The organism is Ardenticatenales bacterium (genome assembly GCA_020634515.1).
Taxonomy (GTDB): Bacteria; Chloroflexota; Anaerolineae; order Promineifilales; family Promineifilaceae; genus JAGVTM01.
Genome location: JACKBL010000010.1, coordinates 115,343 through 173,013 on the forward strand (window position 1 = coordinate 115,343; position 57,671 = coordinate 173,013).

Sequence of the window (57,671 nt, forward strand, 5' to 3'; positions counted from 1 at the left end):
GAAGAAGATGCCGGCATTTCGCGTCAACTCAAAAGTCGGTCCGGCAAACACACCCAGATACAAAACACCAAAAATCGTCAAAGCCAGCGCCACCTGATAGGCGCGCGGCACGGGGATCGGCACATCCTCCTCATCGGAACGATAGAGGTACATGTACTTGGCTACGGACAGGTAGTAGTAAAGCGCCACGAACGCATTCAGGATAGCCGCCAATGCCAGGCCCCACAAACCCCCTTCAATGGCCGCTTTGAACAAGAAAAACTTGGCAAAGAAACCCGCCGTCGGAGGTATTCCCCCCAGCGATAGCAAAGCCAGCAGCATCGCCAGCGCCAGGAACGGCGAACGGCGGCTGAGTCCATTGAAATCCTCCAACTGCTCCGAACCCGTCGCATTTGCCGCCAGAATAATCACGGCGAAAGCGGCAGTATTCGTCAAAATGTACATCAATAAGTAGAACATGGCCGCGCCCGCCCCATCAGGCGTCATCGTGACGAAACCGATCATCACATAGCCTGCCTGGGCAATGCTGGAATACGCCAGCATCCGCTTAATGTTCTTCTGATAAATCGCCAGAAAGTTACCCAGCGTCATGGTGACAATGCACATTGCCACGAGCATTGACCACCACGGGGTAGTCAAACGTGGTATGCCCAACGTCCCCAGCAAGAAAACGCGCATAATCACGGCAAAGCCGGCAGCTTTGGAGGCGGTCGAAAGGTAAGCCGTCACCGCCGTTGGCGCGCCCTCATACACATCGGGCGCCCAAAAGTGGAAGGGAACAATGGAGATTTTGAATCCCAAACCCACCAGCACCAAAACCGCCGCCAACAGTGTCACCCCATTATAGCCGCTATTGGCAATGCCCGCGGCGATTGCCTGCATATTCGTCTGCCCCGTGAGGCCGTACAGCAGGCTCATGCCGTACAACATCACGGCGGAAGCAAATGCGCCGTAGACGAAGTATTTCATACCCGCTTCCGCGGATAATTTGTCCTTCGTCGCGTAGCCGCCCAAAACATAAAGGGAAATGCTGGCCGTTTCCAGCGCCACGTACAGGGCAATCAGGTCGCCGGCGGCGGCCATCAGATTGAAGCCAATCGTGGAAGTCACCAGAAGCGCGTAGAACTCGCCGCTTTGCAACGCCTTGATGTCCATCGCTATCAGGCTAACCACGCCTCCGGCGATCAGGAACATGATGCGAAAAATGAAGGTGATGGCATCATGACGGAACATGCCACCCCAGAGGGCAATCTGGCTGCTCCCCGGTTCGCGGAAAAGGTAGAAGACGGTCAGGTCTACCGCCAGGGTAATGAAGAAGCCCCAGGCAGCCAGCAGCCCGACGCGACGGCGCTCGGACGGTTTGAGCAAGCGGTCGTAGGCCAGAATTGCCACCAGGAGAATCAAGAGGCAAATCTCAGGCACAAGGGCGAATGCGCTGGAAATGGTGATTTGGCTCATCAAGCACCTCCGAGCCACTGAATGAGATGATAGGCGGCGGATTGGACGGCGTGCAGGGCATTTGACGCCTGCTGCGCCTCCTGCAAGCGGGAGACGACGGGTTCCATGCCAGACTGGATAATGGGAGCAATGACGGACGGGAACACGCCGATAGCGATCAGGCAAACGACAAACATCACCAGGGTGAACTTGTCAATGGCCAGCAGATTGCGCATGTCGTGCCATTTATGCGCATCGTACTCGCCAAAGAAGACGCTGCCGATGGCCCGGATAATGTAGGCCGCGGTGATGACGATGCCGGTCGAAGAGACAATGGCAATGATCGGGTAGTAGGTGGACGGATTGAGACCAAAGATGGAGCCGGGAAGATCGAGGCTGCCGCCGCGCCAGACGCCGAGGAAGATGGGGAATTCGGCGACGAAGCCGGAGAGGCCAGGCATACCCATGGATACAAGACCACCGACAACGAAGGCCACCATGGCCCAGGGCAGGGCTTTCATCATGCCCCGCAGGGTATCCATATCGCGGGTGTGGGCGCGGTCGTAGATCATGCCGACGACGGAGAAGAAGAGGGCCGTCATGATGCCGTGGCTGACCATTTGAATGCCGGCACCCACGTATCCCTCCGTGTTCATGGTGGCAAACCCCATCACCACCAACCCCATGTGACTGACGCTAGAGTAGCCAATCAGATACTTCATGTCTCGTTGTCGCATGGCAATGAGTGATCCATAGACGACGTTGATGAGCGTGAGCAAGATGATCAAGGGCAGCCAGTAAACGGCCCCATCCGGCATCATCTGAATAGCGACGCGCATGGCGGCGTACGCACCCAGTTTCATGAGGACGCCCGCGTGAATCATGGAAACGGCGGTGGGCGCGGCTACGTGACCATCCGGGGACCAGTTGTGGAACGGCCACATGCCGGCAAGAACACCAAATCCGACGAACACCGGCAGGAACCAGCGTATCTGATCAGAAACCAGGAAATTCGCCTCAGACCACATGCGCAGGTCAAACGTCAGCGGCAAACCGGCGTCCGGCAACTTGAAATACATGATCAGGTAGCCGATCAAGGCAAAGAAACTGCCGATGAGGAGATAGAGCGTCAGCTTCATGGCCGCGTACTCGCGCGTCTGCTTCCAGCCCCAGATGAGGATAAGGATGTACATGGGGAGTACGGCCAGTTCGTAGAAGAAGAAGAGAAGGAAGGCATCGACGGCCACAAAAACGCCCTGTACACCGGCCACCAGGAGCATGAAAAAGGCAAAGAATTCACGCGGGCGGTCCGGGATGCTCCAGGAGATGAGGACACCGCCGAGGCCAACGATGGACGTGAGCAGGACCAGGGTCGCGCTCAACCCATCCACGCCGACGATATAGTTCAGGCCAATGGTGGGAACCCAGGCATATTCTTCCACGAAGGCAAGGGTGTCTTTCCAGGGCGTGCCCGCTGCCGGCAAATTCGTCAAATACGAAATGTACACATACGCCGACAATACCAGGCCCAGGATCATGGCCGCCAGACCTAACATGCGCGCATTCTCGCCGCGCTCCTTCGGCAGCATCAAAATGATGACCGCGAAGGCGATAGGCGATAACGTGATGAGGGAGAGAAACGGGAATTCCATATTTGCTATTCCAGACTGAGTAACCGCCCAAAACAACTTCCCAGTTTCTGGGATCGGTTACTGACAAGCTGTCCGACCAATTCCGCTAAATTTTCCGCGGACAGCCACTTACTAGCTAAACAGCTTCGTTACCGTATCGTTGATGATCGCCAGCAACCATTGCGGCCACAAACCCAGGCTCAACATGAGCGCCATCAAGGGCCAGATCACCAGATGCTCACGCAGCGTCATCTCCGTCAGCCCCTTCCATGTCTGATTCAGCGGTCCGTGCAACGTTTGCCCGATTCCTTTCAGGATGTAGGCCCCCGTCATGAGCAGACCGAACATGGAAAGCGCCAACTGTACCTGAAAGGGACCCCAGGCCGCGCGCGTGATCATGAATTCACCGACAAAGCCATTCAACCCAGGCAGGCCCAATGAAGCCATGCTGGTAAAGATGAGAATGGCGCCGAAGAAGGGGAACACGGCCCACAGACCGCCATAATCGCGCAGATTTCGGGTGTGCGTGCGCTCATAAATGACGCCGACCAGGAAGAACATACCCGCCGCCGATAGGCCGTGGTTAAACATTTGCAGCACGGCTCCATTGGTCGCCATGATGGCGTCCCCAATCATGTCGGCATTCGTGGCCGCCTGCCCATAGACCCAGGCGTACACGGCAATGCCCAAGACCACGAAGCCCATGTGGTTGATGGAGGAATAGGCCACCAGGCGCTTAAAGTCCCACTGCCCAAAGGCCGCCAACGCGCCCAGGACGATGCTGGCCATGCCCAACCAGGCCAGAATGGAGGCGGTGGCTGCGGCCTGCGCCGGAAACAGGGGAATGACCAGGCGCAGGAAGCCATAAGCGCCCAGCTTCAACAGGACGCCCGCCAGGATCATGGACCCGGCGGTGGGGGCCTGGGTGTGCGCGTCCGGCAGCCAGGTGTGGAAAGGCCAGATGGGAACTTTGATGGCGAAGGCGATGACAAAGAGCCAGTAGGCAATGCCTTTTACCAGGGCCACGGAGAGGCCCGTGTTCGCCAGCAGGCCGCTTTGTAGCGCCACCCACTTATCCATCAGTTCAATGATGTCAAATGTGCCCGTGGAAAGGCCCATGATCTGAATGGAGAGCAGCAAGCCGAGGCTGCCGGCCATGGTGTAAATCATGAACTTGAAGGAGGCGTATTCCCGGTCTGCCCCGCCCCAGATACGGATAAGGAAGTACATGGGGACCAGGCCGATTTCCCAGAAGATGAAGAAGATGATCAGGTCAAGGGAGGCGAAGAGGCCCAACATGGCCGTTTCCATGACGAGGAAGAGGACCATGTACATCTTGACTTTTTCTTCGATATTGAAGGAAGCCAGGAGAGCCAGTGGGGTGAGGATGGTGGTGAGCAAGATCATCGGCAGGCTGATGCCATCAAGCCCGAGGTGGAAGCTGGAGCCGATAGCGGGGAACCAGGGAGCCTGGACGGTGAATTGAATGCCGGCATTCACCCGATCAAACGAGAACCAGGTAAACAGAGCCAGCGCCAACGGCACCAGACTGAAAGCCAGCGCCAGACGGCGGATCAGCACCTTTTCGTCATCTGGCAGCAGGAAGAGAACCAGCGCGGCGGCCAGGGGCGAGAAGATCAGCAGCGAGAGGAGGTTACTTTGAAGAAAATCCATTGTATCCTGCGCAAATGTGACAGGTCAGGGGAAACCTAACCGATATTGAGGAAGAAGATGAGGGCGGTTAATGTGCCGGCAATCAACATCGACACCAACACATACTCCTGAATCTTTCCTGTTTGCAGCGAGCGGAAACTGTCGGCGCTGGCCAGCACCAGGTCTTTCGCCTTGTCCACGCCACCGCTGATAACCGTCTCCTCAAACCGCTTCATGTACGCGCCCAGCGCATACGTCGTGCGGGCAATCAAATGTAATGTCCCATCAATCAAGCCCTTATCCACCCATTCATACACGACAGTCTCGGAAACGTAAACCGTGGGGCGAATCAGGAACTTCATATACAGCTCGTCCCAGTACCATTTATTCATGAGGAACGTATGTACCGGGCCTAATGGCGCGATCAACGGATCGGGTTGCTTGCTCCGCAGTGGCTTGCGCCCATAAACCCACCAGCCCAGGAACAGGCCACCCAGAGCCACGACCAGCGAGGCCAACAGGGGGAAAAGTTGGAAGGGCAGCGTCTCCAGGCCATGTGCGACCACGTGCGCTTCCTCCAGTACATGCAGGGTTTCTTCGACCGTCGCGCCCACAAAGTGATGGAAGAAATTGTTGTTCACCAGCGGTCCCAATACCGGGAAGGTCTCGGGAATGCCCGCCCAGCCGACGGTTGCGGCGAAAAAGGCCAGCCCAATGAGAGGAATGGTCATGAAGCGGTTGCTCTCGTGGGCATGCTCCGCCAGCGGGGTGCGCGGCTTGCCCAGGAAGGTGAGCGAAATCTGGCGCATGGTGTAGAAAGCGGTGAGGATGGCGGCCACGACGAGCATCCAGAAGATCACGGTCGCCAGCCCGTTACCATGCGCGCCTTGATACCAGGCGTCCGCCAGGATTTCGTCTTTGGACCAGAAGCCGGCGGTCAAAATGGGGAAGCCGGAAAGGGCAAACCCGCCAATGACAAACGTGATGAACGTGATGGGCATCTTCTTCGCCAAGCCACCCATGTTCATCATATCTTGCGGGTCGGTGTGATGGTCGTGGACGTGTTCCGCGCCGTGTTCCATGCCATGGATGACGGAGCCGGAACCGAGGAAGAGCAGCGCCTTGAAAAAGGCGTGCGTGATCAGGTGAAAAGCGGCGGCCACGTAGGCGCCAATGCCAATGGCGGCCACCATGTAACCTAGCTGCGAGATGGTGGAGTAGGCGAGCACGCCCTTGACGTCATCCTGGGCGACGGCAATGGTGGCGGCCATGAGGGCGGTAAATGCGCCGATGAAGCCAATGACCAGGGAGACTGCGCTCATGGCTTCCGCGCCGACGGCGATGAGGGGGAAGATACGCACAATCAGGTAGACGCCGGCGGAAACCATGGCCGCGGCGTGAATGGTGGCGCTGACGGGCGTGGGACCTTCCATGGCGTTGGGCAGCCAGACGTGGAGGGGCCATTGCGCGGATTTGCCGATTGTGCCGGCAAAAAGCAGCAGCGCCACCAATCCCAACCAGGGACCACCGCCTCGTTCCAGCACCACCATGCGCAGCGACTCCGCGGACAGCGCCTCGCTAAAACTAAGCGTGTGGAAGACGCGATAAAAAGCCACAATACCCAACAGCATAATCACATCGCCCACGCGCGTGGTCATGAACGCCTTGATCGCCGCCAGACGCGGGGGTAATTTCTGCGGATTCTTGGGATCGGGATCGTAGGTACGGGCGTGCCAGAAACCAATCAACAGATAAGAGCACAACCCCATGATTTCCCAGGCCATGAACAGCAGCAGCAAATTATCCGCCACCACCAACAGGAGCATCGCACCCGCGAACAGGGACATGAAAGCAAAAAAGCGGGAGAAGAGCGGCTCTTCCTTGCCGTGGTTGGGGACGCCCAGAATGGTTCCGCGAGGCTTGCCATAATTATGGTAGCCAACGCTGTAGACGAAGATGGCCGCGCAGGCAAAAGGAACCATGAACAGCATCACGGCGGTGAGCGGGTCCACGGCAACGCCCATTTGCAGCCAGTTAGCCGCTTTGCCAAATGGCAGCCAGGCAATGGTGCTATGGATGACGGTGGGATGCGCCGCCAGGTGATGAGCGTCCAGGGCGAACATGCGAAAGGCGATGGTCCAACCCAGCACCAGGGAAAAGCCAACGCCGGCCCAAGCCAATAGCCAGCTCAAAGTCCGATTGCGGTTGGTGAACAACACAATCAGGAAAAAGACGAGCAGGGGGCCTACAGGGACCAGCCAGGTCAGTGTGGCGAGTGTAGCTTCACTCATAGAGGAACCTCTTCAATGTTGCCAAGATACATGTACCAACAAACCTTCCCGGAAGCTCAATGTCAGGCTAAAAGTGTCTCAAAATGCAACGCATTTCGCATTAAAACAGCTTCCGGGAAGATGAGGGTGCGAAGTTACAAAAGCGGTATCAATTCTTCAACAGATCCAGTTCTTCCGCCACAACCGAATCGCGGTTGCGATAGACGGAGATGATCAGAGCCAGGCCGACGGCGGCTTCCGCGGCGGCCACGGTAAGGACGAACACGGACCAGACGGGGCCAATGGGTGATTCGGGGTAACGATAACGCCAGAAAGCCAGCAGGTTGATGTTCACGGCGTTGAGCATCAGTTCCACGCCCATCAAAATGGCAACCGCGTTGCGGCGCGCCAGTACGCCGTACAGCCCCAGGCAAAAGAGGGCGGCGGCAACCAGCAAGTACCAGGAAAGGGGAATAGCCGTCATGATTTCTTCTCCGGTATGGCGATCACGATTGCGCCAATGAGGGCCGCCAGCAGCAGGACGGACGCCAGTTCGAAGGGAAGCACATAGAGGTCGCGGGAGACGAATGCTTTGCCCATTTCGATGACGGTGTTGTCCAGGGCGGCGTCGGAAATCTGCGCGATGGTCTGGTCCGTGAGGGGCCATATTTGCAGGATGACGTAGCTGAACAGAGCGAAGATGAAGACGGCTGTGGCCGCGCCCCACTGCCACTGGGCGTTGTAGGGGGTTTCGCGTGTCTGCATCATGCGGCGGGTCATCATGATGGCGAACAAGACAAGGATGGAGATGGCGCCGATGTAGACGAGGAGCTGCGCGGCGGCCATGAAACCGATGGCCAGGATGACGTAAATGCCGGCAACACCCAAAAACGAAGCCATCATCGCCAACGCGGCGTGAAAAAGGTTGCGGTTTGTGACCACGATGAAGCCGGAAACGAGGGTCACAATACTTATGAGGACGAAAATGACAGCCATGTGATTTTGTCTCTCTCCATAAAAAATTAAGACGTGTCTGGAGGCCAGGGAGCGAAATACTCCCTTCAAGTTGACGACGCTACGCCTCGTCAACCCTAGTGAGCGGGAACGGCGTGCGGATCGGCGTGCGGTTCCACCTCGGGTTCGGCGGGCGCGCCCATGCGCCCGGCTTCCTGCGCCGCGCGCTGTCGCCGCGCATTGCTGCTCAAGATTTGCAGCGTGCCCGCGACCAGCACCAGGTTCATCAGCAGGTGAATGCCGGCACGTCCCCAGTCGCCCATCGTTTCCGGGATGAATTTATCCAGCAAGGCCGTCGCCAGCAGCAGGATCAGCACGAAGGGAACCAGGAATTTCCAATTAAACTTCAACAGTTGGTCAATACGCACGCGCGGCAGCGTGCCCCGAATCCAGATGTAGACGAAGTACACCAGGAACGTTTTGGCGAAGAAAACCACCAGACCGATGAGCCGCCCCCAATCCGCCTGCCGTTCCAATCCGAACAGCCGCCAGCCGCCGAGATAGATGGTGGCAAACAGCGCGGACATGAAAAGCGTACTCACGAATTCCGCCAGGAAGAACATACCAAACTTCATGCCGCCATATTCCACGTGGAAACCGGCCACAATCTCCGACTCTGCTTCCAACAAGTCGAACGGCGTGCGCCCTGTCTCCGCCAAAGAGGAGATGAAGAAGATGATAGCGGAGAGCGGCGCGACGATGAGGAAAGGCACGGTCTGGGAAGCAATGATGTCCTGGGTGGACATAGAACGCGCCAGCAAAATGGGCACGATCAGGGAAAGCACCATGGGCACTTCATAGCTAACCAACTGCGCGACGGAGCGGAAAGCGCCCAAAAGCGCATACTTATTGTTGGATCCCCATCCCGCCAGCAGCAGGGAGACGACGGAGGCGGAACTAATCGCCAGGACATAAAAAATCCCGATGTTCAGGTCTACGCCTATCACACCGGGAGCGAAGGGGACCACCGCCCACAAGAGGAGTGCCGTGATCACGACAAGGAGCGGAGCCAGGTTGTAGGCAACCGCGTCCGCGCCGGAAGGTCTGACATCTTCCTTTGTCAGCAGTTTCATCACGTCGGCAACGGTTTGCAGCAAACCAAACTTCCCGCCGACGCGGTTGGGGCCGATGCGGTCCTGCATACGGGCGATAATCTTACGTTCCAACCAGATGAGGAAGATGACAATGAGGAGGCAGAAGGTGGAAACGATCAGCACGCCGATCAGGTCCAGAACGGGTTCAACCCACGGTTTATCGCCCCACACGGCGCGCAGGTAGTCAAAGGTTTTTAGTTGTAGCAAGCTGACAAGAAAGTCAAGGATGTTAAAAGGCATGCCGGCATTCTCCGTTGTCGTTTTGCCAGATTATTGGGCATGTAGCAGGAAAAGAACAGGTAGAGACGAATTACAGCACGAGAAACGCGAGACCATCAGCGCAGGCGCGACACCTGCCCTAAAACCACTCCAACGCCCCTTTCGCCCAAGCATACGCCAGACCGTCGCCGAGCAAGAAGATGAAGAGCGCGGCAGACAAGACCGCAAACAGCCCCAACTGCCCATAGGCCGCCGCAACCGGGAACAAAAACACTGCCTCGACATCAAAAACCACGAAGATCAGGGCAAACAGATAGTACTGAACCTTGAACTGTACCCAGGTATCCCCTACGGTTTCGATCCCACATTCATACGTCTGCTGTTTGATGGGATTGGGTTTTTTCGGTCCGAGAAGATGTTGCAGCACAACTGGTAGTGCCGGGAAAATGGGTGACAGGGCGACGAAAATACCGATGAATTGCCAATCACTTAGCACGCTAAAAACCCTCCATTGGGGGATTGTGAAATTGTTCTCAGATGGTCGCGGGTAGTTATAACACACGACCAGACCTACGGCAACGAGCGAGGGACATTTTAACAGAATCAGAGAACCTGACAACCAAAAAAAACAGCCCGGCGCGGGGTGGCGGAAGCCGCCGGGCAGGGATGCCGAACGGAAGAGGCTGGCGTGCCGTCATGCCTCCGGCGCTCATGACCAGGTTCACGAATCTCACCCATTAACGCGGGCTACCGATCCTGCTATAATGGGGATTGCCCATTACCTGGATCGTAGATTGACCGGGATAATGCCGGCATTTCACCATAACACAAGCGTGGAATGGACCACAAACGTGGCGTCCTCTTTCATCCGCGCCCCGTTTTCCTGGCCCCTACCCCAAAGGAGGGTACCATGTCCACAACCTCCGTCGCCGCGGCGGCCACCACGACCGCACCCGCGCGGCGCAAGCAAACCATTCGCAATTTTCAATTGAAGAAGCAACGGGGCGAGCCTATCACCCTGCTCACGGCTTATGACTATGCGACAGCGCTGGCGGTGGACAATGCCGGCATCGACAGCATCCTCGTCGGTGATTCCCTGGGCATGGTCGTCCTCGGCTACGAAACCACGCTGCCCGTCACCATGAGCGATATGCTGCACCATTGCCGCGCCGTGGCCCGCGGGGCGCGGTACGCCCTCCTGATTGGCGACATGCCGTTCATGTCCTATCAGGTCTCCGTGCCCGAAGCCATCCATAACGCGGGCCGCTTTTTGCAGGAAGCGGGCATGGACGCAGTGAAGCTGGAAGGGGGACGGGAACGGGTAGAGGCGATCAAGGGGATTGTGAATGCCGGCATTCCCGTCATGGGACACCTCGGCCTCACCCCACAAAGCGTCCACCAACTCGGCGGCTTCCGCACCCAGGCCAAAACCGCCCCCGCCGCCCGCCGCCTCATCGAAGATGCCCGCCGCCTGCAAGACGCCGGCTGCTTCAGCCTCGTCCTGGAAGCTATCCCCACCCAACTCGCCCGCTACGTCTCGCAACAACTAGACATCCCCACCATCGGCATCGGCGCGGGCATCGGCTGCGATGGGCAGGTCCTCGTCACCCACGATCTGCTCGGCCTCTTCGACCGCTTCACGCCCAAATTCGTGCGCCAATACGCCAACCTGCACCAGGTTATGGCGGACGCCTTCGCCGCCTACAAAGCGGAGGTAGAAACGGGCAGCTTCCCCACCGCCGCCCACGGCACGGAAATGGACGAGGCGGAGTGGGAATCACTCCTGGCAAGCCTGTCATGAAAGAGCCTGTCCTCATCGTGGGCACGGGGGCCATGGCCTGCCTCTTTGCCGCCCGCCTGGCCGCCGGCGGCATGGGCGTGACCATGCTCGGATCGTGGGAAGCGGGATTGGCCGCCTTGCAAGCGGACGGCGTGCGCCTGCGCGAGGCGGATGGCCGCGAACAGCGGTTCCCCGTGCGCGCCACGTCGCAGCCCGCCGAATGCGGCGGCATCCCGCGCGCCATCGTCCTGGTCAAATCCTGGCAAACGCCCCACGCCGCCGCCCGGCTGGCACGCGCCTTGCCGCCGGATGGCGTGGCCCTCAGCCTGCAAAATGGCCTGGGCAACCGGGAGACGCTGGCTCAGGCGTTAGGCGCGGAGCGGGTGGCGTTGGGCGTGACCACGGTGGGGGCCGCTTTGGTCGCGCCCGGCGTTGTGCAGGCGGGCGGCACGGGCGTGACCTCGCTCGGCCCGCACGGGCGCGCCAACTCCCTACGCGAAATGCTGCGCCAGGCGGATTTTAGCGTGGACGTGGTGACGAATCTGGATAGTCTGCTGTGGGGAAAGTTGGCGATTAATGCCGGCATCAATCCCCTCACCGCCCTCCTCCGCATCCCCAACGGCCAACTGCTCCACCGCCCCACCGCCACCGCCCTTATGCACGCCGCCGCCCTCGAAACCGCCACCGTCGCCGCCGCCCTCGGCATCTCCCTCCCCTTCCCCGATCCCGCCGATGCCGTCACCGCCGTCGCCACGCGCACTGCCGGCAACATCTCCTCCATGCTGCAGGACATCCAACGTGGCGCGCCCACGGAAATCGAAGCCATCTGCGGCGAAATCATACGCGCCGGCGAGTCCGTGGGCATCCCCACTCCCATCAACCGCACCCTCTACCAACTCGTCGCCGCCCTCGCCGCGCCACCCGACGAACCGCTCCCCCAGAACCCATGAAAACAGTCACATCACTTTCCGATCTGCGCGCTGCCCGCGCCGACCTGCCCCAACCCGTCGGCCTCGTGCCCACCATGGGCTATCTCCACGAAGGCCACCTCTCGCTGGTCCGCCGCGCCCGCGCCGAGTGCGCCAGCGTCGTCGTCAGCATCTTTGTCAACCCCGCCCAGTTTGGACCACAAGAAGACCTGGACGCCTACCCCCGCGACCTGGCGCGCGACCTGGCGCTGCTGCGCGGGGCGCAAGCCGACCTGGTGTGGACGCCCACGCCGGACATCATCTATCCACCCGATTTCCAAACTTGGGTAGAAGTAACCGACGTCACCCGCCCCCTGGAGGGAGCCATGCGTCCCGGCCATTTTCGCGGCGTGGCCACCGTCGTCAGCAAGCTATTCAACAGCGCGCAGCCGCAAAAAGCATACTTTGGGCAAAAAGACGCGCAGCAAGTGGTGGTGGTGCGGCAAATGACGCGCGACTTGAATTTTCCCGTGGAGATTGTGGTCTGCCCCACGGACCGCGAGGCGGATGGCCTGGCGCGTTCCAGCCGCAATGTCTATCTGGACGCGGCGCAGCGGCAGGCGGCCACCGTGCTGTTCCGCGCGCTCGCGGCGGCGCGCCGGGCGCACGAAGATGGCGCGCGTCACGCGGACGACTTGCGCCGCATCATGGCGGAAACGATCAACGCCGAACCGCTGGCGCGCCTGGCGTACGCCTCCTGCGCCCACCCAGACACATTGGACGAATTGCACGGGGATGTGCGGCGCGCCTTGCTCTCCCTGGCCGTGTTCATCGGCAAGACGCGCCTGATTGATAACGTGGTGATTGGCGAGTAGCGAGGGGCAGGTGGCGAGGGGCAGGTGGCGAGTAAGATTCTGCCTTCTGCCCTCTGCCCCCTGCCTTCCACATTTACGGCAATGTGATGGTGTTCATTAACTGATTGCTGTTCAGCGGATCGAAGTGGGTATTGGGGCCGCGGGTGATGTTGAGGACGTTGAGGCTGTAGTTGCCGGGTCCAGCGTAGGGGATGAACAGGAAGACGTAGCCGTTATTGTTGGTTGTGCCGTTTACCACCTGTATGGAGCCGTCGGGACGCTGCCATGCGCCCTGGACGGCGGCGTTGGGCACGGATGCCCCCTGCTCGTTGCGCACCGTCACGCGGGCAATCACCAACTGGTTGCCGCCGACGGTGTAGGGGAAGAGATTGATGGCTTGTGCGCGCAGGCAGTTTTGCGCGCACTGGCCGACGGGCGTGAGTAGCACGGCGTCATACTGCATGGTGGCGCTGTTGTAGGCGCGCCCCACCATCTGGCGGGCGTCGTTGATGTCGGAGGTGAGGGTGATGGAATAATCGCTGAACTGGTTGATCAGCAAGTCATCAACGTGTACCAGATAGGAGGAGACCGTCATGGTGCAGGTGAGGCAGTACCATCCTTGAATGCCGCCGGGGTCTGACGATTCCAACGTTTCCCCGACGCCGACGAAATACTGGTTGTTGTTCAGGCCTTGAATCTGGGCGATGGCTGCTTCCGGTCCAATCAGGGACCACTCGGTTTGGTTGAACAGGTGCGCCAGACGCTCATTGACGCCATCGCTGGCGTTGCCGGCAATTCCATGGGCATCATTGATCGCTCGCAGTTCCGTGAACGGATAGCCGGGCGCGTTCCCCAGGTTTTCCACCTGGCTGCCCATCAGCAGTTGCGTCCCACCCACAATCCAGTTTTCCTCATTGATGGCGTAGGGCAGCGCGTTGAAACCCAGTTCCGTCAAATCCTGGCAGCCCACCCCCGGCACATAGCGAATGCCAATCTGTTGGCTGCCTCCGATGGTGCGATGCCCGATGATCACATTGTTATCGTTCAGCGCGATGCCTTCGATCACTTCGTTGTTACACAAAGCATTGAAGACGTACCCTTCCGCGCCGGGGGTCCAGAGCGCCAGGCGTTTGCCGGAAGTGGCATTCCACACGCTGCCCAGGATGAAGGCGTTGTTATTGACGTCGGCCACCTCCGCATCGGTGGCGAACGGCGGCAGGGGCAGATAGACGCGCTGCCCGGCCTGCGCGTCCCAAACCCAGCCACGATGCTTTTGGTTGGGTGTAATATAATTGCCCACGGCTGTGCCATCCTGGTTCAGGCTGGGGGCGCTGACAGACGCGCCGACGGACGTTTCCGCGCCCAGAAAGGTGATACGATAGCTAGGCGGCGTGGCCGCCGGGGTGTGCGCGGCCAGCGCAATCGTCGTTGTGAAGAGCAGCAGGAATGCCGCTAATGTAATGAAAATGCGTTTCATGAGAGACCTCCGTGTTTACACATATTCAAAGATTGGCTCTTTCTGGGGGAATGAACCACTCTTCGATAGAAACAGGTTATCAGGCAGGCGACCGTCGCATCAGGCAGCGGATCGCGCAGGCACGGGGAAGATAACAGAATGCCGATCAGAAATCGATCATTGCGCGCGAACCAAGCTGACGATGCAATTCCGTACTTTACTTCATCGACGGTCCCAAGTAGCCCTCCGAAAACAAGTTCACGTTTTCATCGGACGGCTACTGACAAGCTGTCCGCACAATTCCGCTAACTTAATTGCGGACAGACACTAATCACCGACTGACCACTTTTCCCGGAGAAGATACTATGTTGCTGACCATCGACATTGGCAATACTAATGTTACGTTGGGGTTGTACGAGGGGGAGGTGTTGGGTCCGCGCTGGCGGCTGGCTACGGATCATCAGCGGATGCCGGATGAGTTTGGGTTGCAGCTTTTGGGGTTGTTGGGGCATGGGGGGGTGTCCGTGCCGGCATTAACGGGCGTGAGTCTGGCGTCGGTCGTGCCGCCGTTGACGAGCCGGGTGGCGCAGGCGTGCCGGCATTATTTGCGGCAGGATCCGTTGGTGATAGATGCCGGCATCAAAACAGGCATTCGTCTCCGTGTGGAAAACCCCCGCGCCGTCGGTGCGGACCGCGTCGTGGACGCCGTCGCCGTCAAACACCTCTACGGTGGCCCCGCCTGCGTCATCGATTTTGGAACCGCCACCACCTTCGACGCCATCTCCCCCGCCGGTGACTACCTCGGCGGAGCCATTGCCCCCGGCATCACCATCGGCGCGGAGGGCCTGTACCAACGCACCGCCAAGCTCCCCCGCGTTGACGTGCAGCGTCCCCCATCCGTCATTGGTCGCAACACCATCCACGCCATGCAATCTGGCCTCCTCTTCGGCTATGTGGCCATGGTTGAAGGCATGGTCGAACGATTTCGCGCGGAATTGGGAACACAAATGAAAGTTTTGGCCACCGGCGGCCTCGCCGAGATAATCGCCAGCGAAACGCGCATCATCGACCAGATTGTGCCCTGGCTCACACTGGATGGCCTGCGCATCCTCTGGCAGTTGAACCGATAACAAGGAGCGAAGACTCTACTGAAAAAAGGCCAAAAACCGGGTTTTTACACATGAACCACTCTGGCAATTTCGGCCGGACACTCGAAAAACCCGGTTTTTTCAGTGAACTCAACGGTTATCCGTGAAATTTCTGCAAATTCATATCCGATTTGGAATCAGCCAGGTCTATCTGGTTTGGGACACGCGCCCCCCCTATGCTATAATTCAGGAAATTACCTCTCTTCAACGTGCCACTTACCTGATAAAGGGAGGAATTTCGGTCAACGAGTCCTCCACGGGTGTGTTATATGCCAGTTTTCCAGATCGGACACCACTCCCGTGGTCCGATTTTCCAAATCGGACACCACCAACCCGCATTCCGATTTAGCTTCGGTGTGTTTCAAATAGGTTGCTCAGGCTGCCTGCGCCGTAGGACAATTTGCCTAAATTGTCCCTTCACGGCGGAGGACAATTCGGCGAATTGTCCTACAGCAAACAATAGTCAACTGAAATGAAACACACCCTTTAGCTTCTCAATTATTTTCAACCGAAATGGAGCACACCCTGGCTGATCGTGATGTAAATGCCGGCATTTCCCTCACGCTTCGCAACGATTCACCACCATGCTTCCCGGAAGCTGTCTTGATACTACATGACTTGAATAATGAAACGGTTTGGGTCTGAAATTGAGCTTCCAGGAAGGCCCCTGGGACCATGCACCCCTGAAGCCACGTGATTACGATTGTTCTTGCTCAGAGGATCCCCTTATGTCAGGAGTAGAAATTCAACTTCAACGCATCCTTGTGGCGGAAGATGATTTTCACATACAGGACATTGTCCGGCGGGCGCTGAACGCGGAAGGATTCGCGGTTGTGTCCGCCGCCAACGGCGCGGAAGCCCTCAGGTTGATCCGTCGTCATGGCCTGCCCCACCTGGCTGTCGTCGATATTCACATGCCCGTCATGGGAGGACTCGAGTTTTGCCGTCGTGTCCTCAACTTCTGTGACCTGCCCATCATCATGCTCACCGGCGTGGACGACGAAGAGGTTATCGTCCGCAGCATTGAGCAGTACGCCGAAGACTACGTGATTAAGCCATTCCGCCCGCGCGAACTCGTGGCCCGCGTGCGCCGTGTTCTGCGCCGCATCGGAGACTTCGGGTATACGCTGGCGCCCCTTATCCACGTTGATCCCCATTTGCAGATTGATTTCGCCAACCGCAAGGCGATTGTCGCCAACGAAGAAATCATCCTCACCCCCATTGAGACCAAACTGCTCTACATTCTCATGCGCAACTCCGGGCGCATTGTCACCACGGAGTTCCTCCTCAACCGCCTCTGGCCTTTAGAGGAAGCGCAAGAAAATCGGCTGCGCGTCCACGTCCACAACGTGCGCCAGAAAGTCGAATGCGATCCCGGCCAACCTTATTACATTGTCTCCGAAAGGGGCGTTGGCTACCGCTTCCCCGAACAATTCTCCGCCGCCCAGTGATCCGCCCCGGTTATTCGCAAGACAACGTCAGCGTGCGATAAGGAAACACGTTGATCACCGTTGTGTCCATGAAAGACGTCTGATGCGCCACGCCCGCCCCATACTTGTGTACATGCCCGTGCAGCAAGTAACGCGGCTTCAAGTAGCGCATAAACGTGCGGAACACCTTGAAACCCGTGTGCGGCAAGTCTTTGTCGTCGTGAATCTCGTAAGGGGGCGAGTGCGTCACCAACACGTCCAACCGCCGCCCCAGTCGGCTTTGCGCCCACATCAGGCGCGGCAAAAAGCGAGCCACCTCCAGCGTCATTTCCCGCTCCGTATACATCAATGGATCATGTGGGCGATACCGCATTGAGCCTTCTAACCCGGCCAGGAAGCAGCCCTCCACCACCATTGCGCGGCGGTGGAGGTCAACACCTCCCTGCACGCGGGATATAATGCGGCCATCGCTGCGATGTTGCGGACCGCCATCGTGATTGCCCTTGACGTACACCAGGGGGCAGTCAAAGGCGGATACCAGGAACTCCAGGTAATAAAAAGGAAGGTCTCCGCAGCCGATTAGCATTTCCACGCCGGGAAAACGCCCGCGCACGTCACTCGCGTACAAGTGTTGCATCACGGTATCGCTGACGGCCAAAACTTTCATCACTATCAGTTCAAGAGGAAACGAAAACGGCAATAAACCTTCCCGGAAGCTCGGCTTCAGGCGAGAAGTGTCTCAAACAGCTTCCAGGAAGGGGATCGTCAGGTATCCCACTCGCGATCCTGGTTGTATGCCAGTTTGTCCAGGATAGCCTGCTCCAGATCAATGCCGGAGATGCTGGCAAGCTGCAAAAGGTACAGGGCCACGTCGGCGAGTTCGGCGGCCAATTCGTCCAGGTTAGCGGGTTCGTCGCGCCACTGGAAATGTTCCAGCACTTCAGCCGCTTCAATAGCCAGGGAGGCAGCCAGGTTACGGGGAGATTGTTGGCGGGGAGAATCAGGCGCGTACCAGCCCTTGCCGGCAACAAAGTCATGCATACGCGCTTCTAACTCTTTCAATTCCATATTAACTCAGGCGCGACGCACCCGATGGATACGTCGCGCCTCTACTTGTTTTCCGTGCAGCGCGCCGACCGGCGCATCACACCACGAGACTACATCCGCGAAGCGACAAAAGCGGCAATGTCCGCCAGACGCACGGAATAGCTCCACTCATTGTCATACCAGGTGACGATCTTCACCAGATTGCCGCCAATGACCTGCGTGGAAAGGCCATCAATGGTCGAAGATTTGGGCGTGCCCAGGAAATCGCTAGAAACGAGCGGTTCGTCCGTGTAACCCAACACCTTGCCCATCCAATCATCCCCCGCGGAAGCCGCCTTAAAGGCCGCGTTCAGTTCGGCGATAGTCGTATCCTTGTCGATTTCCGCCACCAGGTCCACCACGGAAACGGTGGGCACGGGGACGCGGAACGCCATGCCGTCAAACTTGCCTTCCAGTTCAGGAATGACCAGGGCGACCGCTTTCGCCGCGCCCGTGGTGGTGGGAATAATGTTCTGTCCGGCGGCGCGGGCACGGCGCAAGTCTTTATGCGCCAGGTCCAAAATGCGCTGATCGTTGGTGTAGGCGTGGATCGTAGACATAAGGGCGCGGCGAATGCCAAAATTGTCGTTCAGCACTTTGGCGGCGGGGGCGAGGCAGTTGGTCGTGCAACTGGCATTGGAAATGACATGGTGCTTTTCCGCATCATAGTCGCCTTCATTCACGCCCATGCAGAACGTGGCATCAACGCCTTTAGCCGGAGCGGAGATAATCACCTTTTTCGCGCCGGCGGTGAGGTGGGCCGCGGCCTTGTCGCCCGTGCGGAAGACGCCGGTGCATTCCAGCACAATGTCCACGCCCAGTTTGCCCCAGGGCAAATTGGCGGGGTCGCGTTCGGCATAGCTCTTCAACTTCTCGCCATCCACGAAGATGTCCCCATCCCGTACCTCAACCTGGCCGGGGAAACGGCCATAGGTGGAGTCGTATTTGAGCAGGTGGGCATTGGTCTCCACATCCATCAGGTCATTGATGGCTTCCACATCCAAGACACCGCGATAGTCCTCGTAAATAGCTTTATACACCTGCCGCCCAATGCGGCCAAAACCGTTGATACCAACCTTGATTGTCATTGCGTTCTCCTTGCAGATTGCGATCACCTTGCGGGCGCTCAGCGCGCCAGAAGGTCGAGGACGACGCGAGCCAGCTTGACGCTGTCGTGTCGCCACGGTTTTTGTTCATCAACCAGGTCCGCCAATAGGAGGCGGCCCTCATGGGGGTCGGATGGCTGGACATAGTGGGTTTGTCCGCCGCCCTGAGTGGGTGGAATGCTCAAATTGCTGTTGGCCAGCACCACATCGAGTGTACCTTGCGGCAAATAGCGCGTCAACGCCGCTACGTGCTGGGCCACATCATAATTATCCGTCTCTCCAGGCTGGGTGGCAAGGTTGCAGATATACGCTTTGGGTGCGCGGGCGTGGTGGATGGCTTCCGCCAGGCCGGGAACCAGCAGGTTGGGCAGGATGCTGGTGTAAAGGCTGCCTGGACCGAGGATGATCAGGTCCGCCTGGAAGATGGCCTGGAGGGCGCGGGGGTAGGGTTGGGCCGTGGCGGGTTCAATGGTCAGGCGTTTGATCCGACCGGCGGCGTGGGGGATGGCGGACTCGCCTTCTACGCGCTGCACTCGTCCCGTTTCGACATCCGCAACTTCGGCGACGAGTTTGATCTGTTCCAGGGTGGAGGGGAGGACGCGGCCTCGCAAGGCGAGGACGCGCTCGGCGGCCAGTAATCCTTCGTCGAAACTGCCCGTTATGCCGGCAAGTGCCGCCAGCAGCAGATTCCCAAACGCATGACCATGCAATTCGCCCGTCCCATTTTCGCCCGCCTGGCTGGTAAAGCGATATTGCAACAGCTTGCTCATCAACGCTTCATCCCGCGCCAGCGCCGCCATATTGTTGCGGAAATCGCCGGGCGGCAGCAAGCCCAGCTCTCGCCGCAAACGCCCGCTGCTGCCGCCATCGTCCGCTACCGTGATGATGGCCGTGATATTGTTCGTGTACTGCGTCAGGCCACGCAGGAGCGAGGCCAGACCATGCCCGCCACCAATCGCCACAATCAGCGGACCGCGCTGCCGCTGGCTGTAATGATAAAGCGAGTCGATGATTCCCTCGCCAGGCTTGCGAAACGGCGCCACGAATCGAACGCCGAGGCGACTGATGGAGAGGAGGATGATGAAGATACCGAGGACGGCAGGCAGCAGAATACGCGCCCAGATGGGCAGTGATTGCAGGGTAAACAGGTTGTACAGCCAGGAGGGGAGCCAGCCGAGGCGACGCAGGACAAGGATAAGATAAACGACGCCCATGCCGAGAATGCCGGCACCCACTCCCAACAACAGCAGCCAGCGTTTCACCCCCAATCCCACCGTCAACCAGCGCGCACGGGCGCGAAGTTGCCGTCGCAGTCCAGAAAACCATTCACTCATGTTGATTATTGTACGCGAAAACGCCCCATACGCCCTATTGCTCTTCATCGCCAGGGTACATAGAGCTTTCCTTAACAGCCCTGGTCAAACGTGTGTACTATTCAGGCAAGAGTTTTGTAGTCCGATCGTCACAACGCACCTTCATTATTGTAGATCGTAACCCGGCGCGCCCCCCGTGATAAAGCGCACAGGTCATAGGGACAAACGTCACCAGCGTTGGCGCAAGGAGCGGCGTGTGTTATCATGTCCGCGCGCCCGTCACAGGGTACGATAGCACGTGATAATCGGTCACGTAACGACTAACGCTCTCTGGAGATTGGACCAATTTCACCAGTGAAAACAGGTCCAATCTAGCTTAGCCGTTGCTCCGTGACAATAACAACCACCAACTGGCAATCTGTCTCCCTCCACTCCTGAACAAAACCATGCGCACCGTATTTTGGGATTACGAACAAAACACCGTCCAGATGATCGACCAGCGGCAACTGCCCTGGGCATTTGAAGTCGCCGCCTTTGACGACTACCACGCCGTGGCCGCGGCCATCAAGGAGATGGTCGTGCGCGGTGCGCCGGCCATTGGCGCGGCGGCGGCCTTTGGCATGGCCCTGGCAGCACGACAAAGCGAGGCCACGGATCGGGCGGCACTGCTGCGCGACCTGGAAGCCGCCGCCGCCGTCCTCAATGCCGCCCGCCCCACCGCCGTCAACCTGGCCTGGGGCGTGCGCCGCCAACTGCGCGTGGCCGCCGCTGAAACAGTGGCCGACGTGGACGAAGTACGCGCCGCCTTGCTCGCGGAAGCGCAGCAACTGGCGGATGAAGACGTGGCGCTGAACCGCCGCATGGGATTCCACGGCGCGGAACTGATCAGCGACGGGGACACCATTTTGCATCACTGCAACACGGGTGCTTTGGCCACGGTTGATTGGGGCACGGCGCTAGGCGTCGTCTTTGCCGCGCATGAGCAGGGCAAGCGCATCCATGTGCTGGTGGACGAGACGCGCCCTCGTTTGCAGGGCGCGCGCCTCACCTGTTGGGAACTGCAACAGCGGGGCATCTCGTTTGACCTGATTGCGGACAATGCCGCCGGGCATTTCATGCGCACCGGTCAGGTGAACATCGTCCTCGTGGGATCGGACCGCACGGCGGCCAATGGAGACGTGGCGAATAAAATTGGCACGTACAAACTGGCGGTGGTGGCAAAGGAGAATGGGGTTCCTTTCTACCCGGTTGTACCCACGAGTACGATTGACCTGGACCTGGCGCATGGCGACCTGATTCCGATTGAGGAGCGTGGGGCGGAGGAGGTGTTGTCTGTGTTCGGGAAGGGGATCGCGCCTGCCGGCATTTCCGCCCGCAACCCCGCCTTTGATGTCACCCCCCATCGCTACGTCACCGGCATCGTCACCGAAGAAGGCATCATCTACCCCCCCTTTGAGAAACACCTGCGCCAGGCCGTCGCCCGCGCCCAGGAAAAGCAAAAGTAATGGAAAACATTCCCGTCGTCATCTTCTGCGGGGGGCAAGGAACCCGAATGCGCGGGGGAACGCTCACCAAAAAAGAACTCGTCGAAGTCGGTGGACGCCCCATCATCTGGCACGTCATGCGCATCTTCTCCGCCTACGGCTTCAACCAGTTCGTGCTGCCACTGGGCCACGAGGCGCAGCAAATCCGCCGCTACTTCCTGCAATACGAAGCCATGACGCGCGACTTCACCGTCTGGCTGGGGAATGGCCGCCCGGAAATGGAGCCACGCCTCGTTTACCACAACGAACCGGACCATCCACCGTGGCAGGTCACGCTGGTAGAAACGGGCGTCGCCACGGAAAAAGCCAGCCGCATCAAAATGGTCGCCGCCCATTTGTCCGCGGACCGCTTCTTCGTCACCTATGGGGATGGCGTGGGCAACGTGGACCTGGCGCGGCTGCTGGCCTTCCATCGCGCGCACGGACGGCTGGCAACCGTCACCGCCGTGCAGGCGCGATACCAGTACGGCGTGCTGGAAGCGGGCGACGACGGTCAGGTGACGGAATATGTGCAGTATCCGCGTCTGCCGCACTGGATCAACGCCGGGTTCATGCTCTTTGAGCGCGCCCTGCTGGAGATGATTGGCGACGGGCCGGACGTGCCTCTGGAGACGGACATTTTCAATCGGCTGGTTGCCGCCGGGCAGTTGATGCGCTTCCAGCACGACGGTTTCTGGCGCTCCATGGACACGCTGAAGGATAGCATTGAGTTGGAAAATGTGTGGCGGCAGTCGGCGCCCTGGAAGGTGTGGTAGGCAGCCCAACATCTTCCCGGAAGCTGTTTTGAGCTTCCGGGAAGGTTTGAAAACGGGAAACGATAACCGTATGAGCAATCATTTTTGGCAAGATCGGCGCGTATTTGTAACAGGCTGCACGGGGCTGCTGGGGTCCTGGCTGACGGCGGCGCTGCGGCAGGCCGGGGCGCAGGTGGTCGGGCTGGTGCGCGACCTCACACCACATTCACAACTGGTGCGCGCGGGCGATTTCCAGCGTATCACGGTCGTCCATGGCGACGTGACCGACTATGCGCTGCTGGAACGCACGTTGGCGGAATACGAGATTGACACGATTTTTCACCTGGCGGCGCAGACGATTGTGACGATCGCCAACCGCGCTCCTCTGTCTACGTTTGAGACGAATGTGCGGGGGACGTGGCTGCTGTTGGAAGCGGCGCGACGCAACCCGACGGTCACGCGCATTGTGGCCGCCAGCAGCGATAAGGCGTATGGGGATCAGCCGACGCTGCCCTACCATGAGGACGCGCCGCTGCAAGGGCGACACCCTTATGATGTGTCCAAAAGCTGCGCCGATTTGATTTTGCAAGCGTACGCGCACACGTATGGGCTGCCGGTGGCCGTGACGCGCTTTGGCAATCTGTACGGGGGGGGCGATCTGAACTGGAATCGGGTTGTGCCGGGAACGATGCGCAGTGTGTTGTATGGCGAGCAGCCGGTGATCCGTTCCGACGGCAGCATGAAGCGGGATTATCTGTATGTGGTGGACGCGGTGCGGGGGTATATGTTGCTGGCGGAGAAAATGCCGGCATTCTCCGGCCAAGCCTTCAATTTCGGCAACAACGACCCCCTCACCGTGCGCCAGATCGTAGACACCATTATCCGGCTCTCCCCCCACCCCGATTTAGTGCCCATCATCCGCAACGAAGCGCGCAATGAGATTCAAGACCAATACCTCAGTTCCGACAAGGCGAGGAACCTGCTCGGTTGGGAAACGGCCTACAGCCTGGAGGCCGGGCTGAAAGAAACAATGACCTGGTATCGCCGGTTTTTAGCCGGTTAAAGGCGGCGTCCGTGCGCGTTTTGCTGACCGGGGGAACCGGTTTCATCGGACCATACGTCGTCCGCGCCCTGCTTGAAAGGGGGCACGAAGTGGCCTTGTTGGTGCGCGAAGATTATGCGATGGGGAAGCAAATGCCGGCATCTCTCGCCCCCCTCCGCGCACAACTTCAACTCGTCTACGCCGACCTGCGCAACTTCGTCCTGACCGCGCGCGCCCTGCGAGAAGCGCAGCCAGAAGCCGTGCTGCATCTGGCCGCCGTCGGGGCCACCGCCCCCTTCCTGCCCATCGAGACCGCCCTGCGCCACAACCTGCACGGCAGCATCCACCTCATGCGCGCCTGTTTTGCCCAGGGTGGTAGCGTGCGCAAGTTGATCATGGCGCGCACACCGGGAGAACTGAGCGGCATGAACGTCTACGCCGCCAGCAAGGCCGCCGCCTGGTGTTTCGCGCAAACATTCGCCAACGCCTACGGCTGGCCCATTCAGGGAGCCATGATCTTCCAGGCATACGGGGCGGGGCAGCCGGAGGGGGCGCTGATTCCGGCGGCACTGGCGGCAGCGCAGCGGGGGGAGGACTTCCCGATGACGAGCGGCGCGCAGGAAAAGGACTGGATATACGTCGCGGACGTGGCGGCGGGATTGGTGCGCGGCGTGGAGATGGAATTGGATGCCGGCATTTCCTTCGACCTGGGAACAGGGCAACCCACCCCCGTGGGCCACATCGTCGCGCGCATCTACGCCCTCGTCGCGCGCGGCGGGCACCCACGTCCAGGGCTTCTGCCCGACCGCCCCGGCGAAGCCGCCGCGCAAATCGCCAACGCGGCCCGCACCGCCGCGCTCCTCGGCTGGCAACCCACCTTCTCGTTGGAAGAAGGACTACGCCAAATGATCTCAGAAAAAGGTCAAAAACCGGGTTTTTACACATGAACCACTCTGGTAATTTTTGCCGGACAATCGAAAAACCCGGTTTTTTCAGTGAACTCAACTTTGGAGGTTCTGATACAGAAGAACCCTTTCAGCGCATCCGTCAATTCCAATGTTATAATCGGATGCGCCCTCAGAGAACCTCCAAGCGGACAATATGCCTATTGTCAGACCTTTCGTTTCGTGAGAAAACCTGCCTATTCTGCTTGTGGAGGCACCCGGCGTGAAAAAGCGACAGGCCCGAACTTCACCAAGATAACGAGCCTCCAACCTCGTTCGATTCGTCGAGGGAAGCTGTGGTAGATGAAAACGAAAAAGGTTGAGCCAACTCATCGGAGAGGCGTTTATCTAACCCTCCGCGCGCGCATCCTGGCTCCCTACCTCTTGTTGGCTCTGGCTGTGGCCGTGTCCATGACACTCATCGGCTACAACTCCGTCCTCAAGTTTCTGCGGCAAAATGATCAGCAGGAAATACGGGATACAGTAGACCATGCGAGCCTGCTGCTGGAGAAGCGGCTGCAACAACAGGTGCTGGAATGGCACGAACTGGCGGCCGCGCTGCCCGCCGCGGATGTCCTCCTGGCCCGATGGGAAGCGTCAACGGCAAACGACTTTCTGCTGCAAAATGGCGAGCAAACGCTTTGGCTGCGCCACAATGCCGCCCGGCCCGACGATGCCTTGCCCTGGGCGTGGGTAACGGAGGCAGCAGGCGCGGCCAGTCCGCTAACCCCGGTGACGGGCATACACGACGTGGCGGGAGAACTGGCCTGGTACGTGGTCGGACCTGTTTCGCCGGCAAATGACGCGGAAGCAGCCGGCGTCCTCATGATCAGTACGTCTTTGGCGGCGCTGGCGCGGCAGGTGGGGGAAGGTGTGAATGCCGGCATCACCCTCTACGATCCCCAAGGCACACTCCTCGCCACCACGCACCCCGACGACGCCAACGCCACGCTCCGCCTCTCCCCGACCACCGCTGCCCAGTTTAATGCCGGCAGCGCCACCCAAGAACGCCCCCTCACCGTTGCCAACCAGCCCTACACACAAATTCTGCTGCCCCTGCGCCAGACCGGAGAAAACCAGGTCATCGTCGGCCTCAGCCTGAACCGCCAACCATTCATAGACGATCTCAACAACGCCCGCGGCACCATCCTGCTCACCCTCGGCATGACGGTCATCGCCACGCTCGTCATCGGCTACGCCGCGGCCATCCGCCTTGTCCAGCCCATCGTAGAATTGATGGTCGCCTCGCAAGAAGTCGCTTCCGGCAGTTCGGATATCCGACTCAACCGCCTTTCCCAGGACGAAATCGGCCAACTCACGCAGCGTTTCCACAGCATGGTCACCCAACTGCGCCAGCGCCGCGCCCTCGAAGACCTCTTTGGGCGCTATGTCGGAGACAATATCGCCCGCCGCATCCTCGACGGCGAAGTCGAACTGGGCGGGCAGCGCATCTGGGCCACCGCCCTCTTTGCCGACATCCGCGACTTTTCCGCCTTCACCCAAAAAGGAGACCTCGGCGCTCTCCTGGACGAGCTAAACGAGTACTACGCCACCATGCAGCGGGTCATCGACGCCCACGGCGGCGTCGTTAACAAATTTGGCGGCGACTCCATTCTGGCCCTCTTTGGCGCGCCCGTCATTTGCGAAAATCACGCCGAACAGGCCGTCACCGCCGCCATGTCCATGATGGACGAACTCTCCAAACTTAATAATCAACGGCTGGCCCGCGGCGTGGCCCCCATTCGCATCGGCATCGGCGTCAACACCGGTGAGATGATCGTCGGTAATCTTGGTTCAGAAAAACGGCGCGAGTACACGGCGCTAGGGGACAGCGTCAACCTGGCGAAGCGGTTCAGCGACCTGAACAAAGAGACCCCGTTCGACACCGTCTTCGCCGGCGAAGCCACCCTGTCCGACCTGGCGCGTAAGCTCCCTTTGCAGGTAGATGACCTTGGCCCGGTCCTGGTAAAAGGAAAGGTAGAACCCGTGCGCGTCTATTCGCTGATGCACCGCACCAGGCTGGAGCAAAACGCGGCGAAAAACAACCCAAATCCCTGCCCCCTGGCTGCCTCCTGACAACCAAATAGTGGTCAGTGCATGGCTATGCCTGGCCAGAAACGTCATCCACGGCGGCTCAGGCGTGCCGCGCTTTATCGGCATGCGCCTGACAGAGATCCGTTTGCCACTGCCTCACACCTCTCTCCGTGGCTGCGGGCGCATCCGTTAACCAGGGCTTCGCTGAGGAATTGGCAGATCCGCTGAAAGGGTTCTTGCTTACCGGATAATCTGGAGATCGGACCAATCTGGCTTAGCCGTTACCTCCAAAGTTGCTTTTGCGCGAACCCTGAGTATTTTGACAGGTATTCGTCTGTCGCGGCGCAGCCGGCAAAGGACGATCCTCCGCAAACGATTACACACCCTTAGCACACCTTTAACACGATATTAAAACACGGGCGCTAAACTTGCCCCGTTGTCACCTGGGCATCAACCAGTCGGTAGTGCCCGATTCGGAAAATCGGTGTACGGAAGGGATTGTCCGATTTAGAAAATCGGACCGTGGGTCGGCAGTGCGCGATTTGGAAAACCGGGCTACGGAAGGGTTGTCCGATTGGGAAAATTCGCAAGCACGCCACGTCGCCAGCCGCCCCATTTCCAACGGTTGCCCGTCAACATCCGCGTGCTATAATCGGCTCCGTGGTTGGTATGCTGCCAGTCTTGCTGCTTGGAAACCACGCGCGTGACCAGTCTCTTCCATCGCTCATGTTCAAACCATATGCATCCTGGCAAGAAGAAGTGCGCCGCGCTTCATCTTGAGCAACCTGCCATCAAACCACCTGATTCACATGCGTCTCACCTTCGCCCCTTTGTTTTATACACCAGTATGGATAGCCGCAAAGATTCACCCCCTCGACAGACGTTACGTTTCTGGTCAAGAACGTCGTTTTGACGGCGATGGCATCTGCAGTCGCGGCAACGCTGGGGAAATCCCAGGCTTTGCATCAACAAGGTTGGCCTTATGAGTGACAGATTGATGTTCCCTGAAGAACCCGCTTTGGCCACGCCGCCAACGACGAGCCTGAGTGCCCGCATTTTTGCCGGGCGGCGCGGGCGTCGTTTGCGGGAGGCACTGCTGGCTTATTTGTTTCTGCTGCCGGCATTTGCCATTATTTTCGTCTTTGGTCTCTTCCCGCTTGCCTTCTCCGTCTACGAAAGCACCCTGCGCGGCCTCAACAAAATCGTAGGCACCTTCGACGGCCTGGGTAACTACGTCAAAGCCATTGACAACCTCACCTACGTCCTTGCCTTCTGGATCGCCCTCACCTTCATCTACCTGGCCGCGCGCCGCGTGCTGGACACCCACCAGGCTGCCGCGAAGAAAAGCGAAAGCCCATGGGCATGGGCCGCTCCCGCCATCGTCATGGCCCTCGCCCTGGGCGCAATCCTGCGCTGGGTATTTGCCCTACTGCCCGCCATGCTCACCATCCCCGACAAACTTCCCCGCGGCGAACGACTGACGCGGGAGCTTTTTTACCAGTTTGCCGGCGAGGCGCTGCGCGAACCAACCGTGTCGTCAGCGTTCACAATGGCCGTTGTTGCCTTGTTGCTGGTCGCCGCAGTCTGGTACGCGGTCTATCGGTTAAAACAACATAGCCAGCAGGACGGCCTTTATTTTTCCAAGCTGACGGAAGCATCCATTCTGCTGGTAGGTGCGCTGGCGCTGAGTGGGTTCACCTGGACGGAAATCCAGAAGGCGTACGCGGCGGCGCTGGAAGCCGGGGAATCGTTAAGTATTTACTCCCAATTGGTGACGATTAGTGCCGGCATTGTCCTCCTCATCCTCTCCTGGATTGTCTGGCGCAGCGCCAGCCACCGCTCCTCCACCACCTCCACCCTCTTCCGCCTCGCCGCCGCCGCCGCCCTGGCCACCGGCGCCTGGATACTCATCGGCGAACTGCCCTCGGCCATCGCTGCCGGCAACCGAGATTGGTGGCGCGGACTACAAGCAACCGTCTTCTTCGCCATCGGCACCATCCCCCTCCAATTCATCATCGCCCTCACCCTGGCCACCATCCTCTTCCAGGACATCAAAGGCAAAACCCTTTTCCGCATGATCTACTTCATGCCCTACATCGCCCCTCTCGTCGGAACCGCCGCCGCCTTCCGCATCATCTTTTCCGGACGCGCCGACGCCCCCATGAACGCCCTCCTCACCACCATCGGCCTCAAACCCCTGGGATGGCTCAACGAACCGGCGGGCATCATGCAACTCATCGTCGGCAGCCGCTTTGACCTGCCCACGTGGCTCGCCGGTCCCAGCCTCGCCCTCGTCGCCATCATTCTCTTCAACGTCTGGACCTACGTCGGCTTCGACATGGTTATCTTCCTCGCCGGCCTGGGCAACATCCCCAAAGAATTGTACGAAGCCGCCGCCATCGACGGCTCCGGTCGCTGGGCGCAATTCCGCCACATCACCCTCCCCCTCCTCTCCCCCACCATCTACTTCCTCATGCTCCTGGCCGTCATTGGCACATTCAAGGCATTCAACCACATCTACGTCATGCGCCTCGGTGCCGCCCTGGGCACAACCGACACAGCCAGCGTCGTCATCTTCCAGACATTCAATCGGGACACACGCTACGGATACGCCTCCGCCCTGGCGATCCTGCTCCTGATCATCATCGTCATTCTCACCGTCATCAACAACCGTATCGCCAGCGAGAGGGTGTTCTATGGCTAGTCAAGCACTTCAATCCTCTGCCCCTGCGCCGCAAATTCACCCCAAAGCGCGGCGCGTTGATATAGGCCGCGTCGTTGCCTACGTGCTGCTCGTGTTCGGCGCGTTCATCGCCCTGGCTCCCTTCCTCTACACCATCAGCGTCTCCCTCATGAACCTCACGGAAGCGAACAGCGGCGCATTTCTGCCCAAAGTGCCCCAGTGGGGCAACTACGCCCAGGCATGGAAAGACGCCTCCTTCTCCCTCTACTTCTGGAACACCGTCAAGGTCACGGCCATCACGCTCGTCGGACAAGTCATCTTCTGTACAATGGCCGCCTACGCCTTCGCCCAACTGGAGTTTCCCGGCAAAGGTTTCCTGTTTGCCCTCATCCTTTCCACGCTGCTCCTGCCCGAAGCCATCACCTGGGTCCCCAACTTCATCACCGTCTCCTGGCTGGGCAAAATCGGCCCCATTCCCTGGATCAACAACTGGCCCGCCCTGACCGTTCCCTTTATGGCCAGCGCCTTCAACATCTTCCTGCTGCGCCAGTTTTTCATGCAAATTCCCAAAGAGCTATGGGATTCGGCGCAAATCGACGGCGCCGGGCATATTCGCTACCTCTGGCAAGTGGTGCTGCCTCTCTCCCGCGCCCCCGTGGTCACGGTCATCCTCTTTGGCTTCATTGGCTCCTGGAATGCCCTGGCCTGGCCCATCCTGGTCACCACCACGCAAGAATGGCGCGTCATTTCCTACGGGCTGCTTTCCTTCCTGGACGAAGCCGGCTCGTTCTTTCAATTACAGATGGCGGGCGCGGTAATCACCATTCTGCCCATCATCCTCATCTACTTCTTCACACAAAAGCAATTTACGGAGGGCATTGCCACTTCCGGCTTGAAGGGATAAAAAAGGCCCATTCGACAATGCCACGAACATCCGTGACACAAAAGGAGGTGATGTTCAAAGCAAAAACCACTCTACGGCGAAAATGGGTAACGACATAGCCCGCTGCCTGGACCTGTCCAAGGCAATATGGGCTTCCACAAGCTCAACCCATAAGAGGGTTAATCGTTACAAAAATGGTATAATGACGACGGTTGGTGGCAGCCGGCGATATGCAAACCGCGCGGCGTACACGCCGACCTGAGGCGATAAGGACTGGCAATGAAATAAGATGCGAGTTGCATCGCCAGTTTGAAGGAGCGGGAAGGAAACAGCTCTGTTGTCTTATTTAATTTCCGCCCCTAAACTCAAATCCACTTAATTTTTGAGGAGAAGATTTCGAAATGTCCAAAAGCAAACTTACCTTGATCGTGCTACTGATTCTGGCCCTGATGCTGGTCGCCTGCGGCGGCGGCACGGCGACCCCAACAGAAGCACCCGTCGCCACGGAAGCGCCAATGGAAGAACCCACCGAAGCGCCGATGGAAGAACCCACCGAAGCGCCAATGGAAGAACCCACCGAAGCGCCGATGGAAGAACCCACGGAAGCGCCAATGGAAGAACCCATCGATGAAGTGATGGAGCCGTGCGCTCCCACGACCGATGGTTCCCTGGCCGGCGTGGACCCGCGCGGCCAAACCATCACCTGGTGGCACAACCACAGCGGTTCTCGTGAAGAAGGCCTGGCCGGCGTCGTGCAGGCGTTCAACGACACCAACGAATGTGGCATCACCCTGATTGCGGAAAACCAGGGCAGCTACAACGACATTCGTGACAAAGTAAACAGCAGCCTGAACGCCGGTGAACTGCCGGCAGCGTTGGTTGTTGGCTATCAGAATGACCAGGCGTTCTACCAACTGAACAACGGCCTGGCCGACCTGAATCCCTACGTCGATGACGCGCACTGGGGCCTCACCGCCGACGAAAAAGCCGACTTCTTCCAGAGCTTCTTCAACCAGAGCGTCCACCCCGTCTTCAACAACGAGCGTCTTGGCTTCCCGCCCAACCGCTCCATGGAAGTTCTCTTCTACAACCAGACCTGGCTGGAAGAACTGGGCTTCTCCGGCCCGCCCACCACGCCGGACGAATTCCGTGACATGGCTTGTGCCGCGGCAGCCGCTAATGGCGATGGCACGGGCGGCTACATCCTGCGCGACGACGCCTCCGCGGTCGCGGCCTGGGCTTTCGCCTTCGGCGGCAACGTCCTGACGGCTGATGGCACCAGCTACGACTACAGCAACGACGCCGTGGTACAGTCCATGACCTTCCTGAAGCAACTCTACGACGATGGCTGCGCCTACTTCTTCACCGAAGGCTTCCCCAATCCGCAGCTTGCCGCGCGCAAAGCGATCTTCACCCAGGGTTCCACCTCTGGCGCGCCGTTCTACCAGTCGGACATTGAAACCGCCGCGGCTGACGCCGGGCGCGATCCCGATGTCTGGGGCGTGGCCGCGATTCCGCACACGACCCCCGATCCAGTCCTGAACGTGTACGGCGGCGACGTCATGATCACGGCAAACAAGCCCGAACAAGAACTGGCCGCCTGGATCTTCATCAAGTACTTCACCTCCCCCGAAGTACAGGCGCAGTGGGACCAGATCAGCGGTTACTTCCCCACCCGCGCGAGCACCGAACAGTACCTGGCCGACTACATCGCCAACATCTCCTACGGTAAGCAGTATCAACAAGGCCTCGACCTGCTGCCCTACGGCGTCTACGAGCCGCAGTTGATCTCCTACCAGGGCGTGCGCGACGCGGCCCAGGCTGCCTTCAACGCCATTATGCAGGGCGCGGACATCCAGGAAACGCTGGATCAACTGACCAGCGACGCCAACGACCTGCAAGCCGAGTTGATGTCGGAAATTCAACCCTAGCAATGTAACCGGGCGGCAGCGTGGCTCACGCGCCGCCGCCCGATTTCCGTGAGCCTTCCCGGTTCACCAGGAAATCCACATCCATTAACATGAAAACGGGTCAGGGCAAATGTCCTGACCCGTTCTCTTTGTTAGCTGATGACGTGCATATGACCACACTTCCGTTCACCGCTGACTACCTCCAGGAACTGCAAACCGCGACGGATGAGATTGCCCGCGCGGCGGGGCGGTTGCTGCAAGAAAAATTCGCGCAACCGCGCCAGATTCAACTCAAAGGGGCGCGAGACCTGGTGACTGACGCCGATTTCGCGGCGCAAAAGCTGATCACCGATTTCTTGCGCGCGCGCTATCCTGAGCATGGTTTTCTCACGGAAGAGAAGGACGGCGACCTGCCCGCTGATGGCCCCGTCATCTGGGTGATTGATCCGCTTGACGGGACTTCCAATTACAGTCGCCAGCAGCCGCAGTATTGTGTGTCGATTGCGGCCATCGCCGCGGACCAGGCTCCGCTGTGCGGCGCTGTTTACGATCCCGTGCGGGATGAGCTATTCAGCGCCGCGCGCGGGCAAGGCTGCCGGCTAAATGGGCAGCCCATTCACGTTTATCCCCTGGAGGAGACGGCGGCGGCCCTGGTGTGCTTCGACTGGAACCGCCTGCCACACAAACAGGCCGGCATCCTGCGCTTGCTGGAGCAGCTTGCGCCGCTGGTGCATTCCGTGCGGGCCACGGGGTCGGCGGCGCTGGCGCTGGCCTGGGTAGCCGCGGGCCGTCTGGATGGCTATTTTAATTTTGGGCTGAATGCCTGGGATATGGCGGCGGGGCAACTCCTGATTGCGGAAGCGGGCGGGGTGACCAGCAACCTGCGCGGCGAGCCGTGGCGGCTGATAGATGGCAACTGCCTGGCAGGGGGCGCGTCGGTGCACGCCCTCTTGCGCCAGATCGCACTGTAAATCGCCAAACTTTGTCAACCGTCAGGCTTGCCAGTACAATGCGCCGCGATACGATTTGTATATGATTCGTCTGAACTGGCGAATACACTGCATCATCAAACATTATGCGCTGGCCTCCATTTAGACACATTTTTTTTGATTGCGATTCGACGTTAACAACGATTGAAGGGATCGACGTACTGGCGGAAAATGCCGGCAAAGGCTGGCGCATCAAAGTCCTCACCGAGGCCGCCATGAATGGCGAACTAGAGCTAGAAGACGTTTACCGCAAGCGGCTGCAAGCCATCAAACCCACACGGGAGCAAATTTGGGCTATTCGCCAGCAGTACAAAAGCCACGTCGTCGCCGACGCCGCCCTCGTTATCGCCACGCTGCAAGCGCTGGGTCATCAGGTGTACATCATCAGTGGGGGCCTGATTGAGCCTGTGCGCGAATTTGGCATTTTCCTGGGCGTGCCGGCAAAAAACATCCGTGCCGTGGGTGTCTTCTACAACGAACTGGCCGGCAATTGGTGGCAACACAACGAAAACGGCGATGCTCGCTACATCACCTACGGCGAAGACGCCCTCACCATCAGTGACGGCAAAGCGCAAATCGTGCGCGAATTACTGGGCAGCCAGCGTGGGCGTTCCCTCCTCATCGGGGATGGCAGCAGCGACCTGCACGCCAGCGCCGCCGTGGACCTCTTCGTCGGCTTCGGCGGCGTCGTCGCCCGCGAGCGGGTGCGCCAAGAAGCGCCCGCCTTCATTCACAGCCAGAGCATGGCCCCCCTGCTCCTCCTGGCCGCCGGGCCGGCCGCCATGCAGAGAGCCGCCACGCCAGAACACAGAGCCGCCTTTGTTAAGGCGCTGCATCTTTATGACACAGGAGCGATTTCGTTTCAAAATGAGCAACTCGACAAGAAATTCCAACAAGCATGTGAAGCTGTTCATCCCCGGCCCCACTGAGGTGCGACCGGAAATCCTGGATGCGCAGACCGAATGGATGATCGGGCATCGGATGCCGGAATGCACCGATCTGATCGGGCGCATCCGCCCCAAATTGGGGCAGGTCTTCTTTACGGAAAACCCCATCCTCATCAGCGCCTCGTCGGGGACGGGATTTTGGGAGGGCGCGGTGCGCAACTGCGTCAGCCGCAAGGTGCTCAACTGCGTCAACGGCGCGTTCAGCGACCGCTGGCGCGAGGTAACGGAAGCCAATGGCAAACCTAACGAGGTGCTGGAAGTGGACTGGGGGCAGCCTATTTTGCCGGAGCAAGTGGCGGAGCGGCTGGCAACCGGCGAATTCGACGCCGTAACCATTGTACATAACGAGACCAGCACGGGCGTCACCAGTCCTATCAAAGAAATCGCCCAGGCTGTACGCGCCCTGCCGAATGGAGACGACATCACCATCATGGTAGATTCCGTCAGCGGGCTTTCCGGGGCGGAACTGCGTGTGGATGATTGGGACCTGGACGTGGTGCTCACGGCCAGCCAAAAGGCGTTTGCCCTGCCGCCAGGTCTGGCATTCTGCTCCGTGTCGGCGCGTGCCCTGGAGAAGGCGAAAACCATCCCCCATCGCGGCTACTACTTTGATTTCCTCACACTGCACAAGTACCTGGTCAAAAATCAAACGCCGGCCACGCCCGCCGTTTCCCTCCTGTTTGCCCTGGACCGCCAGTTGGACGATATGATGGCGGAGGGGATGGAGAACCGTTTTGCCCGCCATCTGGCGATGCGCGACCACACCATTGCCTGGGCACGGGCGCAGGGTTTTACGTTGTATGCCACCCCCGGCTATGAGTCGCCGACGGTGACGTGCGTGAGCAATAACCTGGGGCTGGACATCAGCGCCCTGAATGCCTACCTGCGTACGCAGGGCATGGCGATCTCCAACGGGTATGGCTCGCGCCTGAAGAACAAGACGTTCCGCGTGGCCCACATGGGCGACTTGCGGATGGCGGACATGGAGACGCTGTTCGCGGCGATGGCCCAGTATTTGCGGGAAAGGTGATTTCTTCCATGTATCGTATCTTGATAGCGGATAAATTAGGTCAGGCGGGGATTGATCGCCTGAATGAAGCAGAAGATGTATCGTATGATTTGCGCGCGGGGGTCAGCAAGGAGGACCTGCTGGCGATTATGCCGGCATACGACGCGCTCATTGTGCGTAGTGGGACGAAGGTGGATGCGGATTTGTTAAATGCCGGCATCAACCTCAAAGTCGTCGGTCGTGCCGGCATTGGTGTAGACAACATCGACGTCAAAACCGCCACCGCCCGCGGCATCATCGTCATGAACACCCCTCGCGCCAATGCCATCGCTACCGCCGAGCACGCCATGACCCTCATGCTCGCCGTCAGCCGCCACATCGCCCCCGCCCACGCCTCCCTCCTCGCCGGCCAATGGGAACGCTCCCACTTCACCGGCACGGAACTCCACGGCAAAACCCTGGGCATCATTGGCTTTGGCAATATTGGCCGCCTCGTCGCCAGGCGCGCACAGGCCTTCGGCATGGACGTCATCGCCTACGACCCCTACGTCTCCGAAGCCGTGGCCCACGAAATGGACGTGACCCTCTTGGACCTGGAAGACCTGCTGCCCCAGGCGGACTACATCACCCTGCACGCCAGCAGCACCGCCGAAACACAGCAAATCATCAGCGCCACGGCCATTGACCAGATGAAAGAGGGCGCCGTCCTCATCAACGGCGCACGCGGCAAACTGGTGGACGAAGCCGCCCTTGCCGCCGCCCTCCGTGATGGCAGGCTAAAAGCCGCCGCCATTGACGTGTACAGCAGCGAACCACCTCCCCCGGACCACCCCCTTATCGGCCTGCCCAACGTGCTGCACACCCCACACCTGGGAGCCAGCACGCAAGAAGCACAAAAAGCCGTGGCCGTGGAAATGGTGGACCAGGTGCTGGACGCCTTGCGCGGCAATGGCATCCGCAATGCCGTGAACATGCCCTTCAGTGTAGGACCAGGCTTCGAGAAACTGGCCCCCTACATGGCCCTGGCAACCACGCTGGGCGTCTTGCAATACCACCTGGCCGACGCCCCTATCCGGCGTCTGGAGGTGGAAGTGCAGGCGGAACGTAGCGAGGAATTGGTGCGCCCGGTGGCTTCCGCCCTGCTCATGGGCGTGCTGCGGCAATTTGTAGATGGTCCCGTCAACTATGTCAATGCGCCGGTGCTGGCGGAAACGCACGACATCACGATTTCCGAATCGCATGGTCTGGGCCATACGGATTACGCCAACCTGATTTATTGCCGCGCCCACACGGAGGTGGGGCAACGCACGCTGGCCGGCGTCCTCTTTGGCGGGCGCGATCCCCGTCTGGTTCAGGTGGATGATTATCACCTGGATGCCAACCCCATGGGCACGGTCCTCATTCTGCGGAACCGTGACGTGCCCGGCGTGATCGGCCAGGTGGGCACGATCCTGGCGGCGTACAATGTGAACATCGGTGAATGGCGCATGGGACGCTTTACACCGGGCGGTGACGCGCTTTCCTTCATCAATCTGGACGCGACGCCCCCTTCTCAGGTGTTGGATGCGTTGGAAAAAGTGCCGGCAATCACCCAGGTCAAACTACTAAATTTGTAAGTCCCTCACAACTACGCCAGGAACGCCGTTTCTCAACGGAACGGCGTTCCTCAACCCCGGTTAGCCATTCAACAATTCCCCAATTCACCCATTAACGATTCTCCCCCCTGCTTTTTCAATGCGCGTCCTATTGGTCAACAAATTCCTGCACCCCGTGGGTGGCAGCGAAACAGTTTTTTTCAACGAATGGCGCTGGCTAGAAGAAGCGGGGCATGAGGTCATTCCCTTCGGTATGACCCACCCGCGCAATGTGGACAGTCCCTACCACCTTTTCTGGACGCCAACCATCAGTTACGACCAACCCACGCCGGCACAGCTTCTCTCCCTGATCTGGTCCGCGCCCGCCGCGCGCCAGATCAGCCGCCTCATCGCCCACACCCGCCCCGACGTGGCCCATCTGCATAACGTTTACCACCAGTTGTCGCCATCGATTATCGCTGTTTTGCGTCGTGCCGGCATTCCCATCCTCCTCACCCTGCACGACTACAAACTCATCTGCCCCAACTACCGCCTCTACACCCGGCAACAACCCTGCACCCGCTGCGTCGGCTCCCACCCCTGGCACGCCCTGCGCCATCGCTGCCTCAACGCATCCCTTCCCGCCAGCGGATTGGCGGCATTGGAGACGGCGCTGCACCACGCCCTGCGGGCCTACGTCGCCGTAGACCGCTTCATCGCCCCCAGCCGGTTCATGAAAGAGATGATGACGCGCGGCGGTTGGGCCGCCACGCGCATCACCGTGCTGCCCCACGCCATCGAGCCGCCGCGCCCCGCGCCCACCCCCAGAACAGACCCAACCATCCTCTTTGCCGGGCGTCTGGTGGCCGAAAAAGGGATCGAACTACTCCTGGCGGCGGCGGCGCGGTTGCCGCACATCCCCTTTTGCCTGGCCGGCTCAGGACCGCTGCGCCGGCGCGCCGACGATACCCCGGCAAACGTCACCTGGCTGGGACAACGCACGCCAGACGAACTGGCGGCGGCGTACGCGGCGGCGCGCGCCGTCGTCATCCCCTCGCGCTGGTACGAGGTATTCGGCATGAGCGCGCTGGAGGCCATGAGCCACGGCGTACCCGTAGTCGCCAGCGACATCGGCGGGTTGCCGGAAGTGGTCACACACGAAGAAACGGGGCTGCTGGTCCCGCCGGACGATCTGGCGGCGCTGGTGGCGGCGATCTCCCGCCTGTGGCACGATCCGCCAATGGCGGCACGCCTGGGTGAGGCGGCGCGGCAGCGAGTGCGGCAGCGCCACGCGCCCGCCGCGCACATGGCCGCGCTGCTGGCGCTCTTTGCCCAGGCGCGTACCCCGCAGGAGCAACCGGCGTGAACGTGGCCATCCTCGGCATTCGCGGCATTCCCGCCCACTATGGTGGGTTTGAGACGTGCGTGGACTATACGAGCCGGCTGCTGGCACAGGCCGGCATAGCCGTCACCGTCTACAACCGCAGCCAACATTTCCAGACACATCCCCCCAATTACGCGGGCGTGCGGCTGCGCTACGTGCCCCGCCCCCAACCCACCTTTCTACACACCATCGGGCACAGCCTCCGCTGCGCCCGCGCCATGTCCACCGAGGATTTCCAACTGGTCCACCTCTATGGCGTGGGCAATGCTTTTGCCATTCCCGCGCTGCGTCGCGGCGGGCGCAAGCTGGTCATATCCGTGGACGCCGAAGATTGGGCGCGCGACAAGTGGGGCGTGGTGGGGCGCAACTATTTGCTGCTGGCCGCTCGTTTCGCCGTGCGCACCGCCGACCGCATTATTGTCGATTCGCGGGCAATTGGCGACCTCTACCGGCAGCAGTTCCATGCCGGCAGCGTCTTTGTCCCTTACGGCGCGGAAACCATCCCCAACGAGGGCCAGGAATGGCTGCGACGGTTTCAGCTAGAACCGGGACGCTATCACCTCTTTGTGGGGCGGCTGACGCCGGAGAAACGCCCCCATCAACTCATCACCGCCTACCGCCACGTTCGCAGTGATATGCCGCTGGTGATCGTCGGCGACGATCCCTACGACAAAGGCTATTTCGCCCGACTTCAGGCGGCGGCCGATGAACGGGTGCGCTTCGTGGGCACGGTGTACGACGATGGCTTCCACCAGCTTTGCCACCACTGCTATCTCTATCTGACCGCGTCGGCTATCGAAGGAACGTCCCCGGCGCTGCTGCAAGCCATGGGGCAGGGCGCCGCCGTGCTGGTGAACGGTATCCCCGCGAATCGAGAAACGGTGGGCGCGGCGGGGTTTACGTATGATGCCGGCAATATCGACGATCTACGCCATCAGTGGCAAACGCTGATAAACGATCCGGCACGTGTGGCGGCGGCGCGGCAGGCCGCCGTGACCCGCGTGCGCCGGCATTACACGTGGGAAATCGTCACGGCGCAGTTGATCGCGCTCTACCGCGCTGTGCTGAGTTGACGCATTTTGCGCGAATTCTCGCCGAATTCCTATTGCACAAACACACAAACAGCTTACAATCGTAGCCTTGATTGCTCGCGACACTCTCGTTATCACACCGCTGCCTTTGCTCAATGGAATTCTGTTCTAGGTCCGGGCGCACCGTCAATTGCGGTCGGAATTTTTCATGAGTGTTGAGGAGTGGCGAACTAACAATCTGGTGACTATTCACGACCACCTTCCCGGAAGCGATTTTGATGCGTAATGAGTTGAATGACGAGACGCTTCGGGCTTGAAATCGGGTTTCCGGGAAGATTCTCCTGGTACACATACCCCTGGGGCTGAATAGTCGCATAATCTGCGCATAGGAAATCTGAGAGGTCTTCATGACCTGCCTCGGGTCTGGCGAAATCCATATGTGGTGATCGGCGTCGAGGTTTCAGCCAAACCCCAGATGTGGGGCCGGCTGGAACCACCGCCCCAAAACGCCAGGGGCCTGGACCCGACGGATTTGTTCCGTTTTTTCGCGGCCAATCTCCAGAAGATTCTCTCGTTATTACGGGCATCATGCGCATGGCGCATAGGAAATGGCAAAGGGTGTGTTTCAGATGGGTTGCTCAGGCTGCCCGCGCCGTAGGACAATTTGCCTAAATTGTCCCTTCACGGCGGAGGACAATTCAGCGAATTGTCCTACAGCAAGCAACAGTCAACTGAAATGAAACACACCCAAGGCAAAACAGGCATTTGAAGCCAGCGCGGCGAGTCGTCCCGTACAGAGTGCTGTACTAGAGTTGGTTTCCGCGGTGTCGTTCCGGTGGGGAGCGCACACCACACTGCCAGGAATATCAGAAGGCCTTGTGGAGGGTTCTTGATGAACGACGTTCTAGTTGATCGCACCAGGATATTCAGTCCTGCCGTCAAACTCATTGCTCTATCAACCGTTGTTCTGCTGGCAACGATAGTTTTCACCAATCGCTTTTTGCGGATGGATGCTTCGGCCAATCCGCCGCCCGGGTTTTATGGGCAAACGTTGCTGACGGGGCTGGTTGAACCCACTTCGCTGGACTTCACGCCGGACGGACGCATGTTTATTGTGGAACGTGCCGGCAAAGTCCTCATCCTACAACCCGGCGCGGTCGTTGTTGATCCCCAACCCCTGCTCATCCTGGACAACGTTGATCCGAACCTGATCACGGGTGGTCAGGGCGTCATCACCATTCTCGTTGATCCCGATTTCAGCAGCAACGGCTACATCTACCTCTTCTACTCCGCTCTCGCCCCCCAGCGTGACCGCGTTTCCCGTTTCACCGTAGTGGGCAATACAGCCGATCCAGGCAGCGAACTCATCATCTGGGAGGACAAATCAGACCGGGGCCGCGCCCACCTGGGCGGCGGTCTGGCGTTTGGTCCTGATGGCTACTTCTACATTTCCACGGGCGACCATCACGACAACCTCCCCGGCCCTTTCCACACCTCGCAGCGGCTGGACACTCTACGCGGCAAAATTCTGCGCATCGACCTGGATCCCCTGACACCGGGGAACAGCGCCCCCGATTGCTACGATCCCGGCACGGGCACAATCGTCAACTACTCCATTCCCCCGGACAACCCATTTAATGATGGCCCAGGAGGGAACTGCGACGAAGTGTGGGCACGTGGTTTGCGTAACCCATTCCGCATCAGTTTTGACGAACTCACCGGGCGACTGTACATCGGCGACGTTGGCGGCAACGTGGCTGCCACCGCCTTTGAGGAGCTAAATCTGGGGCAGGTCGGCGCGAATTACGGCTGGCCCTTATGCGAGGGAAGCTGCCCCAACGAACCGGATACGATTCATCCCATCTTCACTTATTCCCACTTCCCCCCCGGCGAAACGGTCGCCCGCGACGCCTCCATTACGGGCGGTTTCGTTTATCGCGGCACGCAATTTCCCGAAGAGTTCCGCGGCGCCTACTTCTTTGCTGACTACGCGCAAAACTGGATTCGTTACCTCTCCATGGACGATCAGGGCAACATCCTGGGCGAACTCCCCTTTGAACCATACGATGGATCGCTGGATGGGCCGTATGGGGACATTGTGGACATGAAAATGGGGCCGGATGGGGCCATTTATTACGTAGACATCGGCCTCAGTTTGGGCAATATCGGCGTCAATAGTCCAACTGCCGGCAAAGTACACAAACTTTCCTACGTATTAGGCAACCAGGTCCCCGTGATCACCGATCTAAACGTGGGACCAACACAGGCTATTACCGCTCCCCTCACCGTCGATTTTGGCGTCACGGCCTATGATCCCGAAGGAGATCCCCTGACCTATAGTTGGAACCTGGGAGACGGAACAACCGTAAACGTGCCCACGACCACGCACACCTACACCGAGAAAGGTGTCTACGAAGCGCGCGTGGCCGTGTATGATGGCACAAACGTCGCCCTCTCCGATCCCGTCGAGATTCTGATCGGCAGCGCGCCTGTGGTGACGATTGACATGCCCGCGCCCCATTCGCTGTTCCGCGCCAATGAGGTGATCACGTTTACGGGCACGGCTACGGACAGCGACGGCATCATTACGGCGGAGAACTTCTCCTGGAACGTCACCTTCCTGCACGAAGGACATGTCCACCCGGTGGAAGGCCCGATCAACGGCGTGACCACGGCCTCCTTCATCGTGCCCTACGATGGTCACTCCTTCTTCGACTACACCGCCTTCCGCATTGAGTTGACGGTGACGGACGCGGACGGCATCGCCACGCAGGAATCGGTCATTATCGACCCGGACAAGGTGAATATCACGCTGGCAACGGACCCACCCGGCCTGATTTTAACGTTGGACAACGAGGTGCTGCCCTCGCCTTTCACCCGCGACACCTTGATCGGCTTTGAACATCGCATTACGGCGGACGCGACGCAGTTGGTGGACAACACGCTATATGAATTTGCCGGCTGGTCGGATGGGGGCGATATGTCCCACTACATCTACGCGCCGATTACGGACACGACGTATACGGCGGTGTATCAGGTGGCTACGTGCAATGACGTGCTTGCCGGCACGGTCTATCGAGACTTCAACGCCAACGGTATCCAGGGAACAGCGGAGCCGGGGGTGGCGGGCATCACGGTCACGGCGTATGATGCAGCGGGAGCCAACATCAGCACGGTCACGGACGCAAACGGCGATTACTCGTTGGGCATCACCAACGGGGAGCAGGTGCGCCTGGAGTTCAGCGACTTGCCGCCCGGTTTTGTGACGGGGCCGGCGGGCGATGGCTCCAATACAACGGTCAGTTTTGTCACGAGTCCGCGATGCAGCGTGAATTTGGGGGTGAATGTGCCGGCACAATTCTGTCAGGTACAACCCCCGGATATTGCCACCACCCAGTTCATCGTCGGCGGACAAAGCGGCGTGGAAGTGATGAGCAATACCGTTCTCAGCTTCCCGTACAGTGCCGGCATGCAGCGCGCCGCCGTCCAGTTCTATGGTCCGCTGCCCTACGACGACCCCGCCTACACCACATTAGCGAAAACATACCAGACGGGCAGCGTCTATGGTCTCGCGTACCAGCGCGAAAGCAACACCCTGTTCGCCAGCGCCTACATGAAGCGGCACGCGGGCTTTGGTCCGGGGGATACGGGCGGCATCTACCAGATCAATCGTGACACAGGCCAGGCGAGTTTACTGGCAAACCTGAACGTGATTGGTGGATATGCCGGCAGCAACCCCCACCCCATCGGCACCAACTGGCAAAGAGAAAACGCCGCCTCCTGGGATGCCGTGGGCAAAACCGCCTTTGGCGACATGGACATCAGCGAAGACGGCAAATCGCTATGGCTGATAAACCTGCGCGACAAGCGGCTCTATAACGTCTACGTAGGCATCCCCCCGCAGCAGCCCACCGCCGCCAACGTCACCCGCTACGCCGTCGACGTGGCCCCGCCCCAATGCAATACGGGCGGACCACCCAACTACGACAATCTGCGTCATTTTGGCCTCGGCGTACACGATGGCCGCATCTACGTCGGCTCCACCTGCACCGCCCAGACCACGGGCGACCCTAACGACCTGTACGCCTACGTCTCCTCCTTCGATCCGGCCCACCCGGAAAACGGCTTCACGCTGGAACTTGGCTTCCCCCTCAACTACCCCCGCGGCTGCGTTTTTAACTTCCAGAACAACTGCTCCGACGCGGAATGGGGGCCGTGGACGACCTCCTTTAGCGTTAACCCACACGGGTCGGCCATCGGCTATCTCGCCGCCTACGATCCACAACCCGTGTTGTCCAACATCGAATTTGATGGCGCGGGCCACATGTTCCTGGGCATCCGCGACCGCTTTGGCGACCTGATGGGCTATTACACACAGCCCCCAAACGGCGGCCAGGTGCGGCTCAATGGGGATGCGGCAGGCGACATCCTGGTGGCCTGCCAGGTGAATGGAACCTGGACGCTGGAGGACAATGCCGCCTGCGGCGATCTGGGTCCGTCCCCCAGCCCGCCGGGAACGGGACCGGGCAATCCGGGCGGTGAGTTCTTCTACAATGATAATCAGCAGTCCACGCGCACGGAATTGGGACTGGGGAGTGTGTTGTATGTGCCGGGCACGGCCTATCTGATTGCCGGCATTTCCGATCCAGTGCCCTTTGTGCAGCAACCCGCCTACTCGTCGAATGCGTGGGATGCCGGCATTCGCTGGCTCAACACATCTGACGGCAGCGCCGCCCGCGATTACCGCATCTACGACACCAACGGCGGCACGGGACTGACCGACGACCTGCCCACCTTCGGCCACGCCAACGGCCTCGGCGACCTGGAAGCCCTTTGTAATCCCGCGCCCATTGAGTTGGGCAACCGCGTCTGGTACGACGCCGACCGCGATGGCCTGCAAGACCCAGACGAACCGGGAATCGCCAATGTAAGCATTGTTCTGTTCGACGTGGCGCGGCAAACCATCGTGGGCGTCACCACCACGGACGAAAGTGGCGAATACAAATTCAACCGCGCCAACGTGTTCATGAATGGGGCCACGGGCATCGAGCGCAACAAAACCTATGTCATCCTGATCGACGCCAATGATTTCCGGCCTGAGGGCTACGCGCCTGCCGGCATTCTCTTCGGCCTGATCCCCACCGTCGCCAACGCCGGTCCAGACCACATCGACTCTGACGGGGTTCCCATAGGCTCCAGCATCGGCATTTCCCTGGTCACCGGCGGCAGCGGCAGCAACGACCACACCCATGACTTCGGCTTCACCGACCCCGAACCGACCCCCACGCCCTCCCCAACTCCCACGGACACCGCCACGCCCACGATGACGCCAACGCCCACGTTGACGCCCACCGTCACGCCTACGTTCACCCCCACCCTCACGCCCACGCCCACGTTGACGCCCACCGTCACCCCCACCCCGACAGACACATCCACGCCCACCCCGACGGACACACCCACCCCGACGCCGACGGACACACCCACGTCCACCCCGACGGATACACCTACCCCGACGAACACACCCACCCCGACGGATACGCCTACGCCGCTGCCGCCTACCCCGACGCCGACGGACACACCCACCCCGACGCCGACGGATACACCCACGCCCACGCCAACCATGCAGGCCCCCATTATCCGACCAACGCGGCACTGGTATTATCAAAAGAGCGCGGGCAGTTACGCCTTCTAACAGAGGTGCGACGCACTGCCGGAGTGCGTCGCACCTTTGAAAACGCTTTGATATAATGCTCTCGGCTTGACCAAAGAGCTTGATGGTCATTCGCGGCTGCCGCAGAGTATTTCCTTCCGCTCTATCCCTTCCGCTTAATGACAAAAGTCAGGCGCGAGCCGTTACTTTGAGCATTTTTGAAAGCTTGTGGTTCAGGTAGACTTGACCACAAACAGGGCAGTTGCTTGCCTGACAAGATTCTGCCCTGCATCATTCCCAACCTGTTAGGAGAATAATGAGAAAGCAAGCAAAACCCATTCGTCGTGTACAACAGAAAAAAAAGACCAACTGGCTGATGATTGCGGGCGGAACCGTACTGGGAGCCGTCATCATGTTTGGCGCTTTGTATCTGGCGCTACGCGAACCCCCAACGCAATCGCTGGCGGCTTACTGTGAAGCCAATCCCGAGCGGTGCGAAGTATTGGGGTCCAGCGAGGCCCCTGTTAGCGTGGTTGAAGTCTCCGATTATGGCTGTCCCCACTGCCGCGACTTCAATCTGGATAAGGCGACCCCATTGGAAGGACAATATGTGAGCAATGGCACGGCAAAATGGGTTGTTGTTCCGTTTGCTTTGGACGATATTCGCCAGCCGGCGGCGGAAGCGGCGATGTGCGCGGGCGACCAGGGTAAGTTTTTTGAGTATCACCGTGCCTTGTTTGAGCTGCAAGACACGACGTTGGCCTTTACGCGGGATGGTTATTTGAGCGCGGCACAGAGCGTGAGCATACCGGATATGGATGCATTTACCCAATGCATGGACTCGCGGGAATACCGCGGCATTGTGCGCGACAACCGCAGCGCCGCCTCGCTGGCCGGCGTCTCCGGTACGCCTACTTTCTTCATCAACGACGTCAAAGTTGAAGGCAACCAACCGTTGAATGTCTTCCAACAGCGCATTGAAGAAAGCGCCACGAACTAGGAAGCCTCCTATGTACACGGAACAATGGCAGGCTCGCCTTATTCAACTCCTGTCCGTTTTTGGTATGTTTGTCGCCTTCTACTTGCTGCTTTACCACAGCGGCAACCTCATTGCCGTTTGTCCGGTCAGCGGTATTGAGGATTGCGGCAAGGTCAGCGGACCGGGTGCACCGTATGCCTCCATCGGCCCTATTCCCGTCGCGTTGATTGGCTTGCTGGGGTATGCCGGCATTTTCCTCGTCACCTGGCTGAAAGATTGGTGGCCCTGGCTGCAAGAAAACCTGGCCCCGTTGCTTCTCAGCCTGACGGGGCTTGCGCTTCTCTTCTCACTGGGTCTGACGGCCCTGGAAGTATTCGTCATTCACGCTATCTGTCGTTACTGCGTTGTATCGGCGGTCAACGTCACGATCATGTTTATCCTGGCGCTGCTGTTCCTACGCAGCGAACTTCGGGATGAGGCGGACATGTAAGACCCTTCGATTGATTGGCTCAGATTGGTTCAGCCCACCCGGTTGAACCAATCTCCACGGCCCGGCAATGGCCTTCGCGCAACCTCCAGGCTGCTCCAGGCCAACGGGGAGACATGAACCAGCAAATCAACAACAACCCCCTTCGCGGGCGATGTTGTGCCCCCTGCCAGGGATGGCGGGGCGCTTCTTCACCCGTTTTTGCTCGCGCCTGCGTCAAAGCCTTTGCAATGCCGGCACGCGGCTCCCCACACCACTTTCCGAGGAAAGACCATGAAACAAGAACTTGTCAAGAACTGGATGAACAGCAATGTTATCACAATCAGCCCGGACACAGCGCTACCTGACGCGCACCGGTTGATGACGGAGAACCGCATTCGCCGCCTGCCCGTTTTGGACAATGGCAAACTGGTAGGCATTGTCACCCTGGGCGACGTGCGCGAGGCGGAACCTTCCAATGCCACGTCCCTGAGCATCTGGGAGCTAAACTACTTGCTCAGCCGTTTGCCCATCGCCGAGATTATGACGGAAGCGCCGCAGACCGTGGGGCAAGATGCCACCGTGGGCGAAGCGGCACATATCATGATGACGCATAAAGTGAGCGGGCTTCCGGTGGTAGATAATGCCGGCATCATCGTAGGCATCATCACCGAATCCGACATCTTCCGCATGGTAGCTCAGGAGTGGCAATCGTAGCCGGAATGCCGGCATACGACATCCCTCAAAGAGGAATAAACATGGAATTTGGCGTTCCCAAAGAAGTACGCGACCTGGAAATGCGCGTCGGCCTGACCCCCGCCGGCGTGTTGGCCCTCGTCCAGGCAGGCCACACCGTCTACATAGAGCGCGACGCGGGCGCGGGCGCAGGCTTCAGCGACATCCACTATCTGCGCTCAGGAGCCAGAATCGTCTACTCCGCCGCCGAAGCCTATGGGCGCGCGGACGTGCTGGTAAAAGTCACGCGCCCCACCGCGCAAGAACACGCATTGTTTCGTCACGGACAGACCATCCTCTCCTTCTTCCACCTGCCGGTTGCCTCTCCCGACCTCTACCAGGCGTTGGTTGAGCGGGAAATAACAGCCGTTGCCTTCGAAATGATCGGCGAAAGCGATGGATTCCGCCCCATACTCTACCCCATGAGCGAAATTGCCGGCCGCCTCGCGCCCGTCATCGCCGGGCAACTCCTGATGAGTACCAACGGCGGTCGCGGTACGCTGCTCAGCGGCATTCCCGGCGTACCGCCGGCGGCGGTCGTCATCCTCGGCGCGGGCACGCTGGGATTAAACGCCGCCCGCGCTTTCCTGGGATTGGGGGCCCAGGTGACGGTGCTGGACCAGGATTTACGCAAATTGCAGCATTTGGATGAGCTGCTTGCCGGCAAAATCACCACCATGCTCTCCAACGAATACACCTTGGGGCGGGTGGTGGACTTCGCCGACGTCCTCGTCGGCTGCATCCTCACCCCCGGTCGCCGCGCTCCCATCCTCATTACCCGGCAAATGGTGCGGCAAATGCGCCCCGGCTCCGTGATCATTGACTTCTCCATCGACCAGGGCGGCTGCGTCGAAACCAGTCGCCCGACGACCCTGCGCGTCCCCACCTTTGTCGTGGAGGAGACCATTCATTACTGCGTCCCGAACCTGACCGCCTCGGTGTCCCGCACAACCAGCTACGCCATCACCAATGCCGCGCTCCCCTTTCTCTTGAAAATCGGAGAATATGGGCTGCCCAACGTGTTCGCAGAGGCGCCCGCCCTGCTCGACGGCGTAAACATCTACGAAGGCAAATTGGCTAACGTGGACCTGGCTACCGCCCTGGGTAAACCGGTGGAAGTCGATTTATCTGGCTATCGGCCCATAGGAAGGACGCGATCATGAAATGGGAAGAAATATACCGCCGCAAAGTCACCGATGCTGACAACGCCGTGGCGCGTATTCGCTCGGGAAGCCGTATCTATCTTGGCGGAGGCGCGGGCGTGCCCAAAGTGCTAATTGATGCCATGGTTCGTCGCGCCGACGAACTGCGCGACGTCGAAATCACGCACATTCTCACCTTCGCCGACGCCCCTTATGTCAAGCCGGAATACAATGATGCGTTTCGCGTCAATGCGCTCTTCATTGGCCACAATGTACGCAAAGCCGTGCAGCAAGGGCGCGCCGACTTCACGCCCGTGTTCCTTTCGGAGATTCCGGGGCTGTTCCGCAACGGGCAGCTACCGATAGACGTAGCCCTGATCTCCCTCTCCCCGCCGGACGAGCATGGCTTCTGCAGCTTTGGCGTGGAAGTGGGCACGACGAAGCCTGCCGCCGAATCAGCGCGCGTCATTGTGGCCGAAATCAATCGGCAAATGCCCCGCTGCCTGGGAGATAGCTTTATTCACGTCAGCCGCCTACACCACATTGTGGAGGTGGATTACCCCCTGCCGGAAGCGCCGCAAGGAGGCAGTTCAACGTTACATATGCAGGTGGGCGAGCATATTGCCGGCATGATCCCCGACGGCGCCACGCTGCAAATGGGTATCGGCAGCATCCCCGACGCCGTTCTGAAAAATCTCACCCACCACAAAGACCTGGGCATCCACACGGAACTGTTCTCCGATGGCGTCGTCGATGCCGTAGACTCCGGCATCATCACCTGCGCCCGCAAGAACTTCCATCCGGGCAAAATCATCGTCGGCTTCCTCTTTGGAACCAATCGCCTTTATGAGTTTGTGGATAACAACCCGATCATTGAACTCCACCCCACCGACTACGTCAACGACCCCTTCAACATCGCCCGCAATGAAAAAATGGTCGCCATCAATTCCGCCCTGGAAGTAGACCTGACCGGGCAGGTCTGCGCGGACTCGATTGGCCCCAAAATCTACAGCGGCGCGGGCGGACAGGTGGACTTCATCCGTGGCGCGGCCCGCTCCAAAGGCGGGCTACCCATCATCGCCTGCATGGCCACCGCGAAGGATGATACTCTCACCCGCATCGTGCCCATGCTCAAGCAAGGCGCGGGTGTCGTCACCACGCGCAACGACGTGCATTACGTGGTCACGGAGTTTGGCGTCGCCTCGCTCTACGGCAAAAGTGTACGCCAGCGCGCCCAAGAATTGATCAACGTGGCTCACCCCAAGTTCCGCGATGAGTTGAAATACGCGGCCCATGAACTGGGCTACCTGTAGCGTAACTGCCAGGGCAGATTGGACCAATTTTCTCTCTCCAGAGAGAGTAAGTAGTTGCCCTGTAGCAACAAAAAAGTGCGACGCATTGTAACAATACGTCGCACCCAATCACAGAAACAAGCGACGCGCGTCAAACGTGCGTCGCTTCTGTTTTTGCGTCTTTTTCTATTTCTCTAGCAAAATGCGGACGCGCCGGCCTCTACCCTCGCCGGTGCTTTCCGTGTAGACCCCATCGAAATCGCGCAGCGCCATATGAATCGCACGCCGCTCACTGGGCGACATTGGCTCCAAAGTGACGGGGCGACCCCGTTTCAGGGCTTTGCGCGCCATGCGCTCCGCCAGACGGGCCAGCGCCTGGGCGCGTCGCTCGCGGAATCCCTCCACGTCCACAACAAAGTTAACGCGCCGCTTGAGTTGATGGGCCGTCATCAGGCGCGTGATGTACTGCATGGCATCAAGCGTCTCGCCACGCGAGCCGATCAAGGCGCGCAGGTCGCGTCCACGCAAATCAATGATGTTCACGCGATGCCCAGTCACGTCATCAGGTTCCGAGAGGTGCGTTTCGATTGTTGCCTCAACCTGCAACTTGCGCAGCAGCGTCTGCCAGATCTGCGCGGCGGCCTCTGCCTCACCCTGCAACATCTCATCCGAATCCATCGCGACGATGGTGTCGTCCTCCGCATCCTCTCCCTCGTCCTCCTCCATGACGGGAAGCGGCGCTGGCGCTGGGGTCTGTCTCGCCGGCGCGGGGGGAGGCGGCGGTTTGGGCGTAGGCGCTGCCTTGGGCGTAGGCGCTGCTTTGGGCGGCTGGGGAACCGCGGCAGCTTGCGGCGTCTTCAGCCGCAACCGCACGTGCGCGTCACGTCGCCCTAGTCCTAATAGCCCCCGACTCCCTTCGTCCAAAACCTCAATAGTCACCTGTTCGCGGCTGACGCCGAGCTGCGCAATTCCACGCGCAATCGCGGCCTCTACATCTGCCCCTGTTATTTCAATTATTCCGCTTTTTGCTGACATGATTCACTCCGATTAACCAGGCCCCTTCTATTTCTTTGCTGAACGTCGCTTTCGTTTTGCTTGCGATCCGCTGCTTTTGCTGGCACGTGCTGGTGGCGCTTCCGGTTTGCTTTTGGGCATTTCCTGAGGAGTCGGCGCGGGTTCCTGGAAAGCCGCAACGGGCGTCGGCGCGGGTGATGCAGCCATCTGTCGACGCGCATAGTAACCCATGGCCACGCCGATCAGGCTGGTCAGAATCCAGTAAATGGAAAGCCCGGCGGGGAATTGCAAGGACATCACGCCGAACATGATGGGCATGGTGTATTGCATGGACTGGGTCATTCCCGCCATGGGATTTTCTTCCTGTTGTTGCTTTTTGCTCTTGTTCTTGTCGGCCGCGGATTGGGCAGGGGTAAGAACTTTTTGGCTGAAGTAGGAGCTGATGAAGACAAGTGCCGGCAAAATCAACAACGGGTCCGGTTGCGCCAGATTCAGCCAGCCAACTTTGTTCGTAATCGGCAGCAGCGACGCCAGATTAACGCCGCCATAAACACGCCCCGTTAACTCCAGCAACGACTGCGGTGTCGATCCCAAAATGATAAGAATCGCGCGATACAGCCCGATCAGGATGGGCATCTGCAGCAACAGCGGCAGACATCCCGCCAGGCTTTCCGCGGGATTGTAGCCAATCCGCTTAAACTCCTCCTGCATTTTCTGCGGATTATCCCGGTACTTCTTCTGAATCTCCTGAATCCGCGGTTGCAGCGCCTGCATCTTCATACTCGTGCGCTGCTGGCGAATTTGCGTGGGCAATGTCGCTAACCGGATCACAATCGTAAAAACGGCAATCGCCAGGAAGAAGTTATTACCCAGGAAATCATACAGCCATAGCAGGGCGTTGATCATGGGGTTGATAATTACAGTGTCGAACATGGAAATTCAGTCCGTATGTCTGGTAACCGCGCCAACTGACCTAATTTTGAGCGGCAAGCGCCGACGGTGTCAAAGGGGAACCAACAGGTCTACCCGTGGAAAGGTCATACATAAACACTAAACCTGCTGTGCCATTCATGACCACCACGAGCTTTTCATCAGCGACAACGGGGGTGGCAAAAATACGTGCCGGCGTCCGCTCCCGCCACAACTCGCTGCCATCAGCCGTGTTAAGAGCCAACAGCGTACCCTGGCGGGTCTCTACATCACCGACCTTGTCGGCGGCGGCAAAGATTACTGCATCATTGACGACAACAGGGGACGCCTGCACTTCACCCAGATCGGTGTTCGTCTTTGACCAGAGGACATCTCCCGTTTCCGCATCCAGCGCATACAGATTGCCTTCCAGGTCAGCCTCGTAGACAACCCCATCCGCCAACGTGGGACCAGACCAGGCCCAGCCGCCTGTATCCACACTCCATCGCTCTTCCCCTGTTGCCAGGTCAACAGCGTGCAGCTTGTTATCAAACGTCCCCAGATACAGCAAATCGCTGCCCACGGCGGGCGTATTGATAATCGAACCACCAAAGCTCATTTCCCATTTTTGCGCGCCCGTTTCCGCATCGAGTGCGTACAATTTCTTATCCAATGACACCACGTAGAGCGTGCCATCCTGGAAGACGGGCTGTGCCCAAATGCTGTGTCCGGCTTCAAAGCGCCATAACTCCGCGCCATTGGTGGCATCAATAGCCAGCAGGAAATTGTCCGCCGTGCCGATGTAGACGACATCATTTACCTGCAACGGCGGGGCGACGATGCGGTCGCGGGCCAACGTATCACTGGACCAGAGCAGGGTTGGCGTGCCACCATCTCCGGTTTCCAGAGCATAGATGGTTACTCTCACACCGGGGGAAAAGAAACTGCCAGGGGCGCCATAATCGCCGATAACGATACGGCTATTTTCTACGGATGGAGCGGCATAATAGCTGATGCGCGCTTCTGTTTCCGTGGGGAAGTTCCATAGCTCCGTGCCGGCAGCGATGTCAAAAGCAGCCACGCCCGCACCATAGGCCACGTAGACCACATTCTCTTGCACTGTGATGCCGGGCCAGTTAGCATTGGCGATCAAGCCGCTGCAGGCTGAAAGAATGACAGCCGCTATGATGAAAAGAATGATCGCTGGCTGTCTGCGCAGCCGTTTTTCAGTGTACAAAGGGCATCTCCATCAAGGCACCGGATCGTACCCACCAGGATTAAATGGATGGCAACGCAGAATACGTCGAACCGCCATATAACCGCCCTTCATAGCTCCGTATTTCTGGATTGCTTCGTAGCCGTAGTGGGAGCAAGATGGCGTAAACCGACAACTGGGGGGTAACGCCCGAGAGAGCGTATTTTGATACAGTTTAATGAGAAAAAGGAGAATTTGCTTCATGAGAACACACACGTTTGCGCCGCCTGGAGACGTCTTCTGCCGGCAATTTGCCATGAAAACCGCACCTTAGTGGCTGTCCATGATAGCTTGTCAGTAACCGTCCGTAAAAAGTGTGAAGTTATTTTCGGACGGTTACTTGGCCACTGTCCGAAAAGTAACTCGTGCCCCTCACGGATCGCTACTCATGCCGTTGCCATGCGCTTTTGCGCGAAGCTTCAACCACCATCGGATTTTAACATGCGTGCGCGTTGCAACAACTGCAAGACCGCGGCTTCTACCTCTGCAAAGGTAGCGGCAGGCGTTTCACGGCGAGCTATCAACAGGCAATCCCAGCCCGGCTGAATCTGGGGCAGATGCAAACGCACCGCTTCGCGCAACAGACGCCTGGCCCGATTGCGGACGACTGCATTGCCCACATGATGGCTGGCGGAAAACCCAAAACGGCTCACCGTCTCATCATTGGCATGAAACAACAAGACAGCCAGCGGATGCCGCCGACTTTGGCCTGCCCGCCGCACCCGTTCAATGTCGCGCGTGTGGCGCAAATGGTAACGTTTATGCATCCTGACAAGCGGGCTGCCGCCGAACCACGCCCACGGCTCACCATGTGCGTCCGTATCAGCCGCCTGCTCGCTTCACGTTGCGATAACTGACGGCCTTGTTGCCGTTCCAATTCACGCGCTTCACGTGTTCGTTCATGGTCACGGAAAGGCTACGACGACCACGAGAGCGACGTCGCTTGAGGACAGTGCGTCCGCCGCTGGTACTCATGCGGGCGCGGAACCCGTGGACACGTTTGCGGCGGCGAATCTTTGGTTGATAAGTACGTTTGGTCATAGCTGGCAAATCTCCAAAAAAAATAAGGGCATTGCGCCCTGTTGATGACTCAAGATTACTCAAGTTACCGCTTTGTGGCAACAGCATTCAGTACCAACAAACGGCATTTCATTATACCGGAGGGCAGGATGACGGTCAAGTCGCGTGAAGGGGTTGGGAGTTGTCGCGGATGCGTTCATTCGTTATAGTTTACGCATCCGGGGAGTGGTTGTGTCCTGGTGGATGCCCTGGTCTTCAAAACCAGTGGCCGGTTGCGCCGAGCAAGCGGCGGTGGGTTCGACTCCCATCCACTCCCGCCTACTTCTAACCATAGCGGACTCATCGTCCATGTGCATCGCACTATCTCAGAACGGGACGAGGGACGTTGCACGCCGCTGCTGGATAAAAAAACGGGGATTGAAAATCGAGGGCTCGATTCTCAATCCCCTTTCTCCCGCTTATGGCCGAAAAAAAATACGTAACTATTCACGTCTCCGAGAGATTGGACCAATTTTGTAGACATCAATAAGATTCAACCAGAGCAAATTGGTCCAATCTGGGCAGATGACCTGTATAGTCACAAAAATACAATGACGGATAGATCAGTGTGCTGCGGTTAACCGTCACCACCACCTGTGATGCCGCCACAATTGTTGGCTGAACCAGCACCAGGATCACAGGCGATCACCAGGGTCGGAGCGGCTTCGTTGTGTTCATGCGCCTGCGCTGCCGCCCGCTGCATGGCGGGAAACATCAGCATCAATGCCAGCCAGGTCAACAACAGAATACGATTAATTTTGTTATGGTTCATTGCACTATTCCCCTTTCCTCTGGATTTCCCCTCTGGCTGCGCCAAGACAGGCTCCTGGAGGCTCTTGGGAAGTTGCAATTGATGAAGCGAGCTTATCGCAAAACAAGCCGATCCGATCTTCAACCCTTGCACTTTCCCGCGACTGATGAATCATTCTTGCGGTGATCTGTGTCAGGGAGAGGGCCGTTTGCTTTGCGAACCGTCCGTTCCTGTTGCCCGACGCTAGAATCGCCCGCCGTTTGAGATGCCGGCATTCTAAAAGCCGACGATGCTCGAAATTTGGCGGGGTCCTGCGCCGGATTGCGGGCTTCTGCTTCCTGCTGCTCCTGGTTGCTTCTTATGTTCGATTCTTGTCAGATTTTGCGTCTTTTAGCTTTATTCACTCAATTTCCTCACGGCATGTCTGCCGTGACCAACCAACAGCCATGCTCACACTGGACCAACAAAACGCCCTGCGCGACCAATATCGTCGCCAACGCCCCAACTGGCAGCCGGCGACCGAGCAGTACGCCACCCTGGTACGCACCCATTTGCCGCGCGCCGGACGCCTGCTGGACCTGGGCTGCGGGCGCGGCGGCCTGGTAGAACAGTTGGCGCATCCGCTGCCACAAATAATCGGCATCGATCCTGACCTGGCTTCGCTGCGCGAGCACCGCCTGCCGCAAATGCCCCGCGCCGTCGCCGATAGCTACCATCTGCCGCTACCATCCGGCTGCGCGACCTGCGCTACGGCCAGTTGGGTGCTGGAACACATGGCGCAACCGGCGCGGGATCTGCGCGAAATCGCCCGCGTGCTACAACCAGGCGGGTGTTTCATCTTTGTCACGCCCAACAAGCGACACCCGTTGATTGCGCTCAACCGCCTGCTGGGGCGGATCTCCGGGTTGCAGCAGCAACTGGTTGGCGCGCTCTACGGACGGGCGGCAGCAGACACTTTCCCTGCCTTTTATCGCGCAAACACGGCTGACGATCTGGCGCGATTAGCCACCCAGGCGGGGATGCGTCTGGTTACGCTATTGACGATTGCTGATCCAAGTTATTGGGGATTTATGCCGGCACTTTTCCCCCTCATGTGCCGCCTCGAAGAACGTCTCCCCCCCTCCATCCAACTCCACCTCGTCGGCATCATGCAACGCCCAACTCAAGGAACGCCCACCACATGAACCTGCTTGGCCCCCTTTTCGCCTTCGTCTTCATCAACGACCACAAACGCTTCCTGGGCATCCGTCGCAGCCATCTGATTCGCCTGCTGCCCCTGGGGTTGGGTCTGCTGGCCTACGCCCTCAACCGCGCCGTTGCCCTGCTACTCATTGGCCTGTTTCTCACCCTGCTCCTCTACCTCTTCTGGAGACAGGTGCGCCGTTCTGGCTACACACGCTTCCGTCCCGATGGCGAACCGGCCCCCACGGAAAAGCAGCAACTGCCCAACGAACAGCGCATTGACATGCGTGCCACGGGCGTTTTCAGCATTGTAGACCGCGAAGACCACATGTTTCTACGCACCGCGCAGATGTGGCGCGTACCCATCGGCGACTACGCCATCATGGTCGCCATCGCCCCCAAGCGATACCGGTACGAGTTCCTCAACCGCGGCGATTTAGAGCAGATTGAATCAGGCCATCTACTGTTTGGTTCCCACCCGCTACCCACGCTGGCCATCACCTTTGGCTCCACCTGGGGGCCGCGCTACGCGCAATACCAACGCGCCTACTACGTCCATCCCGACGAGTCACCGCCCCCCATGCGCAAGACGATTTACCTCACATTCGCGGACGAGGAAACCCGGCGGCGCGTCTGGCAGAGCTTGCTGACGGACGTGCCCCCCGGCGCGTAGGGGAGGGTCAGGCCCGACGCGCGTCCGCTTCGGCGCGGCGCGCATCGGGCACGACTATGGGGTAGCGGTAGGCGCGGGCGTCGGCGCGCCCAACGTTGGCTCAACCGCCGGCGTGGGCGCTTCCGCGGAAGCCGCCGGAGGAACCAGCAGCAGCCCCAACAACCGATCAAGCGCCTCCCAGGCCGCTTCCAGGTCCCGCCCTGCCGCGGTCGGGTCGGCGGGCAAACTGGCATCGGCCAGCGCCAACCGCTCCCGCACGGCAGCCAGGTCAGCCGCCGCCGCCGCATCCGCCGCGCTCAAATCATCCACCATCGCCAGCACCAGCCGCACATCCACCTGCGCCAGGCCGGGGTTGCTCTCCGCCAGGCGCAGCCGCGCCCGCGCCACCACTTCCCAGACGCGGAAGTATTGCAGCGCCTTCAGGACGGCGGCCACTTCCTCGCTGGGTGTGGCGTATTCAGCGCGAAAGGCCATCAGATCGCTCGTCGTGTCCGCGCGATTCTGCGTCACCTGACCACCCAGGGCGTCCAGTTCCCCACCCAAGTCATCAATGCGACTGTTACTGCCGTTGAGGTCGCCTTGCAAGGCGGCAACGGAGGCATCCAGGTCGGCCGCCGCCTGCTCATTGGCGCTCACCCTGGCGGACAGTGTCGCCAATACCGCCGACTGCGCCGTTAAATCCTGTTGTAGTCCATCCAACGCCGCCGCCTGATCGCTCAAATCGGTGGCCTGGCGGGTCACGTCCAACCGCAGTTCCCGCTGCGCTTCGGCGGCGGCGTCATCCGCCTGCAACAAGCCGTCTATGTCTTGCTCAAACCCATCAATCCGCTGCGCTTGAATGTCAAATCGCCGGTTGATGTTCTCAAAGGAGCGGTTGATCTCCGCGATGGCGCGCTGGCCGCTGAAGACGAGAATAACGCCAATGGCGGAAAGGATGATGATCAACAGGACGAAGCGAATGACGCGCCAGATGCCGCGTCCCAGGCGGGTGAAGAAGCTGGGGGATGTCTCTTGTTCTTGCATAGTTATGTCTCCAAGAAGTTGAACGCCTGACAACGAAAGGTTCGTCCAAAATCAATTTTGGACTGCGCGGCAAGCCAGAACGCTTCCAGCGCATCCGTCAATTCCCGAGCGAAGCCTTTATTAACGGATACGCCCGAAGGAACGGAAATAAAATAAGACAACGAAGTTGTTTCCTTCCCGTTCCTTCAAACTGACGATGCAATTCCGTACTTTATTTGTGACTATACAGGTCATCTGCCCAGATTGGACCAATTTGCTCTGGTTGAATCTTATTGATGTCTACAAAATTGGTCCAATCTCTCGGAGACGTGAATAGTTACCTTTATTTTATCGTCAGTCCTAAGGGTTGGGCAGCGGCGTGGGGGCGCTGTCAAACGGGGTTGCCGTGGGAATGGGGGTGCGCGTGGGGGGCGGCGTGGCGCTGGGCGACGGCG

49 protein-coding genes and 1 tRNA gene (2 of these 50 running past the window's edge) are annotated in these 57,671 nt (G+C 59.3%); 28 read left to right on the top strand and 22 right to left on the bottom strand.

Annotated elements, in window-relative coordinates:
- The 8 genes from H6650_21515 to H6650_21550 all read right to left on the bottom strand — a co-directional run.
- A protein-coding gene (locus H6650_21515; protein ID MCB8954592.1) for an NADH-quinone oxidoreductase subunit N crosses the window boundary here: on the bottom strand, positions 1 to 1,458 show its 5' portion. The gene continues 12 nt to the left of window position 1, outside the view; the window shows 1,458 of its 1,470 coding nt (coding positions 1-1,458); the start codon lies at positions 1,456 to 1,458; the stop codon falls past the left edge of the window.
- Entirely contained in the window at positions 1,458 to 3,089 is a 1,632-nt protein-coding gene (locus tag H6650_21520) for an NADH-quinone oxidoreductase subunit M (protein ID MCB8954593.1), read from the bottom strand. The genes H6650_21515 and H6650_21520 overlap by 1 nt, the downstream gene beginning before the upstream one ends.
- Positions 3,090 to 3,200: 111 nt before the next feature.
- Positions 3,201 to 4,742, bottom strand: a complete 1,542-nt coding sequence (locus tag H6650_21525) for an NADH-quinone oxidoreductase subunit M (protein ID MCB8954594.1) — start codon at positions 4,740 to 4,742, stop codon at positions 3,201 to 3,203.
- A gap of 35 nt (positions 4,743 to 4,777) precedes the next feature.
- A complete protein-coding gene (gene nuoL / locus H6650_21530; GenBank protein ID MCB8954595.1) occupies positions 4,778 to 7,012 on the bottom strand; it encodes an NADH-quinone oxidoreductase subunit L in 2,235 nt (744 codons plus the stop codon).
- Between the two features lie 148 nt (positions 7,013 to 7,160).
- Positions 7,161 to 7,466, bottom strand: coding sequence for an NADH-quinone oxidoreductase subunit NuoK (nuoK, locus tag H6650_21535; protein MCB8954596.1), 306 nt, complete (start codon positions 7,464 to 7,466; stop codon positions 7,161 to 7,163).
- Positions 7,467 to 7,471: 5 nt separating this feature from the next.
- Positions 7,472 to 7,987: an NADH-quinone oxidoreductase subunit J gene (locus H6650_21540; GenBank protein ID MCB8954597.1), complete on the bottom strand. Its 516-nt coding sequence runs from the start codon at positions 7,985 to 7,987 to the stop codon at positions 7,472 to 7,474.
- 95 nt (positions 7,988 to 8,082) lie between these two features.
- Complete coding sequence (nuoH, locus tag H6650_21545; GenBank protein MCB8954598.1) at positions 8,083 to 9,339, bottom strand: NADH-quinone oxidoreductase subunit NuoH; 1,257 nt, start codon at positions 9,337 to 9,339, stop codon at positions 8,083 to 8,085.
- 118 nt (positions 9,340 to 9,457) lie between these two features.
- Positions 9,458 to 9,814, bottom strand: coding sequence for an NADH-quinone oxidoreductase subunit A (locus H6650_21550; GenBank protein ID MCB8954599.1), 357 nt, complete (start codon positions 9,812 to 9,814; stop codon positions 9,458 to 9,460).
- A 414-nt stretch (positions 9,815 to 10,228) separates the two neighbouring features.
- Between H6650_21550 and panB the strand changes: the two genes are divergently transcribed.
- From panB to H6650_21565, 3 genes are read left to right on the top strand one after another with little or no spacing between them, the layout of a single operon-like run.
- Positions 10,229 to 11,119 carry a 3-methyl-2-oxobutanoate hydroxymethyltransferase gene (gene panB / locus H6650_21555; GenBank protein MCB8954600.1) on the top strand — a complete coding sequence of 297 codons (891 nt, stop codon included), beginning with the start codon at positions 10,229 to 10,231 and terminating at the stop codon, positions 11,117 to 11,119.
- Positions 11,116 to 12,048 carry a 2-dehydropantoate 2-reductase gene (locus H6650_21560; protein ID MCB8954601.1) on the top strand — a complete coding sequence of 311 codons (933 nt, stop codon included), beginning with the start codon at positions 11,116 to 11,118 and terminating at the stop codon, positions 12,046 to 12,048. The genes panB and H6650_21560 overlap by 4 nt, the downstream gene beginning before the upstream one ends.
- Entirely contained in the window at positions 12,045 to 12,881 is an 837-nt protein-coding gene (locus tag H6650_21565) for a pantoate--beta-alanine ligase (GenBank protein MCB8954602.1), read from the top strand. The genes H6650_21560 and H6650_21565 overlap by 4 nt, the downstream gene beginning before the upstream one ends.
- Positions 12,882 to 12,954: 73 nt before the next feature.
- Here the strand turns inward: H6650_21565 and H6650_21570 are convergent, their stop codons facing one another.
- Positions 12,955 to 14,337 carry a hypothetical protein gene (locus H6650_21570; GenBank protein ID MCB8954603.1) on the bottom strand — a complete coding sequence of 461 codons (1,383 nt, stop codon included), beginning with the start codon at positions 14,335 to 14,337 and terminating at the stop codon, positions 12,955 to 12,957.
- Between the two features lie 344 nt (positions 14,338 to 14,681).
- Between H6650_21570 and H6650_21575 the strand changes: the two genes are divergently transcribed.
- Positions 14,682 to 15,446, top strand: a complete 765-nt coding sequence (locus H6650_21575) for a type III pantothenate kinase (GenBank protein MCB8954604.1) — start codon at positions 14,682 to 14,684, stop codon at positions 15,444 to 15,446.
- 746 nt (positions 15,447 to 16,192) lie between these two features.
- Positions 16,193 to 16,915, top strand: coding sequence for a response regulator transcription factor (locus tag H6650_21580; GenBank protein MCB8954605.1), 723 nt, complete (start codon positions 16,193 to 16,195; stop codon positions 16,913 to 16,915).
- Between the two features lie 10 nt (positions 16,916 to 16,925).
- Here the strand turns inward: H6650_21580 and H6650_21585 are convergent, their stop codons facing one another.
- The 4 genes from H6650_21585 to H6650_21600 all read right to left on the bottom strand — a co-directional run bounded on the left by H6650_21585 (position 16,926) and on the right by H6650_21600 (position 20,420).
- Positions 16,926 to 17,564, bottom strand: a complete 639-nt coding sequence (locus H6650_21585; GenBank protein ID MCB8954606.1) for a metallophosphoesterase — start codon at positions 17,562 to 17,564, stop codon at positions 16,926 to 16,928.
- 95 nt (positions 17,565 to 17,659) lie between these two features.
- Positions 17,660 to 17,962: a nucleotide pyrophosphohydrolase gene (locus H6650_21590; GenBank protein MCB8954607.1), complete on the bottom strand. Its 303-nt coding sequence runs from the start codon at positions 17,960 to 17,962 to the stop codon at positions 17,660 to 17,662.
- 89 nt (positions 17,963 to 18,051) lie between these two features.
- Entirely contained in the window at positions 18,052 to 19,068 is a 1,017-nt protein-coding gene (gap, locus tag H6650_21595) for a type I glyceraldehyde-3-phosphate dehydrogenase (protein ID MCB8954608.1), read from the bottom strand.
- A 38-nt stretch (positions 19,069 to 19,106) separates the two neighbouring features.
- On the bottom strand, positions 19,107 to 20,420 hold the full coding sequence (locus H6650_21600; protein MCB8954609.1) for a YvcK family protein: 1,314 nt from the start codon (positions 20,418 to 20,420) through the stop codon (positions 19,107 to 19,109).
- A 413-nt stretch (positions 20,421 to 20,833) separates the two neighbouring features.
- On the opposite strand from H6650_21600, the gene mtnA reads away from it, so the two are divergent.
- The 20 genes from mtnA to H6650_21700 all read left to right on the top strand — a co-directional run bounded on the left by mtnA (position 20,834) and on the right by H6650_21700 (position 49,392).
- The gene (mtnA, locus tag H6650_21605) at positions 20,834 to 21,904 is read left to right on the top strand and encodes an S-methyl-5-thioribose-1-phosphate isomerase (protein MCB8954610.1); all 1,071 of its coding nucleotides are present in this window, start codon (positions 20,834 to 20,836) and stop codon (positions 21,902 to 21,904) included.
- Positions 21,904 to 22,698: an NTP transferase domain-containing protein gene (locus tag H6650_21610; GenBank protein MCB8954611.1), complete on the top strand. Its 795-nt coding sequence runs from the start codon at positions 21,904 to 21,906 to the stop codon at positions 22,696 to 22,698. Before mtnA ends, H6650_21610 begins: the two co-directional genes overlap by 1 nt.
- Before the next feature lie 70 nt (positions 22,699 to 22,768).
- The gene (locus H6650_21615; protein ID MCB8954612.1) at positions 22,769 to 23,740 is read left to right on the top strand and encodes a GDP-mannose 4,6-dehydratase; all 972 of its coding nucleotides are present in this window, start codon (positions 22,769 to 22,771) and stop codon (positions 23,738 to 23,740) included.
- An 11-nt stretch (positions 23,741 to 23,751) separates the two neighbouring features.
- Positions 23,752 to 24,666, top strand: a complete 915-nt coding sequence (locus tag H6650_21620; GenBank protein MCB8954613.1) for an SDR family NAD(P)-dependent oxidoreductase — start codon at positions 23,752 to 23,754, stop codon at positions 24,664 to 24,666.
- Between the two features lie 300 nt (positions 24,667 to 24,966).
- On the top strand, positions 24,967 to 26,739 hold the full coding sequence (locus tag H6650_21625) for a HAMP domain-containing protein (protein MCB8954614.1): 1,773 nt from the start codon (positions 24,967 to 24,969) through the stop codon (positions 26,737 to 26,739).
- A 940-nt stretch (positions 26,740 to 27,679) separates the two neighbouring features.
- On the top strand, positions 27,680 to 29,401 hold the full coding sequence (locus tag H6650_21630) for a sugar ABC transporter permease (GenBank protein MCB8954615.1): 1,722 nt from the start codon (positions 27,680 to 27,682) through the stop codon (positions 29,399 to 29,401).
- Positions 29,394 to 30,284, top strand: coding sequence for a carbohydrate ABC transporter permease (locus H6650_21635; protein MCB8954616.1), 891 nt, complete (start codon positions 29,394 to 29,396; stop codon positions 30,282 to 30,284). Before H6650_21630 ends, H6650_21635 begins: the two co-directional genes overlap by 8 nt.
- Before the next feature lie 380 nt (positions 30,285 to 30,664).
- A complete protein-coding gene (locus tag H6650_21640; protein ID MCB8954617.1) occupies positions 30,665 to 32,194 on the top strand; it encodes an extracellular solute-binding protein in 1,530 nt (509 codons plus the stop codon).
- A 149-nt stretch (positions 32,195 to 32,343) separates the two neighbouring features.
- Positions 32,344 to 33,144, top strand: a complete 801-nt coding sequence (locus tag H6650_21645; protein MCB8954618.1) for an inositol monophosphatase — start codon at positions 32,344 to 32,346, stop codon at positions 33,142 to 33,144.
- A 104-nt stretch (positions 33,145 to 33,248) separates the two neighbouring features.
- Positions 33,249 to 34,091 carry an HAD-IB family phosphatase gene (locus H6650_21650; protein ID MCB8954619.1) on the top strand — a complete coding sequence of 281 codons (843 nt, stop codon included), beginning with the start codon at positions 33,249 to 33,251 and terminating at the stop codon, positions 34,089 to 34,091.
- Entirely contained in the window at positions 34,030 to 35,139 is a 1,110-nt protein-coding gene (locus H6650_21655) for an alanine--glyoxylate aminotransferase family protein (protein ID MCB8954620.1), read from the top strand. Before H6650_21650 ends, H6650_21655 begins: the two co-directional genes overlap by 62 nt.
- 8 nt (positions 35,140 to 35,147) lie before the next feature.
- Complete coding sequence (locus H6650_21660) at positions 35,148 to 36,734, top strand: phosphoglycerate dehydrogenase (protein MCB8954621.1); 1,587 nt, start codon at positions 35,148 to 35,150, stop codon at positions 36,732 to 36,734.
- A gap of 118 nt (positions 36,735 to 36,852) precedes the next feature.
- Positions 36,853 to 38,058, top strand: a complete 1,206-nt coding sequence (locus tag H6650_21665) for a glycosyltransferase family 4 protein (protein MCB8954622.1) — start codon at positions 36,853 to 36,855, stop codon at positions 38,056 to 38,058.
- Complete coding sequence (locus H6650_21670) at positions 38,055 to 39,149, top strand: glycosyltransferase (protein MCB8954623.1); 1,095 nt, start codon at positions 38,055 to 38,057, stop codon at positions 39,147 to 39,149. Before H6650_21665 ends, H6650_21670 begins: the two co-directional genes overlap by 4 nt.
- 850 nt (positions 39,150 to 39,999) lie before the next feature.
- The gene (locus tag H6650_21675; protein ID MCB8954624.1) at positions 40,000 to 44,799 is read left to right on the top strand and encodes a PQQ-dependent sugar dehydrogenase; all 4,800 of its coding nucleotides are present in this window, start codon (positions 40,000 to 40,002) and stop codon (positions 44,797 to 44,799) included.
- Positions 44,800 to 45,073: 274 nt separating this feature from the next.
- The gene (locus H6650_21680; protein MCB8954625.1) at positions 45,074 to 45,757 is read left to right on the top strand and encodes a DsbA family protein; all 684 of its coding nucleotides are present in this window, start codon (positions 45,074 to 45,076) and stop codon (positions 45,755 to 45,757) included.
- A gap of 10 nt (positions 45,758 to 45,767) precedes the next feature.
- Positions 45,768 to 46,226, top strand: a complete 459-nt coding sequence (locus tag H6650_21685) for a vitamin K epoxide reductase family protein (protein ID MCB8954626.1) — start codon at positions 45,768 to 45,770, stop codon at positions 46,224 to 46,226.
- 297 nt (positions 46,227 to 46,523) lie between these two features.
- A complete protein-coding gene (locus H6650_21690; protein MCB8954627.1) occupies positions 46,524 to 46,919 on the top strand; it encodes a CBS domain-containing protein in 396 nt (131 codons plus the stop codon).
- Positions 46,920 to 46,960: 41 nt separating this feature from the next.
- Entirely contained in the window at positions 46,961 to 48,100 is a 1,140-nt protein-coding gene (ald, locus tag H6650_21695) for an alanine dehydrogenase (protein ID MCB8954628.1), read from the top strand.
- Positions 48,097 to 49,392: an acetyl-CoA hydrolase/transferase family protein gene (locus tag H6650_21700; protein MCB8954629.1), complete on the top strand. Its 1,296-nt coding sequence runs from the start codon at positions 48,097 to 48,099 to the stop codon at positions 49,390 to 49,392. The genes ald and H6650_21700 overlap by 4 nt, the downstream gene beginning before the upstream one ends.
- A gap of 165 nt (positions 49,393 to 49,557) precedes the next feature.
- Here H6650_21700 and H6650_21705 read toward each other — a convergent pair whose 3' ends face one another.
- The 6 genes from H6650_21705 to rpmH all read right to left on the bottom strand — a co-directional run bounded on the left by H6650_21705 (position 49,558) and on the right by rpmH (position 53,590).
- A complete protein-coding gene (locus H6650_21705; GenBank protein ID MCB8954630.1) occupies positions 49,558 to 50,406 on the bottom strand; it encodes a Jag N-terminal domain-containing protein in 849 nt (282 codons plus the stop codon).
- Between the two features lie 27 nt (positions 50,407 to 50,433).
- Positions 50,434 to 51,318 (bottom strand): membrane protein insertase YidC, encoded by an 885-nt coding sequence (gene yidC, locus H6650_21710; protein MCB8954631.1) that lies wholly within the window; start codon positions 51,316 to 51,318, stop codon positions 50,434 to 50,436.
- Between the two features lie 40 nt (positions 51,319 to 51,358).
- A complete protein-coding gene (locus H6650_21715) occupies positions 51,359 to 52,531 on the bottom strand; it encodes a PQQ-like beta-propeller repeat protein (protein ID MCB8954632.1) in 1,173 nt (390 codons plus the stop codon).
- A gap of 12 nt (positions 52,532 to 52,543) precedes the next feature.
- Positions 52,544 to 52,753, bottom strand: a complete 210-nt coding sequence (gene yidD / locus H6650_21720) for a membrane protein insertion efficiency factor YidD (GenBank protein MCB8954633.1) — start codon at positions 52,751 to 52,753, stop codon at positions 52,544 to 52,546.
- A 215-nt stretch (positions 52,754 to 52,968) separates the two neighbouring features.
- Positions 52,969 to 53,316, bottom strand: a complete 348-nt coding sequence (gene rnpA, locus H6650_21725) for a ribonuclease P protein component (protein MCB8954634.1) — start codon at positions 53,314 to 53,316, stop codon at positions 52,969 to 52,971.
- Positions 53,317 to 53,371: 55 nt separating this feature from the next.
- The gene (gene rpmH, locus H6650_21730; protein MCB8954635.1) at positions 53,372 to 53,590 is read right to left on the bottom strand and encodes a 50S ribosomal protein L34; all 219 of its coding nucleotides are present in this window, start codon (positions 53,588 to 53,590) and stop codon (positions 53,372 to 53,374) included.
- A gap of 200 nt (positions 53,591 to 53,790) precedes the next feature.
- Here rpmH and H6650_21735 point away from each other — a divergent pair.
- A tRNA-Sec gene (locus tag H6650_21735) sits at positions 53,791 to 53,886 on the top strand.
- A 299-nt stretch (positions 53,887 to 54,185) separates the two neighbouring features.
- On the opposite strand, the gene H6650_21740 is transcribed toward H6650_21735, so the two are convergent.
- Positions 54,186 to 54,380: a hypothetical protein gene (locus tag H6650_21740; protein ID MCB8954636.1), complete on the bottom strand. Its 195-nt coding sequence runs from the start codon at positions 54,378 to 54,380 to the stop codon at positions 54,186 to 54,188.
- A gap of 425 nt (positions 54,381 to 54,805) precedes the next feature.
- Between H6650_21740 and H6650_21745 the strand changes: the two genes are divergently transcribed.
- Both H6650_21745 and H6650_21750 read left to right on the top strand, forming a co-directional pair.
- Entirely contained in the window at positions 54,806 to 55,543 is a 738-nt protein-coding gene (locus H6650_21745; GenBank protein ID MCB8954637.1) for a class I SAM-dependent methyltransferase, read from the top strand.
- On the top strand, positions 55,540 to 56,214 hold the full coding sequence (locus H6650_21750; GenBank protein ID MCB8954638.1) for a hypothetical protein: 675 nt from the start codon (positions 55,540 to 55,542) through the stop codon (positions 56,212 to 56,214). The genes H6650_21745 and H6650_21750 overlap by 4 nt, the downstream gene beginning before the upstream one ends.
- 54 nt (positions 56,215 to 56,268) lie before the next feature.
- On the opposite strand, the gene H6650_21755 is transcribed toward H6650_21750, so the two are convergent.
- Entirely contained in the window at positions 56,269 to 57,237 is a 969-nt protein-coding gene (locus H6650_21755) for a hypothetical protein (protein MCB8954639.1), read from the bottom strand.
- 339 nt (positions 57,238 to 57,576) lie between these two features.
- Positions 57,577 to 57,671, bottom strand: partial view of a helix-hairpin-helix domain-containing protein gene (locus H6650_21760; GenBank protein MCB8954640.1) — the 3' portion only. The gene runs 1,075 nt beyond the window's last position; only the last 95 of its 1,170 coding nucleotides appear in the window; its start codon lies beyond the right edge, outside the window; the stop codon is at positions 57,577 to 57,579.

Excerpts from the sequence above, each read along its gene's own strand:
- H6650_21520 (MCB8954593.1), bottom strand. The coding sequence starts at position 3,089 with ATGGAATTCCCGTTTCTCTCCCTCATCACGTTATCGCCTATCGCCTTC.
- H6650_21610 (MCB8954611.1), top strand. The coding sequence starts at position 21,904 with ATGGAAAACATTCCCGTCGTCATCTTCTGCGGGGGGCAAGGAACCCGA.
- H6650_21745 (MCB8954637.1), top strand. The coding sequence starts at position 54,806 with ATGCTCACACTGGACCAACAAAACGCCCTGCGCGACCAATATCGTCGC.
- H6650_21600 (MCB8954609.1), bottom strand. The coding sequence starts at position 20,420 with ATGAGTGAATGGTTTTCTGGACTGCGACGGCAACTTCGCGCCCGTGCG.
- H6650_21690 (MCB8954627.1), top strand. The coding sequence starts at position 46,524 with ATGAACAGCAATGTTATCACAATCAGCCCGGACACAGCGCTACCTGAC.
- H6650_21590 (MCB8954607.1), bottom strand. The coding sequence starts at position 17,962 with ATGGAATTGAAAGAGTTAGAAGCGCGTATGCATGACTTTGTTGCCGGC.
- H6650_21560 (MCB8954601.1), top strand. The coding sequence starts at position 11,116 with ATGAAAGAGCCTGTCCTCATCGTGGGCACGGGGGCCATGGCCTGCCTC.
- nuoH (MCB8954598.1), bottom strand. The coding sequence starts at position 9,339 with ATGCCTTTTAACATCCTTGACTTTCTTGTCAGCTTGCTACAACTAAAA.
- H6650_21650 (MCB8954619.1), top strand. The coding sequence starts at position 33,249 with ATGCGCTGGCCTCCATTTAGACACATTTTTTTTGATTGCGATTCGACG.
- H6650_21685 (MCB8954626.1), top strand. The coding sequence starts at position 45,768 with ATGTACACGGAACAATGGCAGGCTCGCCTTATTCAACTCCTGTCCGTT.
- H6650_21675 (MCB8954624.1), top strand. The coding sequence starts at position 40,000 with ATGAACGACGTTCTAGTTGATCGCACCAGGATATTCAGTCCTGCCGTC.
- H6650_21525 (MCB8954594.1), bottom strand. The coding sequence starts at position 4,742 with ATGGATTTTCTTCAAAGTAACCTCCTCTCGCTGCTGATCTTCTCGCCC.
- H6650_21665 (MCB8954622.1), top strand. The coding sequence starts at position 36,853 with ATGCGCGTCCTATTGGTCAACAAATTCCTGCACCCCGTGGGTGGCAGC.
- rnpA (MCB8954634.1), bottom strand. The coding sequence starts at position 53,316 with ATGCATAAACGTTACCATTTGCGCCACACGCGCGACATTGAACGGGTG.
- H6650_21655 (MCB8954620.1), top strand. The coding sequence starts at position 34,030 with ATGAGCAACTCGACAAGAAATTCCAACAAGCATGTGAAGCTGTTCATC.
- H6650_21750 (MCB8954638.1), top strand. The coding sequence starts at position 55,540 with ATGAACCTGCTTGGCCCCCTTTTCGCCTTCGTCTTCATCAACGACCAC.
- H6650_21700 (MCB8954629.1), top strand. The coding sequence starts at position 48,097 with ATGAAATGGGAAGAAATATACCGCCGCAAAGTCACCGATGCTGACAAC.
- rpmH (MCB8954635.1), bottom strand. The coding sequence starts at position 53,590 with ATGACCAAACGTACTTATCAACCAAAGATTCGCCGCCGCAAACGTGTC.
- nuoL (MCB8954595.1), bottom strand. The coding sequence starts at position 7,012 with ATGAGTGAAGCTACACTCGCCACACTGACCTGGCTGGTCCCTGTAGGC.
- H6650_21740 (MCB8954636.1), bottom strand. The coding sequence starts at position 54,380 with ATGAACCATAACAAAATTAATCGTATTCTGTTGTTGACCTGGCTGGCA.
- H6650_21630 (MCB8954615.1), top strand. The coding sequence starts at position 27,680 with ATGAGTGACAGATTGATGTTCCCTGAAGAACCCGCTTTGGCCACGCCG.
- H6650_21645 (MCB8954618.1), top strand. The coding sequence starts at position 32,344 with ATGACCACACTTCCGTTCACCGCTGACTACCTCCAGGAACTGCAAACC.
- H6650_21660 (MCB8954621.1), top strand. The coding sequence starts at position 35,148 with ATGTATCGTATCTTGATAGCGGATAAATTAGGTCAGGCGGGGATTGAT.
- H6650_21565 (MCB8954602.1), top strand. The coding sequence starts at position 12,045 with ATGAAAACAGTCACATCACTTTCCGATCTGCGCGCTGCCCGCGCCGAC.
- H6650_21580 (MCB8954605.1), top strand. The coding sequence starts at position 16,193 with ATGTCAGGAGTAGAAATTCAACTTCAACGCATCCTTGTGGCGGAAGAT.
- panB (MCB8954600.1), top strand. The coding sequence starts at position 10,229 with ATGTCCACAACCTCCGTCGCCGCGGCGGCCACCACGACCGCACCCGCG.
- ald (MCB8954628.1), top strand. The coding sequence starts at position 46,961 with ATGGAATTTGGCGTTCCCAAAGAAGTACGCGACCTGGAAATGCGCGTC.
- gap (MCB8954608.1), bottom strand. The coding sequence starts at position 19,068 with ATGACAATCAAGGTTGGTATCAACGGTTTTGGCCGCATTGGGCGGCAG.
- H6650_21540 (MCB8954597.1), bottom strand. The coding sequence starts at position 7,987 with ATGGCTGTCATTTTCGTCCTCATAAGTATTGTGACCCTCGTTTCCGGC.
- H6650_21615 (MCB8954612.1), top strand. The coding sequence starts at position 22,769 with ATGAGCAATCATTTTTGGCAAGATCGGCGCGTATTTGTAACAGGCTGC.
- H6650_21680 (MCB8954625.1), top strand. The coding sequence starts at position 45,074 with ATGAGAAAGCAAGCAAAACCCATTCGTCGTGTACAACAGAAAAAAAAG.
- H6650_21705 (MCB8954630.1), bottom strand. The coding sequence starts at position 50,406 with ATGTCAGCAAAAAGCGGAATAATTGAAATAACAGGGGCAGATGTAGAG.
- H6650_21635 (MCB8954616.1), top strand. The coding sequence starts at position 29,394 with ATGGCTAGTCAAGCACTTCAATCCTCTGCCCCTGCGCCGCAAATTCAC.
- H6650_21640 (MCB8954617.1), top strand. The coding sequence starts at position 30,665 with ATGTCCAAAAGCAAACTTACCTTGATCGTGCTACTGATTCTGGCCCTG.
- yidC (MCB8954631.1), bottom strand. The coding sequence starts at position 51,318 with ATGTTCGACACTGTAATTATCAACCCCATGATCAACGCCCTGCTATGG.
- H6650_21575 (MCB8954604.1), top strand. The coding sequence starts at position 14,682 with ATGTTGCTGACCATCGACATTGGCAATACTAATGTTACGTTGGGGTTG.
- H6650_21570 (MCB8954603.1), bottom strand. The coding sequence starts at position 14,337 with ATGAAACGCATTTTCATTACATTAGCGGCATTCCTGCTGCTCTTCACA.
- yidD (MCB8954633.1), bottom strand. The coding sequence starts at position 52,753 with ATGAAGCAAATTCTCCTTTTTCTCATTAAACTGTATCAAAATACGCTC.
- H6650_21755 (MCB8954639.1), bottom strand. The coding sequence starts at position 57,237 with ATGCAAGAACAAGAGACATCCCCCAGCTTCTTCACCCGCCTGGGACGC.
- H6650_21625 (MCB8954614.1), top strand. The coding sequence starts at position 24,967 with ATGAAAACGAAAAAGGTTGAGCCAACTCATCGGAGAGGCGTTTATCTA.